Origin of the sequence: Rhizobium oryziradicis, assembly GCF_001939045.1 — a bacterium.
In the GTDB taxonomy this organism is placed as follows: Bacteria; Pseudomonadota; Alphaproteobacteria; order Rhizobiales; family Rhizobiaceae; genus Allorhizobium; species Allorhizobium oryziradicis.
The window spans coordinates 351,316-407,571 of the sequence record NZ_MKIM01000025.1 but is presented as its reverse complement, the minus strand read 5'-3'; the positions used below and the strand labels follow the sequence as shown (position 1 = coordinate 407,571).

Genomic DNA, 56,256 nt, shown 5'->3' with positions numbered 1-56,256 from the left:
AAAGACAAGGCCGAAGCCATTGCGGCTGAAAAGACCAAGGAAATGACGGCTGGCTTGCCGATTCCTCCGGGGTTTAAGATGCCGTTTTAAGTTGTTTGAGCGCTTTTTGTTGAGATGCCAAATCAGGAAAGCCAGAGATGGTTTTCCTGATTTTTTTATGATTATAGATAATGACGACTGACCACTTACAGTGCTGTTCGCCAAATATGGCGCACAAAGGATGCTGCACAAAGGATGCTGCACAACTTTTAATCTGCAGCATAATTTCACCTCGTGCCAACTGTCGTTGCCTTCGTCTCCCACAATACCCTTACCTCATCCCAATCAGGCACCGTATCGCTCTCAAAGCCCATCGTTTTGCCAGTGGCGATGGCTCCAAAGACTTTCATGGCTTGCAAATGGGCACCTGCGACAAGATAGCGGCGCATCGCGGCCTCATCGGTCCAGATACTTCGCGTATGATGGATGCCGTTGATGGTGCGGGCATCGACGGCAATCATGCCCTCTGCCTTTTTTGCCTGCGCCATTGAACGAATGGCGTGCCACCAGAAGCGCAACGTGTGGCGTTTGGCTTTGAGCTGTAATCCGGTGATGGAAATGTAGGGCATCAGCTTTTCCGCACGACAGTTTAAGATTGTGATCGATCCTCTTCTATCGATCCAGCATGACGATCAGATCATCGCCATGCGAAGAAAAATGTCTTCGCGCAACAAAAAAAGCCGAGCTGTCACCAGCCCGGCTTTTGTTATGCATAAGGTTTAATATCAGCCTTTGTGATGCTTCTTGTGGTGGTGTGTTGGATGGTAAGGCTGCGCTGGGCCGTTATCCAGTGACTTCGGTGTTGCTGGCTGCACATAGGCCAGCTTCATGGACGCAATGGTTGCACCGAGGTTGATGCCCAGTGTGCTTTCCAATGCAATCGGCTGAAGAGCAACGGAGCCATCAAAGCCGCCGCCAAGCACGTTGACTGCGCCGCCGAAGCCAAGGGCTGCATTGGCGCTGGTGCCGCCGTAGCTGCCTTGAAGGGCACCTTCAACCGGGCGGCTTGGCGCGTAAACGGCCCATGCCAGCTTGCCGCCCTGCACATAGCCAAGGTCAATACCGAATTTTGTCAGTGTGCCCTGATAATGCTCTGGTGGGGCCGAGCTTGTTGGTTTGAAGATGCAATCCAGATCGCGGCTGGAGCCGATAACGGCGCTGATGCCAGGGCTCATTTCGCATTGAAGCATGCCGACCTGTACGGATGCCGCGTTCGCGGCTGTCGCGCCAAGCGGGATGGCGACAGCGGCGGCAAGAGCGACAGCAGAGAGTTTTGCGAACGATGACATTGGAAACTCCTTCATATGTAAAATTTTGCAAATGAGCTTAAGCTGACGAATCAGGCAAGATCATGCTGCAGCAATAACGTAACTCTTAATATTTTGTTCCTTCTTTGCACTTTATCAATCGGTGCGTACTCACATGACGGTGATTGTCACGAAATTCCTGTCCGTGCTGTAACTTGCGCTCTGATGCGCTCAGAAATCGGGGCGGCCAGATACCGCGCCTGTTGCGCGTCAGGCAGGCTTTTGAAGGAAAAGCCGATCATCTCACGCAGCAGCAGGCGGTCCTTTTCAGAGGCGCTCCACAGCACATCTGTGCCGGTTTCCAAAAGGCCGCCTTGCAGCACCCGGCAGTAAGCCCCCGGGCGGGCCGCTCTGGTATAGTGTTTGACAAAGCTTGCATCCTGCATGCGGGCTGAAAAGGTGGCGCAGGGAATGCGAGGTGCGCTCACCTCCAGCACCACAGTGCCGATTTTGAGCTGGTCGCCCACTGCAAGGTCTTGATTGTCCAGCCCCTCGATGACCAGATTTTCGCCAAATGTGCCGGGTGCCAGGGCCTTGCCCAATTGCTCCTGCCACCAGTCAAGCGTGAGGGAGCCTTCCAGATAAACGGCCTGATCCGGCCCGCCGTGGTGTTTGCGATTGACAATCGAATCACCCACCAGTCCGTGGGCATCCACCATTACCGGGCCTGAGACGGGTGTTTTGAAAATACCGGTCTTATAGCTTTTGCCTTCGAGTTTTTCCGGCTGACCAAGGCAGACTGCGGTGATTTTCATGGGATGATCCAATCTTCTGCGATTCCGTTTGGCTGAGATATGAGATAGATAAGCGCCATGGCAAAGCGAGTCACTGGTCCCGAAATTGAAAAACTCATCCAGCTTTTGGCAAAAGTGCCGGGTCTTGGCCCGCGCTCGGCCAGACGAGCTGCCCTGCACCTGATCAAAAAGCGTGAGCAATTGATGGGGCCGCTGGCCCAAGCCATGGGCGATGCCCATGCCAAGGTCAAGATTTGTTCGTGCTGCGGCAATGTCGATACCATGGACCCCTGCACCGTCTGCACCGATGACCGCCGTGATCAATCGGTGATCATTGTGGTGGAAGATGTGTCCGATCTGTGGGCGCTGGAGCGCTCCGGTGCCATGAATGTGGCCTATCATGTTTTGGGCGGCACGCTGTCGCCGCTGGATGGTGTTGGGCCGGATGATCTCAACATCAAGGGCCTGATTGATCGCGTGGCCAAAGGTGGGGTGCGCGAAATCATTATTGCGGTGAATGCCACCGTGGAAGGGCAAACCACTGCCCACTATATAACCGATCATCTGGCCGATCTGGGTGTGAAAATCACCCGTCTGGCCCATGGCGTGCCGGTGGGTGGTGAGCTGGATTATCTGGACGAAGGCACATTGTCGGCAGCGCTGCGCGCCAGAACACTCATTTGACGCACGCTGATTTGATCCTCTATCGGGAGAAAGATATGGCTCGATTTTTAGCCGCGGCTTTTGTCGCCCTTTCCGTCACCTTGCCCATGGCTGTTTCAGTGGTGCCTGCCCATGCGGAACCCTCGAAAGCGCAGGTGGAAAGCCAGTTCCGAGGCTGGATCAGCCGTGATTTGTGGCCACAAGCGCAGAAGGCTGGTATTTCCAAAGTGGTTTTTGACAAGACCATGGCGCGTGCCAAGCTCAACTGGTCCTTGCCCGATCTGATGCCACCGGGGTTTCCGCCACCAAAACAGCGTCCGCAAAGTCAGGCCGAATTTTCATCGCCGGGGCCATATTTCAACGAATCCCGCATGCAGGCTCTGGCCGCCAGTGGACGGGCCTTGGCCGAGCAATATTCTGGCGCTTTGAAGAAAATTGAAGCCAAATATGGTGTGCCGGGGCCGATTCTTTTGGCGATTTGGGGCCGTGAAACGGGCTATGGCCGCGCCAAACTGCCCTATGAGGCTGTGGATGTGCTGGCCACCAGCGCCTTCATGTCAACGCGCAAGGACTTGTTCACCCGCGAATTGATCGACGCTTTGCATATAATTGAGAGTCGAGACGTGGATGAAGGGGCCATGCTGGGCTCCAGCGCCGGTGCGCTTGGCCAGCCGCAATTCATGCCCTCAAGCTTTTTGAAATATGCCGTCGATGCCGATGGAGATGGCCATCGAAATATCTGGACCTCGGTGCCGGATAGTCTTGCCTCGATGGCCAATTTCATGGCACAAAAGGGCTGGCAGCGCGGCCGCGATTGGGGCTTTGAGGTGACAATTCCGAAGGGCGTGAGCTGTGCGCAGGAAGGGCCTGATCTGGCCAAACCCATATCGGCCTGGGCCGCGACCGGCATTCAGCGCGCGTCTGGCAAAGCCTTTCCCGAAAGCGAGATGAAGGCTTCCGGCATGATGCTGGTGCCAGCAGGCACTCACGGGCCAGAATTTCTCGTGACACCGAATTTTTACGTTATCAAGGAATATAACAATTCCGATCTCTATGCGCTGTTCATTGGCAATCTGGCTGATCGCATTGCCTATGGCTCGGGAGCGTTTTCTGCCCCATGGGGCAATGTCGGCCACATGCTGCGCTCAGATGTTCTGACCATGCAAAAGACGCTGGTGGCCAAAGGCTATGATGTCGGCAAAGCTGATGGTCTGGCTGGCTATAAAACCCGCAGATCCTTGGGGCAATGGCAGCAAAAGGCTGGCTTGACGCCAACCTGTTACCCGGATGAGGGCCTGAAGGCAAAACTGCGTTAATGATGATCGATATGCGGCTTGTGAAACACGTCATCGGCGGGTGGAATGGCCTGCCGCTCGATCATCCGATGCACAAAGGGCGGCTTCTCGCCCTTGTGTAGCTCTCTTAGCCGGTCGGTAATCAAGGCATCAGCATTGGTGCGGCGGTGGTTGTGGCGCACATAATCCACCCAGGTGGGTGTGTGGTAGGTCTCGGTCCAGATGTCCGGGTTCTCGAGATCGCGCATCAGCGCCCAGTTTTGCGCGCCGTCGCGCAGGCGAATGCGCCGTCGCTCGACCATGATCTTCAAGAATTCAGTGACATCCTTGTCGTCGATCTCAAAATCAATCTGAATGACAATCGGGCCGCTGCGCGGACGAATGTCCAGCCTCAGCGGTGGCTCGTTAAAGCGGTTGAGCGGGTTAAGATCCAGCGTGGCAAAAGCTGGCATGGGCAGCAGAAAGCCGATACCGACACCGGCAAGCATTACCACAGCAGAGGCGACAAGCGCCTGACCTGCGCCCATATTTTCCGCAAGCACGCCCCAGAGCCACGATCCGCCCGCCATGCCGCCGAAGGTGGCCGTTTGGTAAAGCGACAGTGCCCGCCCCACAACCCAGCGCGGGGTGGAAAGCTGCACAACCGTATTGAACAGGGACAAGGACAATACCCAGCAGGCACCGGCCACAACCAGCGCAGGCGCGGTCAGCCAGAACGTCTGGCTCATGCCTGTGATTGCTGCCGCCACGGCAAAGCCTGCAAACGAACAGCGCACGATTTGCTCACTGCTGAGGATTTCGCGAATGCGGGCGTTGGACATGGCACCGGCAATGGCCCCAAGGCCGAAGGCTCCCAGCAGCCCGCCATAGGTCAAAGGTCCGCCGCCAAGGCTGTCCTTGGTCACAAGTGGCAAGAGCGAGAGAATGGCGGTGGCCGCAAACCCGAACAGAAAGCCGCGAAACAGCACTTTCATCAGATTGGGCGACATGGACACATAGCGCAATCCGGCGGCAATGGCATGGCCAAGGCTTTCGCGGGGCAGGGTGGTTTTGGGGTAAACCGGCTTCCAGCGGGCAAGCGCATAAATCATCGAGAGGTAACTGACGGCGTTGACGGCGAAAGCCGTTGCCGCGCCGGCCAGCGCCACAATCAAGCCGCCAATGGCGGGGCCAACGCTGCGGGTCATGTTAAAACCCATGCTGTTGAGCGACACCGCCGAGGGCAAATCATCGCGCCCGACAATATCACCCACAGACGCCTGCCAGGACGGGCTGTTGAGGGCTGTGCCGCAGCCGATCAAAAAGGTGAACGCCAACAGCGACCAGGGTGTCAAAAGTCCAAACCAGGTGAAAATGGACAAGAGCGCCGAGACCGTGAGCAGAAAAATCTGCGCGGTCAGCATCACTTTTCGCCGATCAAAGCCATCGGCAATGGCCCCCGCCACCAGCGAAAACAGCATGATCGGTGCCGTGTTGGAGGCCTGCACCAAGGCCACCATGCTCTCGGATTTGGAAATGGATGTCATCATCCACGCCGCACCGACATCCTGAATAAGTCCGCCGAAGTTGGAGGTGATGCTGGCCAGCCAAATGGTCAGAAACACTTTATTCTTGAACGGTGCGAGGGGAGATCGTCTGTCCGGCACGGGCTTTTCCGCTTTATAACGTCGAGGAATGGCGGGAATGAAAAACGTTAAACAAAAGGCATTTAACGATACTCTCGGAGGATGATGTGAGTCGCGTGTCGCGCTTGCGCACGTATATTGGCTAGATTGCTGTTTTGTTCAACCGATTCTGGTTGTTGCAACCCTTCAAAAGCCAGCCAAACTGGCCGATATTGCGGCAGATTGGATAATTTTCAGCGTTGAATGCCATCTCAATTCACGATGTTGTGTTCGCGCCATTGGGCTTGGTGGCGGCCGATAGGGCCTGCCGTGACATCCCAAGCCATGGGTGCGCCCTCTATCGTCAGGGCTGAGCGCAGCCTTTTGGCCTCACCCCAAGCGGTGTGTTCCGGCGCTGCTCTGTCGTCATCCTCGGTTTTGGGGGCGAAAGGCGTTTGTCCATCCATTGTTTGCGGATGCGCCATCAACAGACATGCCATGCGCGCCAGTGATGTGCGCCAGCGTGAGCCGCGTCCGGTTTTTTGCCGCTCGGATAGTCCGCGGAGTGCGGCGGCGGCCAGCAGATAGCCAACCGCATAATCAAGCGCCTGTACCGGCAAAGGCTTTGGCTGTTGCGTGCCAAATGCCGCCATGCCTTCCGCTGCAATGCCAGTGCTCATTTGCACAAGACTGTCAAAGCCGCGCCTTGCCGCCCATGGGCCGCTCCAGCCATAGGCGTTGAGGCTGACATCGATCAGGCCGGGGCGAATGATCTGGCGCTGGCTGGCCCCAAGCCCCAAGCGTTCAAGCGCATCAGATCGGTAGCCGGATACGCATATATCGGCCTCTGCCAGCAGGGTTTTAAATTGGTCGCGCCCGCGCGCTGTGGAGAGGTCGATGCGGGCGCAATGCTTGCCAAGTGTCATTTCGGCTTCCAGGCTTGGCTCCTCCCAAAAAACAGGATCAAGCCGAAGCACATCGGCACCAAAGCCAGCCAGAAAGCGCGTGGCCGTCGGGCCTGCCAAAACGCGGGTCAGATCAAGCACCCGAATGCCCTGAAGCGGGCGGGCAGGGGTGATTGGCAAGGCGTGCGCTTCTGCCTGTTCTGTCTGCTCATGCCAGATCAATGGTTCACCCATCACAGCTTGTCCTTGCGGATGCAAAAGCCAGTCTGCCTGCGATCGCATGCGGGCGGCACAGCCTCCGGCGTTGACCACCGCAGCCTCCAGCGCATCAGCGCTCCAGCGTTTTATGGCATCCTCCACCAATGCCCGTTCAGCAGCAACACCCAGCACAGCAAGGGCCGCATCGCGGTGATGGCGGGCATTGGTATGAAGCCTGATCCAGCCATCGGTGGTTTGATAATCTCCGGCAATGGCATCCCACGCAGGCGGCAATTGCCAGCCGATGGGGGTGACGCTGCCCGCAAACCAAAGGCTGGCCAGTCGCCTATCAACCTCAATGGGGGGCGCTTTCGCAGCATGGAGCGACAACCACTCCCGAAGAGCCAGTCCGGCCACGCCGATTGATGCCGAGGCCAGATCGCTCACGGCAAAACAGGATGGCAAGGATCCTGCACCCGTCTCTCGAAAATGATCAAGCGCAGTGTCGGCACCCTTCAGAGCCGCCCAAAGTGTTGTAAGCATGGTCTGGGTTGCGGGCGCGGTCATCGAAGGTCTCCCTGAGGCTCGGTTGGCCTTCACTTCACGCCCAATCTCAATTATCGTCAATATTGATAGAATAAATCAACATGAGGTTTCGATGCCCCACTATCTGTCGGCGGATGAGGCGGCCCAGCGCCTCGGCGTTTCCAAGGCAACGCTTTATGCCTATGTCAGCCGTGGTTTGTTGACGGCGCATCCGGCGGGCGATGGGCGCAGCAGTTGCTATGTGAAGGATGCGGTCGAGGTGCTGGCCAAAGAGCGCAGGCGTGGGCGCAGGCCAAAGGAGGTTGCCCGCTCAACAATCGATTGGGGCACCCCGGTGCTGGAATCGCAATTGACGCTGATCGAAGGCGGACGGCTGTTTTATCGAGGCCGGGATGTGGTGCGCCTTGCCGATCAGGCAACACTGGAAGATATTGCCGCCTTGCTGTGGAATGCGGATGTTTCGCAAGCGTTCCCGCAGGAGCGACCATTCAGCACAGCGGGCTATGCCGCCTTGCTGCAAGCGGTTGGGGGTGCGCCCGCCCATGACACATTGATGGCGCTGTTTGCGGCTGGCAGTCTCAATGAGCCAACGGCGATATGGCAACAGGACAGGGCGCGCCTATGGCCCGCCTGCGGTGCCTTGATCCGGCTGCTCACGGCGGCAGCCCTGCAAGCCGAGGTGACGGAGGAGGCCATTCATTTGCGGCTGGGGCGCGCCTGGGGGCTGGATGCTTTTGGCTGCGATCTGCTGCGGCGAGCCTTGGTGCTTTGCGCAGATCATGAGTTGAATGCCTCCGGCTTTACCGCCCGGTGTGTTGCCTCCACCGATGCATCGCTTCGCGCCGCCGTCATTGGCGGGCTGGCCGCGCTGAGCGGTCCGCGTCATGGGGCGGCCACGTTTCAGGTCGAGCGCCTGTGGGGCGGTCTGCGTTTTGATGCCTTGCGCGCGGATTTGCAGGAGCGGTTGGAAACGGGCGATCCTCTTCCGGGCTTTGGTCATCCGCTGTATCCGCAAGGCGATGTGCGGGCACGCACGCTCTTAGTACCCATCCTTGCGCAAAGCCCTCAGACACGAGAAATTATGCAGGCTGTCGAGGCACTCACGGGTCAGCATCCCTCCGTTGATTTTGCGCTGGTGGCGCTGCGGCGGTTTCTCAATCTGCCGCCCGGTGCCGCTTTTTTGCTGTTTGCCATTGGTCGTTCCGTGGGCTGGATTGCGCACGCGCTGGAGCAGCGCGCTCACGGCCAGCTTATTCGCCCAAGGGCCATTTATGTCGGGCCAGCAGCCGAGAATTGAACTTCCCGCGCAGCAATGACGCTTAACACTGACGATCGCGCCTGCAACAAGGCAGCTGTCCGGATGGTCCGACGGAATGACTTGCATTCGTGTGATTTGAAGCGTATAGAGCCTCTAAATTCTTGATCGTCAGATGAAGGGTGGGCCCGCAAGGACCCGCTCTTTTTTGTTGGCGGTGACACTCCAAGCGCCCATTTCTCAGGTGCCAATTTTCGAGGAGGACAGGCTTGTCCGAACATGTGCCCGCAACCGATTTGCTTGAACCTCGCCTGATCACCGAAACGGGTCTTGATCGGCGCATTGCCGAAATTATCGAGCCTGTTGCGCTTGATCTGGGCTTCAAGCTTGTGCGCGTGCGGATGATGAATCAGAACGGCTTGACCTTGCAGATCATGGCAGAGCGTGCCGATGGCACCATGACCGTGACTGATTGTGAAGCGCTGTCGCAGGCGATTTCTCCGGTTTTAGATGTAGAAGATCCGGTCGATAAAGAGTATCATCTGGAAGTGTCGTCGCCGGGCATTGATCGCCCCATGGTGCGTATTTCCGATTTCACACGCTGGCAGGGCAACCTGCTGAAATGCGAAACATCGATTCTGGTTGATAATCGCAAGCGTTTCCGGGGCAAAATTACCGATGTAACCTCGGATGGCTTCGTTCTTGAACGTGATCAGGCAGCCTATGGCGAAGAGCCACGGGTGACCATTCCATTCACGGCGCTGGCTGAAGCGAAATTGATTCTGACGGATGACCTCATCCGTGACGCTCTTCGTGCTGATAAACTGGCAAAGGCGCAAGCCGCAAACCAGAATGAAGAAGCTGACGAAGCGGAATAACCGATAACACGCCGCACAGGCCAATTGCCTGGGGCAGGAAGACGGAGACTTTAGACAATGGCAGTCAGTGCTAATCGGCTTGAGCTGTTGCAGATCGCAGATGCGGTTGCGCGCGAGAAGGTCATCGATCGTGAAATCGTGCTTGCTGCGATGGCTGACGCCATCCAGAAGGCAGCACGTTCACGTTACGGCTCCGAGACCAACATCCGTGCCGACATCAACTCCAAGACCGGTGAGATTCGTCTTCAGCGTCTTCTGGAAGTGGTTGAAACGGTAGAAGATTACGGCACACAGATTGCCCTGCCTCTGGCGCGCGATCGCAATGTTGATGCCAAGCTCGGCGATTTTATTGCCGATCCGCTGCCGCCAATGGATTTCGGCCGTATCGCGGCTCAGTCCGCCAAGCAAGTTATCGTGCAGAAAGTGCGCGAAGCCGAGCGTGACCGTCAGTATGATGAATTCAAGGATCGCGTTGGCGAAATCATCAACGGTACAGTCAAGCGCGTTGAATATGGCAATGTGATTGTCGATCTCGGCCGTGGCGAAGGCATTATCCGTCGTGACGAGATGATTCCACGTGAAGCCATGCGCTATGGTGATCGGGTTCGCGCTTTTGTCTACGACGTGCGCCGCGAACAGCGTGGTCCGCAGATTTTCCTCTCCCGTACCCATCCGCAGTTCATGGTGAAGCTCTTCACCATGGAAGTGCCGGAAATCTATGATGGCATCATCCAGATCAAGTCGGTGGCCCGTGATCCGGGTTCGCGCGCCAAGATCGCGGTGATTTCCAACGACAGCTCGATCGATCCGGTCGGCGCTTGCGTCGGTATGCGCGGTTCGCGCGTTCAGGCCGTGGTTGGCGAATTGCAGGGCGAAAAGATCGACATCATTCCATGGTCGGCTGATCCTGCATCCTTCATCGTCAATGCCTTGCAGCCTGCGGAAGTCTCCAAGGTTGTTCTGGACGAAGATGCCGAGCGCATCGAAGTGGTTGTGCCGGATGAGCAGCTGTCGCTGGCCATCGGTCGTCGCGGTCAGAACGTGCGTCTGGCCTCGCAGCTGACCGGCTGGGACATCGACATCATGACGGAAGCCGAGGAATCGGAACGCCGCCAGAAGGAATTCAACGAGCGCACCAATCTGTTCATGGACGCACTCGACGTTGACGAAATGGTTGGTCAGGTTCTGGCATCGGAAGGCTTTGCGCAAGTGGAAGAACTTGCCTACGCCAACATCGATGAAATTTCCTCGATTGACGGATTTGACGGCGACACCGCTGAAGAAATTCAGACCCGCGCCCGCGAATATCTCGAAAAGATCGAAGCCGAGTTCGATGCCAAGCGCAAGGAACTGGGCGTTGCCGACGAGCTGCGTCAGATTCCCGGCATGACCACCCAGATGATGGTGGCTCTGGGCGAAGACGGCATCAAGACCATTGAAGATTTCGCTGGCTGTGCCTCGGATGATCTGGTGGGCTGGACCGAGCGTAAGGACGGCGAGACCAAGAAGTTTGAAGGCCTGTTCTCCAAGCTGGATGTGTCGCGTCAAGAGGCTGAGCGCATGGTTATTCATGCACGCCTAACGGCTGGCTGGATCACCGAAGATGAAGCGCAAGCTCAGGCGGAAGCTGTTGAAGCGGACGTTGACGCTGAAGACGGCGTAGCAGACGAGGCTGAGCGGAGCGCGTGATGGCCTCCGATCAACCATTGGAGAAGGAGCGTCCCCCTAAGCCGCAAAAGGGTGTGTCGGGCAAGGATGGTCAAAATGACCGCACTTGCATTGTCACCCGCAAGGCCGGGACGCCAGACACTTTGATCCGGTTCGTTGCAACCCCAGACGGGGTTGTTGTGCCGGATCTGAAACGGGAACTGCCCGGCCGTGGATGCTGGGTGTCTGTTTCCCGCGAGGCCGTTGACAAGGCGGTGGCGAAAAAACAATTCGCCCGGGCTTTGAAGGCGGATGTCACCGTTGCTCCCGATCTGGGCGCGCAGGTTGACAGGCTGCTTGTGCAACAGGTGGCGGGAATGATGAATCTGGCGCGTAAGGCGGGCCAGTTTGTAACAGGATCGGCGAAAGTTGATCTCGCCATTCGCAGTGGTTCGGCTTTGTGTGTGTTTCATGCCACCGATGCTGCCGCTGATGGTGTTCGGAAATTGGACCAGGCCCGCAAGGCCTGGCACCTTGGAATGGAGACGGACGAGGAGATTCCCTCGCTGAAGCTCTTTTCCGAGGCGGAAATGCAAGAACTGATAGGCCAGAATGCGTTTATCCATGCTTGCGCGCTTGCAGGGCAGGCCGGTGAGGGTGTAGTGAAACGCGCAACTTTGCTGGAGACGTATCGTGGCAATTGGCCGCGTGTGTCCAGCGACACTGGCCGGAAGCCACAATGACCCGGTCACCGGCGAAAGCCGGCCTCCGTGGTTTAGGACAGTATGTGAACGGCGTGGTCTGATGTTTGTCATCCGGCCTCGCTCGAAGGAACGGGAACGGAATGACCGACAACAAAGACGACAAGACACTCAGCGTAGCGGGCAAGAAGACACTCACGCTCAAGCCGACGGGAGTGAACCAAGGTACCGTGCGCCAGGATATGGGTCGCGGTCGCACCAAGGCCGTTGTGGTCGAGACGCGCAAGCGCCGCCCAACCCGTCCTGAAGACGAGCGTGCGCCACAGACTCCAGCCCCAACACCTGCTCCTGCACAAGCCGCGGCACCTGTGGCACCTGCACCAGCAGCGCCAACACCTGCACCCGTGCAGGTTCAAGCTCCGGCTCCCGTGGCGGCGACGCCTGTACCAGAGGCTGTTTCAGCACCGGTTGCACCTGCGCCAGCCGCACCTGTGGCTCCACGTGCTGCGGCACCTGCACCTGCGGCTCCGCGCGCTCAGCCGAGCGCTCCTTATTCGCAAAACCGCAATGCCGGTCAGCAGAACCGTCCGCAAGGCCAGAATCATGGTCAGAACCAGGGCCGTCCGCAAGGACAGGGTCAAGGTCGTCCGCAGGGTCAGCAAGGCCGCCCACAAGGCAATGGCGCAAACCAGCAGAACCGTCAGCCAGATCGATCCTCGCGCGGTCCTGATCGTCCACGTGGTGCCGTATTGCATGACCTTTCCGCCAGCGAAATGGATGCGCGTCGCCGCGCTCTGATCGAGGCGCAGGCCCGTGAAGTGGAAGACGCCAAGCGCCGCGCTGAAGAAGAAGTGCGCCGTGAAGCCGAAGCTGCGGCCCGCAAGATTGAGATGGAAGCTGAAGCCCTGCGCAAGGCTGAGGAAGAAAAGGCCCGTGCAATTGAGGCGGCCAAAGCGCCTCCGGCACCTGCCCCTGTTGCCGAGCCTGTGGCTCCAGCCCCGCGCAACGCGGAACCATCGACCCGCACCACGCCATCCGTGACCAGAACAGCGCCGCCAACGCCAGCGCCTGGTTTTGTGCGCGGTCGCAAGGCTGGTGCAGATGAAGAAGAAGGCCGTCCGGCTCCTCGTGGTGGCGCGCCTGCCCGTGGCAAGGTTGTGCGTCCTGAACCTGCCAAGGTTCCTGCCCGTCCAAAGACCGAGGATGAACGCCGCCGTGGCAAGTTGACCGTGACTACGGCAGCTGTGGATGATGATGGCGCAAGCCGTGGTCGCTCCTTGTCGGCCATGCGTCGCCGTCAGGAAAAATTCCGCCGCAGCCAGATGCAGGAAACCCGCGAAAAGGTTATGCGCGAAGTCATCCTGCCGGAAACCATCACCATTCAGGAACTGTCGCAGCGTATGTCTGAACGCGCCGTTGACGTGATCAAGTACCTGATGAAGGAAGGCCAGATGATGAAGGCTGGCGACGTCATTGACGCCGATCTGGCTGAATTGATCGCCACCGAATTTGGCCATACCGTCAAGCGCGTGTCGGAATCCGACGTTGAAGAAGGTATCTTCAACGTGGCTGATGATGCCGGTGAAATGGTATCGCGTCCGCCGGTTGTCACCATTATGGGTCACGTTGACCACGGTAAGACCTCGCTGCTCGACGCTATCCGCCAGACCAGCGTTGTGACAGGTGAAGCCGGTGGCATTACCCAGCACATCGGTGCCTATCAGGTTGAGCATAACGGCCAGAAGATCACCTTCATCGACACCCCCGGCCACGCCGCCTTTACGGCCATGCGTGCCCGTGGTGCACAGGTCACCGATATCGCCATTCTGGTGGTTGCGGCTGACGATGCCGTGATGCCGCAGACGATTGAATCGATCAGCCACGCCAAGGCTGCCAATGTGCCGATCATTGTTGCGATCAACAAGATCGACAAGCACGAAGCCAATCCGGAAAAGGTGCGTCAGCAGCTTCTCCAGTACGAAGTCTTCGTTGAATCCATGGGCGGTGAAGTGCTCGACGTGGAAGTGTCGGCCAAGGCCAGACTGAATCTCGACAAGCTTCTGGAAGCCGTGCTGTTGCAGGCCGAAATTCTCGACCTCAAGGCCGATCCGACCCGCACGGCTGAAGGTACGGTTGTGGAAGCCCAGCTCGATCGCGGTCGTGGTGCAGTTGCTACCGTGCTCGTTCAGAAGGGTACGTTGCGTCCGGGCCAGATTATCGTTGCTGGCGATCAGTGGGGCCGTGTGCGCGCTCTGGTCAACGACAAGGGCAATCACGTCAAGGAAGCGGGTCCTGCCATGCCGGTCGAGATCCTCGGCCTGTCCGGCACGCCAGCGGCTGGTGATCGGTTCGCGGTTGTTGAAAATGAAGCCCGCGCCCGCGAAATTTCCGAATATCGTCAGCGTCTGGCCCGTGATAAGGCCGCAGCCCGTCAATCTGGTCAGCGCGGTTCGCTGGAACAGATGATGAGCCAGCTCCAGAACACTGGCTTCAAGGAATTCCCGCTGGTCATCAAGGCCGACGTGCAGGGTTCTGTCGAAGCCATCATTGGTGCTCTCGACAAGCTGGGCACTGACGAAGTGCGCGCTCGCATCGTTCACTCCGGTGCAGGTGGTATCACCGAGTCGGATCTGGCACTGGCAGAAGCATCGAACGCCGCCATCATCGGCTTCAACGTTCGTGCCAATGCCCAGGCCAAGTTGGCCGCCGAGCGTGCTGGCACCGAAATCCGCTATTACAACATCATCTACGATCTGGTGGATGACGTAAAAGCGGCCATGTCCGGCCTTCTGTCGCCAGAGCGTCGCGAAACCTTCCTCGGCAATGCCGAGATCCTCGAAGTGTTCAACATCACCAAGACCGGCAAGGTCGCTGGTTGCCGTGTTATCGAGGGCAAGGTCGAGCGTGGTGCTGGCGTGCGTCTGGTGCGCGATAACGTGGTTATCCACGAAGGCAAGCTCAAGACACTCAAGCGCTTCAAGGACGAAGTGTCCGACGTGCCGATGGGTCAGGAATGCGGTATGGCGTTCGAAAACTACGAAGATATCCGCGCAGGCGACACCATCGAGTGCTTCCGCGTGGAACACATCACACGTACGCTCTAATCGGCGTTATCTATGCGGAGGCCGCTTAATCGGCGGCCTCCCTTTTCAAAGACAGTCAAACTGGTGATCCTTGCTTTTCCAGAGGAAAGCGTGGAGCATCCGTACAGGGTTCGATCCCCCACGCCCGATGCGGGCAAATGAGAAACTAATATGAGCAAAGCAACAAGTTCCTCGCCATCGCAGCGAATGCTGCGCGTTGGCGAACAGGTCCGCGCCGCCATTACCCAGGTTTTGCAACGGGGTGAGGTACGCGACGATATTATTGAAAAGACGGTGATTTCCATTTCGGAAGTGCGCATGTCGCCGGATTTGAAAATCGCCACCGCCTATGTATCACCGATTGGTGTGGCCGATCATGACGGCGTGATTGCCGCCCTGAACCGCCATGCGAAATACATTCGCGGACGTCTGGGTGGTCAGCTTCGGCAGATGAAATATATGCCGGAAGTGCGGTTTCGCGATGACACCAGCTTCGACAATTACCGCAAGATCGATGAGCTTTTGCGCTCGCCCGAAGTGGCGCGCGACCTTGGCCCCGATGACGACAAGCAAGAAGACGAATAGCATCCAATGTCCAAACCCAGAAAACCCAAAGGCCGTCCGGTTTCCGGCTGGTTGATTCTTGATAAGCCGGTGGATTTTGGCTCGACCGAAGCGGTCGGCAAAATCAAATGGCTGTTCAACGCCCAAAAAGCTGGCCACGCTGGCACATTGGACCCCTTGGCGTCTGGCATGTTGCCGATTGCGCTGGGTGATGCCACCAAGACCGTGCCGTATGTGATGGATGGTCGCAAGATCTATGAATTCACCGTCAGCTGGGGTGAAGAGCGCTCCACCGACGATTTGGAAGGCGAGGCCACCCAGACCTCGGATCTGCGCCCCACTGCGGAAGAGATTCAGGCGTTGCTGCCGCATTATACCGGCGTGATCAACCAGATCCCGCCGCAGTTTTCGGCCATCAAGATTGCTGGCGAACGCGCCTATGATCTGGCCCGCGAGGGTGAGGTTGTCGAAATTCCATCGCGTGAGGTGGAAGTGCATCGCCTGACACTTTTGAAAGCTGAGGAAGATCGGGCATGGTTTGAAGTGGAATGCGGCAAGGGCACCTATGTGCGCTCGCTGGCCCGCGATTTTGGCCGCGATCTGGGCTGCTATGGCCATATTTCCGAGCTGCGCCGCTCGTTTGTCGCACCCTTTGCCGAAGACATGATGGTGCCTTTGGAAGATCTGGTGGCGCTCGAAGCAATCGAAGATCGCGATGAGCGGCTTGCCGCCCTCGATGCCTTCCTGTTTGATACGGGCGAAGCGCTGATGGCTTTGCCGCAGATCCGCATCAGTGATGATCAGGCGCACCGTCTGCGTATGGGCAATCCGATTTTGCTGCGTGGCCGCGATGCGCCAGTGGCCGAGCCGGAAGCTGTGGCGTTTGCGGCGGGCAAGCTGGTGGCCATTGGGGAAATCGGTGAAGGCGAGTTCCGCCCGAAGCGGGTTTTCAACTGAGCGAGAGACGACAATAATTTTCAAATCGCTGTCGCAATGGGCGCATAGATAAGCGGGCATTGCGACAGCGGAGCCAAGACATGGGTGTCAGAAATTATTTGATCGAAGGTGTGTCGTGCAGTGGCAAGACCACGGTGTGCGATGAACTGCTGCGGCGTGGATATCATGCCATCCATGGTGATCGCGCTTTGGCCTATCAAGGTGATCCGCAGACGGGAGAACCGCTGGAAGGGGCCTGCCACGAACATCACATCTGGGATGTCAGCAAAGTCAAAGCATTGATTGGCGATCAAAGCGTGGCAATGTCTTTCTTTTGCGGCGGCTCCCGGAATTTTTACCATTTTATCGATCTGTTCGATGGTGTCTTCGTTCTGGATGTTGATCTTGATGCTTTGAAGACGCGATTATCGGCTCGGCCCAGCGACGAATTTGGTGCAAAGCCAGAGGAGCGGGCGTTGGTTTTGCGCTTGCATGCAACCAGAGAAGACACACCCACGGGGGTGAAAATTGATGCAAATGCCCCTGTCGGGCAGGTTGTTGATCACATTCTCTCAAAGTGTTGCGATAAATGCAGATGATTCCATGGGTGCGCGCGTTGCAGGAACCTTAGCAATATCTGCTCTTCCCTTGCGGGTGCGGATATTGTATAGGCACGCCAGCATCCAAACGTGTTTGCGTGCATTCATGGCCTTAGCTGGACGACATCTTGGCTAAAGGCGTCTTATTTCTCATTCTCCGAAAGGAATATACGATGTCGATTACTGCAGAGCGTAAAGCCGCCCTTATCAAGGAATATGCAACCGTTGAAGGCGACACTGGTTCGCCAGAAGTACAGGTTGCTATCCTGACCGAGCGGATCACCAATCTGACCGAACACTTCAAGGGCCACAAGAAGGATAACCATTCCCGTCGTGGTCTTTTGACACTGGTTTCGACCCGCCGTTCGCTTCTTGATTATCTCAAGAAGAAGGACGAAGGCCGCTACAGCAAGCTGATTGCTAGCCTGGGCATTCGCCGCTAAGTGTTCTTCGGCGGGCTTACCTGAAAAGGAAGGCCCGCCGTTTGTATTTCTGGAGCTTATCAATATGGCTCCATCTGATCAGCTTTTTTGGCAAAAATGCCGAAAAGCGAAAAAGCAACCCGGATGGGCCGGTGTTGCTGATTGTAACCGATGACCTGTCATGGGGCAGGATTGTTGGATGCTTCGCAGTCGCGCTATGCGCTTTTGAAGCCTCCCGCTGTCTTGCCCGTGATGTGTCAGCACAATGTGGCAATGCGCTTGACCTATGAAGCTTCACGCTGATCTGGGTGCGCTTGCCGCATACGAAGGACAAGATATGTTTGATACGCATAGCGTTGAGATTGAGTGGGCAGGCCGCCCGCTGAAGCTGGAAACTGGCAAGATCGCCCGTCAGGCTGATGGTGCGGTTCTGGCCACCTATGGCGAAACCGTTGTTTTGGCGACCGTTGTGTCCGCCAAGTCGCCAAAGCCAGGTCAGGATTTCTTCCCCCTGACCGTGAACTATCAGGAAAAGACCTACGCTGCCGGCAAAATTCCTGGCGGCTATTTCAAGCGCGAAGGCCGTCCAAGCGAAAACGAAACGCTTGTGTCGCGTCTGATCGACCGTCCAATCCGTCCGCTGTTCCCAGAAGGCTACAAGAACGATACGCAGGTTGTTGTGACGGTTATCCAGCATGATCTGGAAAACAATCCTGACGTTTTGTCGATGGTGGCTGCTTCTGCTGCGCTGACCCTGTCTGGCGTGCCTTTCATGGGCCCGGTTGGCGGCGCGCGCGTTGGCTACATCAACGGCGAATATGTTCTGAACCCGCATCTGGACGAGATGGATGAATCGGTTCTGGATCTGGTTGTTGCTGGTACCACCGACGCTGTTTTGATGGTAGAATCGGAAGCCAAGGAACTGAACGAAGAGATCATGCTCGGTGCAGTGATGTTTGGTCATCGCGGTTTCCAGCCGGTGATCGATGCGATCATCAAGCTGGCCGAAGTGGCTGCCAAGGAACCACGCGAGTTTGAACCGGAAGATCATTCCGAGCTGGAAGCAGAAATGCTGAAGCTGGCTGAAACAGAACTGCGCGCTGCCTACAAGATCACCCAGAAGGCTGATCGTTACACAGCCGTTGACGCCGTGAAGGCCAAGGTCAAGGCGCATTTCTTCCCTGAAGGTGTTGAGCCAAAGTACACGGCTGAAGTTGTTGGCGCTGTGTTCAAGCACCTGCAGGCCAAGATTGTTCGTTGGAACATTCTTGACACCAAGAGCCGTATCGACGGCCGCGATCTGGAAACCGTTCGCCCGATCGTATCGGAAGTTGGCCTTCTGCCACGCACCCACGGTTCTGCCCTGTTTACCCGCGGCGAAACCCAGGCCATCGTTGTTGCCACGCTGGGCACCGGCGAAGACGAGCAGTATGTGGACAGCCTGACCGGCATGTACAAGGAACGCTTCCTTCTGCATTACAACTTCCCTCCCTATTCGGTTGGTGAAACAGGCCGCATGGGCTCTCCGGGCCGCCGCGAAATCGGTCACGGCAAGCTGGCATGGCGCGCTATTCGCCCCATGCTGCCTGCTCCTGAGCAGTTCCCTTACACGCTGCGCGTTGTCTCCGAGATCACCGAATCCAACGGTTCGTCCTCGATGGCCACCGTTTGCGGCACGTCGCTGGCGCTGATGGATGCGGGTGTGCCTTTGGCCAAGCCAGTTGCTGGTATCGCCATGGGTCTGATCCTCGAAGGTGAGCGCTTTGCCGTTCTGTCCGACATTCTCGGCGACGAAGATCACCTCGGCGACATGGACTTCAAGGTTGCAGGTACGGCTGACGGCATCACCTCGCTGCAGATGGACATCAAGATCGCCGGTATCACCGAAGAGATCATGAAGGTTGCTCTGGCGCAGGCACAGGGCGGTCGCAAGCACATCCTCGGCGAAATGGCCAATGCCATCACCGAGGGTCGCTCGCAGCTCGGCGAATTCGCGCCACGCATCGAAGTGATGAACATTCCGGTCGACAAGATCCGTGAAGTTATCGGCTCCGGCGGCAAGGTTATTCGCGAAATCGTTGAAAAGACCGGCGCAAAGATCAACATCGAAGACGATGGCACGATCAAGATCGCGTCTTCTTCGGGCAAGGAAATCGAAGCTGCCCGCAAGTGGATTCACTCCATCGTGGCAGAGCCTGAAATTGGCGTTGTTTACGAAGGCACGGTTGTGAAGACCGCTGACTTCGGCGCATTCGTCAACTTCTTCGGTTCGCGTGATGGCCTCGTGCATATCTCGCAGCTGGCGTCCGAGCGCGTTGCCAAGACCTCTGACGTGGTCAAGGAAGGCGACAAGGTCTGGGTCAAGCTGATGGGCTTTGATGAGCGCGGCAAGGTTCGCCTGTCCATGAAGGTTGTCGATCAGGCATCCGGCAAGGAAATCGTTGAGAAGAAAGCTGAAGGCGACGCTGCCGCTGAATAAGCGCAGCTTCTCCATCTCTGAAGGCGCGGGAGACTTTCCGCGCCTTTTTTGTTACCCTGTTTGTTTCACGCAATTGCGCCAAGGAAAGCCCTGCGCAGTCCGCGCATTGCTTTAGAGAGCCACCATGAGCCGCGAAACCCTGAAAACCCTGTTCCATCCGTTTGTCACCGAAGCCGTTGCCCTGCCGGGCGAGGGCGAACGTTACCTGTTTCTCGGCGCAGAAGCTGGCTTTGTGAAGCCGGATGGCTTTGCCGCCGATCTGACTGTTGTTCAGGGCTTCCGCCCGGAATTCCGCCGTCTTGAGGCATCGCGCCAAAACCCCGTTCCGGTGATTGAGGGCGATGAATTTGATGGCGCACTGGTGCTGGCTGGCAAGCACAAGGGCCTGAATGAAAACCGCGTGGCGGAGGCGCTGTCGCGTGTGTGCGCCGGTGGTGTGGTCATTCTGGCAGGCTCCAAGGAAGATGGCATCCAGCCGCTGCGCAAGCAGGTGGAGCGCCTGGGCCTGGAGCCACAATCCATGCCGAAATATCACGGCATTGCCGTGTGGTTCTATGTGCCTTCTGATGTAACTGCTGCTGTTGCCGCGCTGGCCTCCAAGCCGGTGATGGTGGAAGGCAAGTTCGAGACCTATCCAGGTCTGTTCTCCCACATGCACGCCGATCCCGGCTCCGAGCTGTTGGCCAGCCGTTTCCCTGAGAATTTCGATGGCAATGCGGCCGATTTTGGCGCGGGCTGGGGCTATCTCTCGGTGATGCTGGCGCATAAATCGCCGCGCACCAATCGCATCGATCTGTTTGAAGCCAATTATGATGCGCTGGAGCAGGCCAAGAAGAATCTGGCCAGCAATTGCCCAGCCCTCACCACGCGCTTCTTCTGGCAGGATCTCGGCGCAGAGCCGACCAAAGAAAAATACGATCTGGTGATCATGAACCCACCCTTCCATGAAGGTCACGCCACAGAGCCTGCCATCGGTGAAGCAATGATCAAAACGGCGGCTGACGCTGTGCGCAGTGGTGGCGAGTTGTTGATGGTGGCCAACCGTGGTCTGGCCTATGAGCCGCTCTTGGCGGCCAATTTCCGCCAAACCGGCGAGACCTGCCGCAATGCTCGTTACAAGGTGCTGTGGGCCAAGAAGTAAAACAAAAAAGGCGCCGAGAGCAATCTCAGCGCCTTTTTTAATGCGTTCTCAAAGACAGTTTAGTCCATATCCGCCTTGCGCAATTCGTCCAGCGCGGGTAGCGCGATGATGTTGTAGCCACCATCCACGTAATGCACTTCGCCGGTGACGCTGGCGGACAGATCGGACAGAAGGTACAGCGCAGAGCCGCCGATGTCGTCAATGGTGGCCGTGCGGCGCAAGGGCGCGTTTTTCACATTCCAGTTCAGCATGGCGCGGGCATCAGAAATGCCGGCACCAGCCAGCGTGCGCACAGGGCCTGCCGAAATGGCGTTGACGCGAATGCCGCGTGGGCCGAAATCCGATGCCAGATAGCGCATGGAGGACTCGAGGGCGGCCTTGGCCACGCCCATGACATTGTAGTTGGGAATGACGCGCATGGAGCCGCCATAGGTCAATGTCAGGATAGAGCCGCCATCCGTCATCAGGTCGGCGGCGCGACGGGCAATCTCGGTAAACGAGAAGCAGGAGATCACCATGGTGCGGGTAAAATTCTCACGGCTTGTGTCAGCATAGAGACCCTTCAGCTCGTTCTTGTCGGAAAAGCCAATGGCGTGAACAACAAAATCCAGCTTACCCCAACGCTCCTTGATGGCTGCAATCACGGCATCCACCGAGGCAATATCTTCCACGTCGCAAGGCAGCAAAAAGTCCGAACCAAGCTCCGCTGCCAGCGGCTTGACGCGCTTTGCCAGCGCGTCGCCCTGATAGGTGAAGGCAAGGTCTGCGCCTGCAGCGGACAGCGCTTTCGCAATGCCCCAGGCGATAGAATGATTGTTCGCGACACCCATGATGAGTCCGCGTTTGCCTTGCATGGAAGCGATCATGGATATTATCCGTTGTAGCGCTGGAAGACCAGCGTTGCATTGGTTCCGCCAAACCCGAAGGAGTTGGAGAGCACGGTGTCAATCTTGGCGTTATCAATGCGCTTTCTGACAATCGGCACGCCGGCAAATTCAGGATCAAGCTCCGTAATATGGGCGCTTTCGCCAATGAAGCCTTCCTGCATCATCAGCAAGCCATAGATGGACTCTTGTGCGCCAGCCGCACCCAGCGAGTGGCCGGTGAGCGACTTGGTGGACTGGATATGCGGGATCTTGTCGCCAAACACGGTGCGGATTGCGCCAATTTCCTTGCTGTCGCCCACAGGTGTCGATGTGCCATGGGTGTTGATGTAATCCACATCACCCTTTACGGTAGCCAGCGCTTGGCGCATGCAGCGGATGGCACCTTCGCCAGACGGAGCAACCATGTCATAGCCGTCGGATGTTGCGCCATAGCCGGTGATTTCGGCATAGATTTTTGCGCCGCGCGCCTTGGCATGTTCCAGCTCTTCCAGAATCAGAACCGCTGCACCGCCTGCAATAACAAAGCCGTCACGGCTCACGTCATAGGCGCGTGAAGCCGATGCGGGCGTGTCGTTATATTTCGACGACATGGCACCCATGGCGTCAAACAGGTTGGACATGGACCAGTCAAGATCTTCATGGCCACCGGCAAACATGATGTCCTGCTTGCCCCACTGGATCATTTCTGCGGCATTGCCGATGCAATGGGCTGAGGTGGAGCAGGCCGACGAGATGGAATAGTTGACACCGTGGATCTTGAACCAGGTGGCAAGCGTTGCCGAGGCCGTCGACGACATGGCCTTTGGCACGGCAAATGGGCCAATGCGCTTCGGGCTCTTGTTCTGACGGGTGAGGTCAGCAGCGTCCACGATCTGGCGCGTCGATGAACCGCCAGAACCCATGATGATGCCGGCACGCTCATTTTCGGAATAATCTTTTTCTTCCAGACCCGAATCGGCAAGCGCCTGTTTCATGGCCACGTGGTTCCACGCACCGCCTTGCGAAAGGAAGCGCATGGCACGCCGATCAACAAGCTCGGACGGGTCCAAAGTGGGCTTGCCCCAAACCTGACATTTGAAGCCATGCTCGGCAAAATCGGGAGAAAATGAAATGCCGGATTTGGCATCGCGCAGAGAGGCTGTGACCTCGGCAGCGTTATTGCCGATGGAGGACACAATGCCTAAACCCGTAACTACAACCCGTCTCATGTAAATCGACCTTTTCTTGGTGGTAGGGTGCGCTCAAGGGGCCTTTTGGAGGCCGACACGAAGATCGGTTGCCTGATAGATGGTTTCGCCATCTGCCTTCAACCAGCCATCGGCGGTGCCCAGAACCAGGCGGCCACGCATGACGCGTTTGAAATCGATTCCGTATTCCAGAAGCTTTGTTTCTGGCCGGATCATACCCTTGAATTTCACTTCGCCGGTGGACAGCGCCATGCCGCGTCCCGGCTCGCCGAGCCAGCCCAGAAAGAAGCCGGTCAGCTGCCACATGCCGTCCAGCCCCAGGCAGCCGGGCATAATGGGATTGCCCTGAAAATGGCAGGGAAAATACCAATCGTCCGGGCGCACATCGTATTCGGCACGAATATAGCCCTTGTCGAAGTTGCCGCCGGTTTCAGAAATATCCGTAATGCGATGAACCATCAGCATTGGAGGCAAAGGCAATTGTGCATTGCCGGGGCCAAACAATTCACCACGGCCACATGCCAGGATTTCTTCGTACGTAAAGCTGCTTTGTTTTTCGTTCATCGGTCTTTCATTTCCCCCGTCAGTCTCTCCCATATAGGAGACTTAGAGCAAGATGGCGACGAATTGAAGCCAATGCCATCTTAATTCACCGCATGGCAATGCGTAAAATGGCCTTGGTCCGGTCGCTTTGTGCCGTTCGCATACAGGAAGCCTCAAGGCTCCACCAGAGGTAAAATCGGTCAATCGCCTCATTGTTCGGGCTTTTATCGAATTTTACCCAGGCCGGAACTATTGAAAGCACACCCTGCAAAGGGTATATCGTGTTACACAGTGATGAATTGCAAGGGACCGGATGGAGATCGTTGGCATGATGGCGCAAGCCTCGGGTGAAGTTGAAGCAAAGCTGCGCCGCTCAGGGTTAAGGCCCACGCGGCAGCGCGTTGCCTTGGCTGCACTGTTGTTTGCCAAGGGCGATCGGCACCTCACCGTGGAAGAATTGCACGAAGAGGCTGTGGCGGCGGACGTGCCGGTGTCGCTGGCTACGGTTTACAATACACTTCATCAGTTTACCGAGGCCGGAATGATTCGCGTTCTGGCTGTGGAAAGCAACAAAACCTATTTCGACACCAATGTCTCCGACCACCATCACTTTTTTGTGGAAGGTCGTAACGAGGTTTTGGATATTCCGGTCAGCAATATCGAGATCGGCAATTTGCCAGCCCCGCCAGAGGGCATGGAAATCTCCCACGTGGATGTGGTGATTCGCCTTCGTCCAAAGGCTGACTAAAGAATTTCCCTTTTGATCTGATGCTTACAGCACATCATCAGGATGCCGTCCGGCCTTATGGTTGGGCGTTGGCAATGTCCAGCCAAAATAGAGCGCACCACCGCGCACCAGAAAGGCGGCCAGCACGCCGCCTGCCGATGCTAAATAGAGCGGCGCGCTGAGCGCATACACCCCTGTAAACACGCATGAGCCGATCACGGCGGCGGTGATGTAAATCTCGGGACGCAAAAGCACTGAGGGTTCAGAGGCAAGAAGGTCACGCAGCACCCCGCCAAAGGTTGCCGTTAAAACGCCGGTCACAATGGCAATCGTGGCCGAGCCGGTAGCGGCCATGCCCTTGGCGGCACCCATGACGCAATAGGCGGACAGGCCGATCGCATCCAGCCAGATCAGCAGTTTGTAGCGCGATTCCAGCAAGTGAGCCGTGAAGAACACCGCAAGGCCAATGGCGCAGCAGATCAGAATGTAGCTTGGGTTTATCACCCAGAACACTGGCAATCGGCCAAGCACGATATCGCGCACTGTGCCGCCGCCTGTGCCGGTGACGATGGAGAAGAACAGAAAGCCGATAATGTCGAGCTGTTTGCGGGATGCGGCCAGCGCGCCCGTTGCCGCAAAAAGCGCAACGCCTGCGTAATCAAGGTAAAGCAGAAGCGACATGGCGGCTCCGGGATGTGTGGATAAAAAGGTTGTTCTAATCTTTTGCGATAAACCACGGGGACAAGGGCGGCGCAAGCTGGCGGGTGTATTCGCGCCATATTGCCCATAATCACTCAAGGGTCGCGTCGTGAAATTTTTTATTCGTTTGCTCGTCTGCCTGCTGTTTGTCTTGCCCGCTTCTGTCGCTCTGACACAGCAGCAATTGGTGACGGACCCTGAAATTTACGAGAAAGATCATTTTCGCAAGGTTTGCGCGGAAGCCAAGTTTGACCCCGATTACGTTACCCGCCTCGACATCAACAATGACGGCCTCATCGATGCGGTTGTCAACGAAGGTGGTCTGACCTGCGACGGCAAGCACGCGCCGGATTGCAATGAAGAGGGTTGCCCCTATAATTTCTATGTTCAGGTCAAGGAAGGCGGCTATCTGCTGATCGCCACGGCCCGGATCTTTGGCTATGATTTCATCAAGCGCTACGGCAACATGGTGTTTGTGCTGAAAATGCCGCCGCGCTATTGCGATCGCACCGACGGCCCGCAGTGCGAAATGACCGTCCGCGTGCGCGATGTGCAGTTTGTGACGATCTTCAAGAAATAACGCACCCCTCTCGAAAGGATGTTTCCTCGCGAGAGAGGGGCTTACGGCGCTGGAAACAGCGCCGATGTCTTGCCGGACAGATAATAGGCAACCAGACCAATCCATTCGCGCAAGGCTGTGGCCGTTTGCTGGGCATTCAGCGTTGGCTGGGTAAAGTCCAGCCCGAGTGCGGTGACGCCGTCCGTGCGATAATCCGTGGGCCATGGCGTGGCCACCAGCCCGTCTTTGCGCATCAGGCCAATGGCGCGGGGTATGTGAAAGGCGGAGGTGATCAGCAGGCAGTTTTGCAAGCCTGCTTTTTCCAAAAGCGATTTTGTGTTGGTGATGTTTTCAGAGGTGTTGCGCGATGTGGTTTCGCGAATCAGCCGATCAGGATTGATGCCGAAGGCTGCAAAAAAGCGCTCTGCGGTCACAGCGTCTCCCTCATAGGCTCCGCTGAGCGAGCCATCACCGCCAGAGACCAGAATTTTTGCCTCGGGATAATTGCGAGCCAGCCGGAGGGCTTCAACGAATCGGTCGGCAGCCTCGCCCATCTCAAAGCCGCCGCGCCGGGTGTTGACATTGTTGGAAAAGGCTCCGCCCAGCACAATCATGCAGGAGACCTGCGCCGGGTCGTTTGCCGCCTTGGGAAACCGCGCCTCCAGCGCTTGTAGGGCCACTGTGCCTGCGGAGGTGTAAAGCGTGACAAACAGGATCAAAAGGCCAAGGCTTGTGCTGAAAACGCCCAGGCGCGGACAGCGCGAGAGGCTTGCGACAATGCCGCTTACGCCGAGCAGAAAGGCCAGCGACAAGGGCTGGGCAATGAGCCAGAACAGCTTGGACAGAATGAACATGGTTTTTTAATCTCCGATTATCACGGCAGATTAAAACGGATTTCTATCGAAACCAATTCTCAAAATATATCAAAGACTTGGGGAGATTTGGTGGAGCTAAGCGGGATCGAACCGCTGACCTCTTGCATGCCATGCAAGCGCTCTCCCAGCTGAGCTATAGCCCCATAAGGGTCCGGCATTTGCCGGTTCCGGGAACCTCGTGAAGCAGTGCTTCGTTTGGTGTGGGCGCTTCATACGTCGTTGATTTTCGTATGGCAAGCGAAAAAAGTAAGGCCTCGGATTTTTTTTAAATCCGGGGCCTTGAGCTGTGAATTAAACTTCGTCGTCGTCGCCAGAAACGCCGATAATGCCCGACATGTCGTCGTCTTCATCATCTTCGTCGGCTTCAAGGAAGGTGTCGTCGTCATCGTCGCCGATTTCAACGTCGTCATCACCGATATCAGGAATGTCATCACCGCCTGCTGCCTCGTCTGCATCTTCCAATGAGACCAGTTCGACGTCGGTGTTCTCTGCATCGACTTCTGCCACTTCTTCCTCTTCAGCAGCCTTCTCCATGATGGCTGCAACCGAGGACTCTACAAAGTAAGAGAGTGGCCAGGATTTCTGCGTGTAAGGGGATACGACCGGATCTTTGTTCAGGTCATAAAATTTCTTGCCGGTGTCGGGGCAAGTGCGTTTTGTTCCAAGTTCTGCCTTCGCCACTGTCAAAGCCTCATGAAGTCCGTGGAAAATAAGGGCATGCGCCAAGGGCTCAGCCCCGAGGGGCCGGTCCAACTGTAGTCGGTCCCCTTAATCAAAGCTTATGCTTCTGTCAAAGACAAACTGTGATTTGGCACCCATTGGTGACGGCAGACCATCATTATCACAAGCAAGAGACGCTTGCCTGGCGCTTGCCTGACAAGGGCGATGGATGAATTTTGTCGTAAACCAGTTCCTGCTCGGGGCATTTTGGGCTAAAGGCGGGATGAAACGCCTGTTGGCAAGCATGAAGGACAATCCCGTGGTGATTGAGTCGAAACCAAGCTTTACCATTGCCATTGATGGCCCGGCGGCGGCCGGAAAAGGCACGCTGTCGCGGCGCATTGCGGAAGATTATGGTTTTCACCACCTCGATACCGGCCTGACCTACCGTGCCACAGCCAAAGCCTTGCTGGATGCAGGACTGCCGCTGGATGATGAAGCTGTGGCCGAGCGGGTGGCGCTCTCGCTCGATTTGTCGGGGCTGGATCGCGAAGTGCTGTCCCGCCATGAGATTGGCGAGGCGGCTTCAAAAATTGCCGTCATGCCGGCTGTGCGCCGTGCGCTTGTCGAGGCGCAACGGCGGTTTGCGATGAAATCGCCGGGCACGGTGCTGGACGGGCGTGACATCGGCACTGTGGTGTGCCCGCAAGCGCCCGTGAAGCTCTATGTGACAGCCTCCAGCGAAGTGCGTGCCCGCCGCCGCTATGATGAGATGATCGCGCGGGGTGATGCGGCCGATTACGCCTCTGTTTTTGAGGATGTGAAGCGCCGTGACGCGCGCGATATGGGCCGTGCCGACAGTCCTTTGAAACCAGCTGCAGACGCGCACTTGCTAGATACGTCTGAAATGAGTATAGAGGCGGCGTTTCAAGCTGCGAAAACTGTGGTGGACGCGGCTTTGAAAGCCAATTGACTTGAATTTTGAAGCCGGTTTTGCCGGTTTAAGATCGCCGAATCTCATGTCCTTGCGCCGGATTGTCCTTTTTAAGGGCGGACGTTGGATCGGTCTTTATCAACACCAACCCACCGGCGCGACACATATCTTTCGAGATATGACTAGGAGATTTCATGTCTGTTTCTAACCCGACACGGGACGATTTTGCGGCCCTTTTGGAAGAGTCTTTTGCAAAGACCGATCTGGCCGAAGGCTATGTTGCCAAGGGCATCATCACAGCCATTGAGAAGGACGTCGCTATCGTTGACGTTGGTCTCAAGGTTGAAGGCCGCGTTCCGCTGAAGGAATTTGGCGCACGCGCCAAGGATGGCGCACTTAAAGTTGGCGACGAAGTTGAAGTTTACGTTGAGCGCATTGAAAACGCGCTGGGCGAAGCTGTTCTGTCGCGCGAAAAGGCTCGCCGCGAAGAAAGCTGGATCAAGCTCGAAGCCAAGTTCGAAGCTGGTGAGCGCGTTGAAGGCGTTATCTTCAACCAGGTTAAGGGTGGCTTCACCGTTGATCTCGACGGCGCCGTTGCCTTCTTGCCACGTTCACAGGTTGATATTCGCCCAATCCGCGACGTATCGCCTTTGATGCACAACCCGCAGCCCTTCGAAATCCTCAAGATGGACAAGCGTCGCGGCAACATCGTTGTATCGCGTCGTACCGTTCTGGAAGAATCCCGCGCTGAACAGCGTTCGGAAATCGTTCAGAACCTCGAAGAAGGTCAGGTTGTTGAAGGCGTTGTCAAGAACATCACCGATTACGGTGCGTTCGTTGACCTCGGCGGCATCGACGGCTTGCTGCACGTGACCGACATGGCATGGCGCCGTGTGAACCATCCTTCGGAAATCCTGTCCATTGGCCAGTCGGTCAAGGTTCAGATCATCCGTATCAACCAGGAAACCCACCGCATCTCGCTCGGCATGAAGCAGCTCGAGTCGGATCCATGGGATGGCATTGCTGCCAAGTACCCAGTTGGTAAGAAGATCTCCGGTACCGTCACCAACATCACCGATTACGGTGCATTTGTTGAGCTGGAGCCAGGCATCGAAGGCCTCATCCACATCTCTGAAATGTCGTGGACCAAGAAGAACGTACACCCCGGCAAGATCCTGTCCACAACGCAGGAAGTTGACGTGGTTGTTCTCGAAGTTGATCCGTCCAAGCGTCGTATTTCGCTCGGCCTGAAGCAGACTCTCGAAAACCCATGGCAGGCATTCGCATTCAGCCACCCAGCCGGTGCTGAAGTTGAAGGCGAAGTGAAGAACAAGACTGAATTCGGTCTGTTTATCGGCCTCGAAGGCGATGTTGACGGCATGGTTCACCTGTCGGATCTCGACTGGAACCGTCCAGGCGAACAGGTCATCGAAGAATACAACAAGGGCGACGTTGTTCGCGCTGTTGTTCTCGACGTTGACGTTGAGAAGGAGCGTATCTCGCTCGGCATCAAGCAGCTCGGCAAGGATTCGGTTGGTGAAGCAGCAGCTTCCGGCGATCTGCGCAAGAACGCTGTTGTTTCTTGCGAAATCATCGCAAGCAACGAAGGCGGCATCGAAGTGAAGCTCGTGAACCACGAAGACATCACCTCGTTCATCCGTCGTGCTGACCTCGCCCGTGACCGTGATGACCAGCGTCCTGAGCGTTTCGCTGTTGGCCAGGTTGTTGATGCCCGCATCACCAACTTCTCCAAGAAGGATCGCAAGGTTATGCTGTCGATCAAGGCTCTGGAAATCGCAGAAGAGAAGGAAGCAGTTGCTCAGTTCGGTTCGTCCGATAGCGGCGCTTCGCTCGGCGACATCCTCGGTGCCGCTCTGAAGAACCGCAGCGAATAATCGCATCCCGGTTTGACGATGTTTTGAGCCCGCCGGACAGCAATGTCCGGCGGGTTTTTTGTGTTCTTTGATGCAGGCATAAAAAAACCGCCCCGGAAAACCGGAGCGGCGCATCAATCAATGATGTGAGTGACTTACAGCGTGCCTTGGCGCTGCTGGATCATCTGATAGGTGTCGAAGCTGTATTCGGCAATCTGCATCCAGAGATAGGCGTCGTTTTTAAACGCCTGCTGGCTGTCGTAGATCTTCTTGAAGTTGGCATTCTTGGCGTTGATCTCGGCAAACACTTCTTTTGCGGCCGTGTGGCAGGCGTCCAGAATTTCCTTCGAGAATGGACGCAGAAGTGCTCCATCTGCCACCAGTTTGCGCAGGGCCGCAGCGTTGGCCGCATCGTAGCGGGCCAGCATATTGGCGTTGGCATTGGCGCAGGCGTCGGTCAAAATGCGCTGATAGCTTTTTGGCAGGCCCTTGAACTTGTCCAGATTGAAGAAGGCATGAACGGCTGGGCCACCTTCCCACCAAGCGGGATAGTAGTAGTATTTGGCAACCTTGTAGAAGCCGAGCTTCATGTCATCGTAAGGGCCAACAAATTCGGTGGCGTCGATGGTGCCTTTTTCCAGCGCAGGATAGACGTCAGCACCGGCGATCTGCTGCGGTGTAACGCCAACCTTCTGCATCACAGCACCGGCTAGGCCGGCGATGCGCATCTTCAGGCCTTTGAGGTCCTCAAGCGTGTTGATTTCTTTACGGAACCAGCCGCCCATTTGCGCGCCGGTGTTGCCAGCGGGCAGCGCATAGAGGTTATAGCCAGTCAGAAATTCATTAAACAGCTCATTGCCGCCGCCCATCGAGAACCAGGCATTGGTCATGCGGGCGTTGAGGCCAAAGGGCACGGCTGTGCCAAGCGCAAAGGTCTGGTCCTTGCCGATATAGTAATAGGCGCAGGTGTGGGCCATCTCGACCGAGCCAGAGGACACGGCATCAGCGGCTTGAAGGGCCGGGACAATCTCACCCGCAGCAAAGGTTTCGATCTTGAAGTTGCCGTCGGTGGCCTCCTCAACACTTTTGGCAATATCCGTGCTGGCTGCCCAGAGAATATCAAGGCTCTTGGGGAAAGATGACGTCAGGCGCCATGTAATTTTTGGGTTTTCCTGCGCAATGGCTGGTGTGGCCAGAGCAGCTGTTGCGCCCAAACCTGCGGCCCCTGCTTTGGTGAAAAATCTGCGGCGATCCATGGTTCTCCTACCCCCGGGTTGTTTTAGCATCTTTTGGCTCTAACCATGGGGGAAGAACTGTGCAACAGGAAAACGCGCAAAATTGCGCGCCGCAGGGTATAAACAGACCATTTTATTTCGAGTGCAGTGCAGCAGGAGAAATAATATTACGTTTTACGCAAATTGGGGTCATCCATAGCCGGATTGTAAAACAGAGCAAGGGTCAGGCTACGGGCAATACGCTCGGCGCTGGCCATAAACCACGCATGCGCTTCCGGTGTGGGTGCGATGCTATCAAGGGTCTTTGAGAACAGTGCCAGCCATTGCACAAACAAATCCGGCGTCATGCCACTGACGCTCATATGGGCTTGAACCGGCTTTCCACCGTAAGCGCCGGTCTTAAACGCGATGGCCGACCAGAAGCTTTTCATCTTGGCCAGATGCGCATCCCACACGCCGGCAAGCTTTTGCTCAAACACCGGGCCAAGGGCGGGGTGCTTCTGGATATTGCCATAGAAGCGATCAACCAGTTGATCGATAAAGGCACCGTCAACGCCCATCGCGGCCATGTCTTGCACTGCGCGCGCCTGTATATCGGCGCGGTGGGCGGCGCGGCCTACAATATTCTCTTGCATGGTGTCATCCCGTCGCGTTCGTCCGATCCTGAATGGGTCTGTCATACTGCATTGATGGTTGTTCGCAAACAGATGGCTGCTATGCGGCAATGGTTGAGCGGGTGGGATTGATCTCGTTTTCCGTCTGCGCTAAGTTTAGAATAATTCTAAAATTGAGGACCGCCGTCATGTTTCGCTCCCTGTTTTCCACGCCCAAGCGCCGTTTGGACAGTCTTTCCGAGCAGGAAGTGCTGGCGCTTGCGATTTCGTCTGAAGAGGACGATGCAAGGATTTACCTCGCCTATGCCGATCGCCTGAAAGCCCAATATCCAGCATCCGCAAAAGTGTTTGAGGATATGGCCGAGGTGGAGCACAGCCACCGCAATATGTTGATCGATATGCACAATCGCCGCTTCGGTGATCGTATCCCTCTGATCCGCCGCGAGCACGTGAAGGGCTTTCTGGAACGCAAGCCCGATTGGTTGCAGGCACAGTTGAGCGTGGATCAAGTCCGCCAGGAGGCGGAGGACATGGAGCGATCAGCCTATAATTTCTACGTGGCGGCCCAAAAACAAGTGTCGGACACGGCCACGCGCAAATTGCTGGGTGATCTGGCCATGGCAGAGCAGGGGCATGAAGACGTTGCCCATATGTTGGGTGAGAAGCACCGCACAGAGGATGTACAGGCCCATGAGCAGGAAACCGCCAGACGGCAGTTTGTACTCACCTATGTGCAGCCGGGCCTTGCGGGTTTGATGGACGGTTCGGTTTCAACCCTCGCGCCGATCTTTGCCGCAGCATTTGCCACGGGCGATACATGGCAGACATTTCTGGTTGGCTTGTCGGCATCCGTGGGGGCCGGGATTTCCATGGGCTTTACCGAAGCATCCCATGATGATGGCAAAATTTCGGGCCGGGGCTCTCCCATCAAGCGGGGCCTGGCCTGTGGCATCATGACCGCTTTGGGCGGGCTGGGTCATGCGCTGCCTTATCTCATTCCACATTTCTGGACGGCAACCATCACCGCTGGCGTGGTTGTGTTTTTCGAGTTGTGGGCCATCGCCTTCATCCAGAACAAATATATGGAAACCCCCTTCTTCCGTGCGGCCCTGCAGGTGGTTGTGGGCGGTGCGCTGGTGCTGGCGGCTGGCATCTTGATCGGCAATGGCTGATTGACAGAAAAAAAGCCCGGATGCTTGATCCGGGCTTTGGTTCATGCGGGTCTTTTATTTCAAAGCCGCAACAGGAACATCCTTGCCGGATTCAATCGTTACCCAGCGCCCCGTATCAAAACTCGCCTGACGTTTCAGGTAGGTATAAGGGGTTTCGTTCCAAGGCTTTACGTCGTCCACCAGATTGTCGAGAACGTAATCGCCAACGGATGTGCGCACGGTGAGCACGGCATGACCTTCGCCGTCTGGCTTGCGAACAACGGTGATCAAAAGGTCAGATTCAGAAAAACCGGCCTGCAAAAGCTTACGACGCTTGAGCAAAACAAAATCTTCGCAATCGCCAGCGTCAACCGGATATTCCCACCATTCTTCCCGACCATAGACTTCCATATCCGTCATCGGGATAATGGTTTTGTTTACATCGAGGTTAACGGCACGGATCACATCCCAGCCATGGTCGGTGACCTGGCGGGCAGGGGCGGGCTTGCTGCGCACCTGACATTCGGCTTTGTAGCGAAGGCAGAACTCGTAATGACCAATCGGCTGCGAGGTGATGCTGCCGGTAACCATGGATGTCGCAGAAAATGCACCCGCATAAGCGGGCGCATTTGCCAACAACAACAAGGGCAATGCCATAATGGCAGCCAATCTGGTGATCCTGATAGTCATTATCCGATCCTTGAATTCTTAACAAATAGTTAAGATTACTCATGGCTCAGAGTCAATCGTTGCAGGATGGCTGGGCGAATCAATCGCCCGTTATGGTTAAAATCTGTTAATGAGTGTGGAAATTATGTCTCATTCTTTGCCGCTGATCAGGTTTTGAAGGGCCTGGCGCATGCGCACAATATCCTCGGGCCGCGAGAGGCGGTGGTCGCCATCGCGCACCAGTGTGAGAACAACATCATCGGCAGGCAGATGCTCCATCAGCTTGAGAGCGTGCTTGTAGGGAACATCGGGATCAGCCATGCCTTGCAAAATGTGAACCGGGCAGCCGGTTGCAACAATGCCAGTCATAACCCGGTTGACGCGGCCGTCTTCAATCAAGGCGCGGGTGTAAATATTGGGCTCCGGGCTGTATTCGGATTTTTCTTCGAAATAGCCTTTTTCTGCCAATTGGCTGCGCTGATCATCGGTCAAATGCGGCTCAATCAATTCACTGGTAAAATCGGGGGCCGGAGCGATGAGGACCATGCCTGCCACATCCGGGCCGCCTTGGCTTTTGGCCAGTTCTTGTGCAAGTCCCAGTTCCTGCGCCAGGCGAAGCGCAATCCAGCCGCCCATGGACGAGCCGACCAGAATGACACGCTGGGGCTTAAGATGGGCAAGGACGGCCTGGGCTTCTTCCAGCCAGCGCGAAATCGTTCCATCGCGAAATTCACCGCCGGAGGCACCGTGACCGGAATAATCAAAGCGGATGGCGCTTGCGCCAAGGGCCGCCGCCAGCGCATCCATTTCAATGGCCTTGGTGCCCGTCATGTCGGAGCGGTAGCCGCCAAGCCACACAAGCGTCGGAAGGTGCTCTTGGGTTGCTGGCCGGTTTAAAATTGCAATAGACCGCGCCGCTTGCCCTTCGCCCACTGTGATGGTTTCAGCGTTAATTGCCTGTGTCTTATCTGTCATATTGCTCTCCAAATGGTCTTGCCACGCTATAAAACAGATTCTTCGCCGCGCGACAGCAGGTGATTTTTTTTAAAATATCTGTTATTAAGGCTCAAAAGGCGCTTAAAGCACAGCTCAGCCTTGCCAGCCGGGCTTTTCAGGCCTATTTGAGCATCCGAAACCATTTGGGAGAATACGACCATTCGCAGACCGTTCAAAGCCGATGCCCCCGTTAAGGACGGGCCGCGCTCAAACCGTGAAATCCGGGTTCCACGGGTACAGTTGATTAATGAAGAAGGCCAGAACCTTGGTTCTATTCCGACCGATGAGGCGCTCCGCATGGCGGAAGAGGCCGGTCTGGATCTGGTGGAAATTTCGCCGAACGCTGAGCCACCGGTTTGCAAGATCCTTGATCTAGGCAAGCTGAAGTACGCCAACCAGAAGAAGGCGGCGGAAGCGCGCAAGAAGCAGAAAATCGTTGAAGTTAAAGAAATCAAGATGCGTCCGAACATCGACACCCATGACTATGAGGTGAAGATGAAGGCCATGAGCCGCTTCTTTGAAGAAGGCGACAAGGTCAAGGTGACGCTGAAGTTCCGCGGACGCGAAATGGCGCACCAGGAACTCGGTATGAAGCTTCTGATGCAGGTCAAGGAAGATACCGGGACGATTGCCAAGGTAGAAGCCGAGCCGAAGCTTGAAGGCCGTCAAATGATGATGGTTCTGGCGCCGCGCTAAGCATCGTCCGAAAAGTCGGAACCGGTTTTCGGATAAATCCGATGCGTCAACAAAAACTGAGAGCATTGTGTCGAGTCCGATTTTCGATCCTCTGCTCTCAGCATAGAAGACGCAAAGCATATGCATAGGGCGCAGTGACTGCGCCCTTTTTGCGTTTTCTGCCGTTACAACGCACGAGATTGCTTTGCAAAACATCACGGCGGGCGCTGACAAAATGCTGACACGCGCGTCAGTAGGGTGTCAGCAGGGTTGCTGTAGGTTTTTTTCGACAGGGCGGAGCACCCCTACGTCCCCACAACGTACCGTCCTGTTATTTACTTTGACTGCCATAACAATTGGCCAGATAATTTGATTGCCCCCGCTGAAACATCGTGCGTCTGATCAGACGCACGATGTTTTATATCGTCAAGTCTGTGGTATTCTGCCTGCGGCCTATCTGAGATTTCAGGCGGACATTATGCAGCAAGTTTCAGTCGAAAACTGTGGAACCGATTTTGGTTTCCAGTTCTTGCCGATGGGGTGTCAAGGCCATTTTTCTCAGCCAATCAAATACCGACTGGTGTCATGCATGACGCAATTTCAACGCAAAAGACCGTCGCCGAGAAGCGCAAGCCCAACATCGTTTGGTGCACGCTTCATAGCTATGCGCTCTGCCGGGTTGATATTGGCGCAAGCGATGGTGTTTTCCGTTGTTATCTCCTATCCCGCCCATGCGGATGGACCGGATGGACGCGGCGGCGGCGGTCGGCACAGCGAAGCGGGAGGGCCCCGCGGTGCAGATGGGCCTAGAGGTTTCGATGGACCCAGGAATTCTGATGGTCCGAGGAGTTTTGATGGCCCCAGAAGTTTCGACGGACACAGGAGTTTCGACGGCAGGGACATCTCGCATGCGCCGAATGAGCGCGGCGCGCACGATCAGCCTCGGGGACGTGGCGAGAGAGCCTTGCGCAGTCACTGGAATGAAGAAGGCTTTTTTGACAATGGCAGCCCGGAGCTCGACCACCAGCGAGCGCTTGCAGGCGTCAGAAGTGGCCGTTATCAATCTTTGAAACAGATCATCCGAATTGTCGGTATTCCGGAATCATCCCGTATTATGGGCATGGACTTGCGCAGTCTGGACGGCAAAGATGTTTATTCTATTGTTGTGCGCGATGCGGCGGGACATGTGGAGCGAATGACCGTCAACGCCGAAACCGGCGAAAGAATTGACTGAAAAAAGAACTGGCTTTTACCCTCCTCTTACAAAAACACAGTGTGACGGGCAAAACTGGATTGTATCTTGATTGAGGTGAGAGTTGCGAATTTTGCTGGCTGAGGATGACCGGAGCATTGGGGCGCATGTCGCAGAGGTTCTGCGTTCAGAGGGCTATGATCTGTCGATTTTGACAGACGGTCCGGATGTGCTGGAGGCTGGCGAGTATGGCGATTTTTCAGCCATTATTCTGGATCTGGGGCTTCCCGGTCTGGATGGTCTGTCGATTCTGAGGCGTTGGCGCAAAAAAAACATCAATACCCCTGTGCTTGTGCTGACTGCGCGCAGTTCCTGGATGGAGCGGGTGGATGGATTTGATGCGGGTGCAGATGATTATCTTCCCAAGCCTTTTCGCACAGAAGAGCTTTTGGCGCGCCTGCGCGCCCTGTTGCGGCGCGCAGGCGTGCAGACGCAGGCAGTTCGCTCTGGTGGGCGATTTCAGGTGGATGATGCGGCCCGCTCTGTCACCTTTGACGGTGCATTTTTGGATGTCAGCCCGCTCGAATTCCGCTTGATCCATCTTCTCGTGCAAAATAAGGGGCGGGTTTTCTCTGCCTATGAAATTGCCTCGCAAATTCAGGGGCGCGATGACGACGCATCCAAGAACGCGGTTGAAGCCATGGTAGCGCGGATTCGCAAAAAAACGGATACGGGCGCCATCGAAACCCGCCGTGGCTTTGGCTATTTTGTGCCGGATGAGGGTTGATGTTTAAATCCCTGCGGCTGCGGCTGGCAATTGCATCTGTGGTGGCCATTGGTGTCTCTCTCGCCCTGCTCTGGTTTGCGGTGGGTTTTCTCTTCATTGATTATGTCGGGCAGCAGTATCATTCCGAGCTGAACGCCATCACCGATACGGTCACGGCGCGCTTGCACGTTCAAAATGGTCGGTTGGAAATGCGCTCGCCGCCATCGGATCCCCGTTTCGCGTCACCCAGCGGCGGGCGATATTGGCAGGTGCAGACGCCTGATGGCCGGGTTATGCGGTCTCGCTCGCTGTGGGATGTTGAAATTCCCAAGGATGATGTGCCGCTTGAGCCGCCCTTTGGCTTTGGCCGCGTCGAAGGCCCGGGCGGCGTGACGCTGCTGGTGCAGCGGAGCGCGCTGGAGATCACCGATCAGGGTGTCAATTATCCCTTTGTTGTCGCTGTTGCCTTTCCCGCCGAGGAATTGATTGGTCCGCTGGATGAGCACCGCGCCCGCTCGCAACTGGTGATGTTGATGGGGGCTGGCCTTCTTCTGCTTGCGGCTTTCTTGCAGGCCCTGGTGGTTTTGCGGCCCTTCAAGCGCCTGCGCATGCAGGTGGCCGATGTGCGCACCGGCAAGCTGCGCCAACTTGATGCGGCTGTGCCGGGCGAGGTGATGCCATTGGTGGAAGAGATCAATTTGCTGCTGTGCGAGCGCGAAACCGCCATAGAGAAGGCGCGCGCCCGGGCCAGCGATCTGGCGCATGGGCTTAAAACGCCGCTCACCGTGCTCTCGCAACTGGTCAACTATTTGCCGCTTGAACACCGCGACGAGGCCTTTGCCCAGATTGATCTTGTGCGCCAGCGGGCAGATCGGCAATTGCAGGCGGCTCGCCTTGGGGTCGAGCAAATGCTGGCGACAGACCTCGCGAGCTTGATTGGCAAGCTGGTCAAGGTGCTTGATCCTGTGGCGCGCACTAAAAATATCGGCTGGCAGGTCGAGGTTGAGCCGGGATTGTCGGTGGAAGCCGATGCTGCGGATTTGGCGGAAGCCTTGGGCAATATTCTCGACAATGCGGTCAAATGGGCGTCTGCCGTCATCCATATCGAGGCAGGCTGCCACGATGACCGTGTGGTGATAACGGTGAGCGATGACGGCCCCGGTGTGTCTGTCAATGATCGCGAGAAGGTTTTGCGCCGAGGCGAATATCTCGACACCGAGCAAGGTGGTTCTGGCCTGGGGCTGGCGATCTGCGCCGATATCATGGCAGCTTATGACGGCAGTGTGATGCTGGATGATTGCGATTTGGGTGGGTTGTGCGTGCGGCTTGAGTTTCCGCAAAAGGGCGGTCGCCGCGTGCCGCCCCATCCGGTTTGAGCAAAAAACTCTTTTGTGCCGTTTCCAACGAATCCCATTGCACTTTTTAAAGCCTCCGGTTATAAGCCGCCGTCCGAACGGTCCGGCAGGGCATGCCGTGGCCGTTCTTTATGCTTGAAAACAGGCCTCGTCTGCCTGTTTCGATACAAGAAAAATGGAGTAGCAAAATGCCCAAGATGAAGACGAAGTCTGCCGCGAAAAAGCGGTTCAAGGTTACAGGCACTGGCAAGGTATTGGCAGCAGCAGCTGGCAAGCGCCACGGCATGATCAAGCGGTCCAACAAGTTCATCCGCAATGCACGCGGAACGATGGTACTTGCCGAAGCAGACGGCAAGAAGGTCATCAAGAACTACCTGCCAAACGGTCTCTGAGACCCTTTCGCTTTTTGGATCATTTAAGGAGATCATGACATGGCACGCGTAAAACGCGGCGTTACCGCCCACGCTAAGCATAAAAAAGTTCTGAAGGCCGCCAAGGGTTTCTACGGTCGTCGCAAGAACACCATCCGCGCTGCTAAGGCTGCGGTGGATCGTTCCAAGCAGTACGCTTACCGCGACCGTAAGGTCAACAAGCGCAACTTCCGCGCTCTGTGGATTCAGCGTATCAACGCTGCTGTTCGCGAATCTGGCCTGACCTATGGCCGCTTCATCGACGGCCTCAACAAGGCTGGCATCGAAGTTGACCGTAAAGTTCTGTCCGACATGGCAATCCATGAGCCAGCAGCTTTCGGCGCTCTGGTTGAAGCTTCCAAGAAGGCTTTGACCTACCTGAAGGACGCCGGCACAAAGAACGAGTTTGAAAGCGCGGTTAAGTAACCAGCGCGTCCCAAACTGAATTTGGTTATTGGGAAACCCGCGCTGGGGAAACTGGCGCGGGTTTTTTCATTTTTATTTCAAGTATTGGCGCTAGAGCCGATGGCGGAACATGGGCAGGAAAGACGACAATGTCCGATCTCGAGAGTTTGAAAACATCCCTTCTGGCCGATATCGCGGCGGCCTCCGATGAGGCGGGCATTGAAGCCGTGCGCCTTGCTGCCATGGGCAAGAAAGGTTCGGTCTCCGAGCTATTGAAAACCTTGGGTTCGATGACGCCGGAAGAGCGCCAGACCCGTGGTGCCGCGATCAATGCGCTGAAAAACGAGATCACCGAACAGCTCAACACCAAGAAGGCCGAGCTGAAAGACGCCGCCATCAACGCGCGCCTGAAAGCTGAAACGTTGGATGTGTCGCTGCCGGTGCGCTCGTCGCCTGCGGAGCGTGGCCGCATCCATCCCATCAGCCAGATCGTCGATGAAATCACCGCGATTTTTGCCGATATGGGCTTTTCCATCGCCGAAGGCCCGGATGTTGAGACCGATTATTACAATTTCACGGCGCTGAACTTCCCCGAAGGCCATCCGGCCCGCGAAATGCACGACACATTCTTCCTCCAGCCCGACGCCAATGGCGAGCGCAAGGTTCTGCGCACCCATACGTCGCCCGTGCAGGTGCGCACCATGGAAGCGCAAAAGCCGCCAATCCGCATCGTCATCCCCGGCAAGACCTACCGGCAGGATTCGGATGCCACCCATTCGCCGATGTTCCATCAGGTCGAAGGTCTGGTGATCGACAAGACCGCGAACGTGGGCCATTTGCGCTGGGTTCTGGAAGAATTCTGCAAGACCTTCTTTGAAGTCGATAGCGTCACCATGCGTTTTCGCCCGTCCTTCTTCCCGTTCACAGAACCATCGTTCGAAGTGGACATCCAGTGCGACCGCTCCTCTGGCCCCATCGTCAAATTCGGCGAAGGCAAGGACTGGATGGAAATCCTCGGCTGCGGCATGGTCCACCCCAACGTGCTGCGCGCCGGTGGCCTCGACCCCGATGAATACCAGGGCTTTGCCTGGGGCATGGGGCTGGACCGCATCGCCATGCTGAAATACGGCATGCCCGACCTGCGCGACTTCTTCAATGCCGACGTCCGCTGGATGAGCCACTACGGCTTCCGCCCACTGGACGTGCCGACATTGTTTGGTGGTTTGAGCGTTTGACGCGATGCCGACGGTCCTTCGCAAATATGGCTTTCGATTTCATTTCTATACGGCGGACGGACACGAGCCGCCGCATATTCATGTTGACGGAAGCGGCGGGGAAGCAAAAGTCTGGCTGATGGATGGCCGATTGGCAAAAGTGAAGGGCTTTAATCAGCGCGAGATCGCCCGTATACTCGAAGTCGTTGAGGAAAATCGTAAGCAGATGCTGGAGGCTTGGCATGACTATTTCGGATGATGCCTATCCCGATGGAGAGCGCCCGGTGGAGGCATGGTGCGATCCGCACGACCTACACGTTCGCCTTGCCGATGGACGGCAGGTCTCTACGCCGCTTTGGTGGTATCCTCGCTTACTCAATGCTACGCCTGCTCAAAGAAATACGATAGAGCTGATGTTGGGTGGCATCCATTGGCCGGAAATCGATGAAGACCTGTCCATTGATGGCATGCTGAAGGGACGCAAGGCATCGGGCGCAACGGCTCCGCAGAAGGTGGCTTGAGCGATGGAGCAAAAGCCCGCCTATTATTTCGTCACGGACATCGAAACCGATGGCCCAGATCCAGCGCTGCATTCGATGCTGAGTTTCGCAACCGTTGTGTTGCGGGAGGATGGCGCGTTTTGTGGCGAGTTTGAAGGTGTTCTGAAGCCACGGCCTGATCGTGTGGCCGACAAAGGCACCATGAACTGGTGGGCAAAACACCCACAAGCGTGGGAAGCGGCAACCAGCAATGCGCAAGAGCCTGAGCTCGTGATGAAGCGGTATGCTGACTGGGTGGAAAGCTTTGATGGAATTCGAGCCTTTGCCGCACGACCGCTGATGTTTGACGGACTTTGGATCGATCGTTACTTGCGCGATTTTGCAGGCTGCTTTGTGCTGGATGTGGGCTATTGGGGGCGGTGCATTTTTAACGCAAGCCCGCTTGATATAGGCACCTATACCTCTGGCATTTTTGGCAGAACCAATCCGCACGATGCGGGTGTGAAGCTGCCAGCGGATTGGTTGGGCAATCATCCGCATACGCACCATGCAATCGATGATGCCCGTGGTTACGCCTCGCTTTTGTCCAGACTATTTACCGTGGCGCGTGAGCTTCCGCCGAACCCTCACGATTTTATGGCGAAGTCGATGGGGTGAAGTCCGCGGCTTCCGAAATATCAATGAAAATGGATACCTGTGTGTTGTGTCCCTGAATGGGCATAAAACCGACGATACGGAAGACTGATTCATGAAATTCACACTCTCCTGGTTGAAAGACCATCTGGACACCGATGCCACGCTGGAGCAGGTCTGCGAACGCTTGACCGCCATTGGCCTTGAAGTTGAGGATGTTGATGACAAGGCGGCCTATAAGCCGTTTGTGATTGCCAAGATTCTCACCGCTGAAAAGCATCCGTCTGCCGATCGTCTGAAAGTTTTGTCGGTCGATGCAGGTGATGGCAAGCCTGTGCAGGTGGTCTGCGGCGCGCCGAATGCGCGGGCGGGCCTGATTGGTGCCTTTGGCCGTCCGGGCATGTATGTGCCGGGGCTGGATGTGACGCTGGCGGTTGGCAATATTCGTGGTGTTGAGAGCCATGGCATGATGTGTTCTGAAAAAGAACTCAACATGTCGGACAATCATGATGGCATTATCGATCTGCCGGAAGATGCGCCGATTGGCACCTCTTTCGCGGCCTACGCCGGCATTGATGATCCGGTCATCGAGATCAATCTGACGCCCAACCGGCCCGATTGCACCAGCATTTTCGGCATTGCCCGCGATTTGGCAGCCTCCGGCCTTGGCACGTTGAAGCAGCCCAAAACGCCAAGCTTTGCGGTGGAAGGCGAGACCGCGATTGAGGTCAAGCTGGAACTGGATGATGCCAAGCTGTGCCCCGGCTTTGCCTATCGCCTCGTGCGCGGCGTGAAAAACGGCCCAAGCCCGGCATGGATGCAAAAGCGTCTGCTGGCCATTGGCCTTCGCCCGATCTCGGCGTTGGTAGATGTGACCAATTACATGACCTTTGATCAAGGTCGGCCCATGCATGTGTTTGATGCCGATAAGGTCAAGGGTGCGCTCACCGTGCGCCGTGCCCAGGAAGGCGAGGAAATTCTCGCGCTTGATACCCGCACCTATAAGCTGACACCCAACACCGTGGTGATTGCCGATGACAATGGTGTGGAATCTATTGGTGGCATCATGGGCGGCGAGTATTCCGGCTGCGATGAAAACACCACCAACGTGTTGATTGAATCGGCCCTGTGGGACCCGATCAACATTGCCAAGTCGGGCCGCTCGCTCGGTATCATCACCGATGCCCGCTATCGGTTTGAGCGCGGCATTGACCCGGACTATATGGTTCCCGGCCTTGAGCGTACCACGGAACTGGTGCTGGACATGTGCGGCGGTGTGGCCGCAACCTCCAAGGTGGTTGGCTATCAGGGCCACACCAAGAAGGTGGTTGATTTCCCGCTTGCAGAAGTCAAGCGCCTCACCGGCCTGAATGTGTCCACCGACGAATCCCGCTCCATCCTCACGGGCCTTGGCTTTGAAGTGTCTGGCGAGGGTGAGGTGGTCAAGGTGGCCGTGCCATCATGGCGGCCGGATGTGGATGGCAAGGCCGATCTGGTGGAAGAAGTCATGCGTATGCATGGCGTGGATAAGATCACCCCAGAGCCGCTGCCCTCCATGGGCGCGGTCAACACCAAGATTCTCACCACCTTGCAAATCCGCACCCGCACAGCCCGGCGCGCACTGGCCAGCCGTGGGATGCTGGAAGCCGTCACATGGTCGTTCATCTCGGCAGAGCAGACGGCTCTGTTTGGCGGTGGCAAGCCTGAGCTGAAACTGGTCAACCCGATTGCTGCTGACATGTCTGACATGCGCCCATCACTGCTGCCGGGTCTGCTCACCGCTGCCCAGCGCAACGCGGATCGCGGCTTTGGCGATGTGGCGATTTTCGAAGTCTCCGGCACTTATGAAGGCGATACGCCCGAAGGTCAGCGCCGCGTGGCTGGCGGCGTGCGCCGTGGCACGGCATCGCTTTCTGGCGCTGGTCGCATGTGGTCGAATGCTGCCAAGGGCGGCGGCAAACCAGTGGATGTGTACGACGCCAAGGCCGACGCGCTGGCCGTGCTGGAAGCCTGCGGCCTGCCGATGGGCAATGTGCAGATCGAGCAGGGTGGGCCGGAATGGTACCATCCCGGCCGTTCCGGCACCATCAAGATGGGGCCAAAGGTGGTGCTTGGGTATTTCGGTGAGTTCCACCCCAAGACGCTGGCAGCCCTCGATGTCTCCGGTGCGCTCTGCGGCTTTGAGATCTATCTCGATGCCATGCAGGAGCCGAAAAAGAAGGCCACCCGCACCAAGCCTGCGCTGGATCTTTCGCCGTTGCAGATGGTCAAGCGCGACTTTGCCTTTGTGGTCGATCGCTCCGTGGAAGCGGGAGCCATCATCAAGGCCGCCACCAGCGCCGATCGCAAGCTGATCACCGGCGTCAATGTGTTTGACGTGTTTGAAGGTGTAAGTGTTGGTGAAGGTAAGAAATCGGTGGCCATCGAAGTGCTGATCCAGCCATCGGACAAGACCTTGACCGATGAGGATTTTGACGCGCTGACCAAGAAGATCGTCGGCAATGTTGAAAAAACTACCGGCGGTGCTTTGCGCGCCTAAGTGATTGAAACTTCTCTTCCCGCTGATGTGGGAAGAGGGGGTTATCACGTTCTCAGGTTGATAACGAAAACGACAAACGTTTCCTCGAGTCATCCTCGGGCTTGACCCGAGGATCTATCGTCCGTCCAGAAGGCTGGATCCTCGGCTCAAGGCCGAGGATGACGCAGAATATGAGGAACGGTTATCAAGCCCTCACGCCTTGGCGACGGGCAATGCCACAGCACTCCCCCGCCGCAACGATGGCGCAAACATCACCAGATTGCCAAGCAGCGTTAGCCCTAGACCAACCATAGCACTCGGCGTCCACTGATAGCCCTCAAACAGGGTTGAAAGCGTCAGCGCCACCACGGGAAACAGCACGGTCATATAGGCCGCTTTGGCCGAGCCGATGCGCGATACAGCCATCAGATAGGTGGTAAAACCAATCACCGAGCCAAACACAGCAAGATAGAGCATAGCACCAATATAACGCGCATCTGGCGGAGCCACGATGGGGGTTCCGGTGAGGCCAATCAGCACCAGCAGAAACAAAGCGCCATAACCCATGCCCCAAGCATTGGCCGTGACGGGCGAAATGCCAGCCGCACTGTTGCGCCGCGACACCATGTTGCCCAGCGAGAAAAACAGCGTGCCAAGAGCGGCAAGGCCAAGCCCTTTCCAGCTATTAGCATCGAATTTCCCAAGAATATCCGGCCCAAACAGCAGCAAAAGCCCGGCCATCCCAATGGCCCCGGCCAGAAATGTGCGCGGCTTGACGCGATCGCCAAAGAAAATCCGGGCATTGATGGCATTATAAATCGTGGCCAGCGAAAAAATCACCGAGATCAGCCCGGAATGCACATAGCTGGATGCCGTGTAAAAGCAGATAAAGTTGCAGCTGAACAGACACAGCGCCTGCGCCACAATGAAAGGCTGATGTTTCAGTGCCGGGCGCTTGAGCTTGCCCATCAGCGCCAGAGCCACCAGCATGATAATCCCCGCCGTGGCAAAACGATAAAACACCGACACCAGCACCGGCACAGGCCCAACCTGCATGGTAATGGCAATCCAGGTGGTGCCCCAGATCAAAACGGTGGAGATAAAAAGCAGAATATTGGTCATAGCATCCTCGCATGTCTGCGAAAGGCATAGACCCGGCCTGTCCCACCCGCTTGCATATTCTTGCGGTAAAGTGAGGTTCGGCACTCGGCTTTCGCATTCGCTGATTGCAGAGGTTGAAGTCTGCGCTAAGATGATCACCTGTTTTCAGGATTGATCGATGTCGCTTGCCCAGTTTTCCGTGTTCAGTTCTCTGCTGGCTTCGCCCAAAGCGCAAGTATCAGTGTCAATGAACCTTGGCGCTGGCCAATCGGTGGCAATCTGGCAAAATGCGGATGATCGGGTGGGCTATCTGCGGCCCGATGGCCACACCATCAGCCTCTATTTGCAAGGCGGCACGGGAACGCGCCGCGTGGATGGCTTTGCGAAAAGCGGCTGGCCGGGGGCGCTGTGCGTCATGCCGCAAGGGGCCTCATCCGAGTGGGAGATAACCCAAAACTTCCAGTTCGTGCATCTTTATGTGCAAGATCAGGTTTTGCGCCGCGCCTACACCGAAACATTTGATCAAGATTGCCGCCACATGGTCATGCCGGAAGTGACCTTCGACAATGCCCCAAGCGTGGAATTTGCCTTGCGCAAACTGGCCACAGCCGTGCAAAACGGCGATGCCCTGCTGGCCGAAGAGGCCACCACCACCGCGATAACCCACCTGTTTGCCCATCCGCACTATGGCGGTGCCGCAAACATCACCATCAAGGGTGGGCTTTCGCCCAAACTCCGAAACCAGCTGATTGATTATATCGAGGCCCACCTTGACCAGCCCATCACCCTGCAAACACTGGCCGAGATTGCGGGCTTGAGCGCCTTTCACCTGCAACGCATGTTTCAGCTCAGCTGCGGCGTCTCGCCCCATGAATGGCTCCTGCACCGCCGCCTTGTGTGCGCAAAAAACCTGCTGGCGACCCAAGACCCCATCGCCCAAATCGCCTCAGCCTGCGGCTTTAGCAGCCAAAGCCATATGACGCGGGTGTTTAAGGAGGTTACGGGGTGTACGCCCTCGGTTTATCGAGGGCGGGTGAGGGGTGTGTGATATGGATACAATCTGTTTGTGTTGATGAACTGAAAATCCACATCGAACTTAATTTGTGATAAAGATAGTTATTTTATTTAATTGGCGTGGCGACCGTGCGAGGCGAAGTGAACGCGGACTTCGTCCTCAATTTTACTTACCAATTGAGGAATTTCATTTTCCTCGTAAATTTCTGGTCTAAAAGCGGCTTCGCTTAGTATTCTGATCGCATTTTGATATGCTCCAATGAGAGCGAGGTTCTGCGGTGCGCCCACAACAAAATGCAACTTCAGGTCGCTTTGTATGCCGTCATGAACGGCCTCAAGGTGCCCGCGCCAGCGCCGAGCTTTATCTTTAATACCTTCTGCATCCGCTAGATCAAACGAAAGAGGCTCGTATGCATGCCACACACCATTACGCCATGCACGCTTGAATACGATTTCATCTGACGTCCCCGCTATGATTTTCTCGTCAAATTGGACCGGAACATTTTTCTCTTCTAAGAGCTGCCGGACAGGACGCCAAACCTCATCATCGCTGCGGCGATTTGGAGATTTCGCATCGTAACGACTAACATATCTGCGATAAATTCGGTCGAAAGTTTTCTCTGTATCTTCACTCACTCCACCGGACACCGGGGACCATTGCAATGAACTGTCATCAGCGACAAGAACTTTGCGGGCGATAGAAGCCGCATCTCCAAATTCGGACAGCAAATCTCCCTCTTCCAAGCCTTTGCTAATCTTTCGTATAGAACGCTCAGCAGCCTTGACCGCGCTCAAAAATGCTTGACGATCCAAATCAGGAAATAGGTGTTTGATGCGCCCGATTGACGTGCGTACACAAATTTTCACGAAATTGCTTCTCGGTGCATACATCAAAACACCGACGTTGACGAACTCACCCGTCACCACGTCGTGTACATAGCGTAAAACCGTGTATGTATACCTTTGTTTTGATGTCATTGCAGCACCCGTTTAATTTCCGTAATGCACGCCTCAATGTTATCACGAGCATCCTTAATCAGTTGTAACGCGCTTGCAACGGATTTTGTTGCGCTTGTCCATTCAGGTGGTACGGCGCTTCCATACGCCGAAATCCGATCGTCTGACAAGCCTTCCCATGCAGCACGGATTTGGCTGTAGTCGATTTGCTTTCCCTTTAATCCAGAGCGGAAGATGTGTGAGCCTGGAGTTTCAAAATTTTGTAATCCCCCAATCGTCCACGGAGCCTTCCAAAATAGGATTAATTCATGTGCGAATGCCAACTCATGATCAATTATTCTGATTTCGTCGCCTCGAACTAAGCAATTCGGATTTCCGTCGCGCCGATCTGGATTTTGGATAATTCCGTCGAAAGTGAATACGGCAGCGGCAGTTTGCAATAATGCCGTATAAATAAGGTTCCCGTTTGTCCAAGCTGAATATTGACCGGTGATGTGCTTCGATCCGAATGCAACAGAGTTGCTTGCCTCCATTTTGTTTCGATGCACGGCATCTGGAACGGACGCCACAAAATCTGGATCTAGTTCAACTAAAAATGGTTCGAGCACTGGAAGACCCAAATCAGCAGCAAGGCAAGCTCCAATTACTTCGGCAGCAAGGCTTGTTTCCTTTTGTTCGCAGCCCGCAGAACACTTGGTGACAACTTCAACATCATCTCCGTTCTGTCTCTGACAATTGATAAGCGCTGGACCTGTCTTCCCATTTGTCATCGAACGCATAAATTCTGTGGCAACAACCCGCGATATCAACAGTGCCCCCTAAAGCTGCATATATGCACTAAGTTGCATACCCCAAGAGAATACGCGCTGTCCATCGGTTTGAGTTGTTCTACGCTTCAAGCACGATGTCTTTTCAATTTAGTGATTGCTTTTGATGCGCCGGGACAGCGTGTATTCTTATATGTCATAGGGTAAGTTGTCTCAAAATGTGGCGTGTTAATTTGTTTTGTTTTTCTGAGATTTCATTGTTTATTCGAATTGATAGATGCATAGGTCAATCCACTTCTGCAATTCATACTTCGTGCGTAAATTTGCTTAAGGGTTTCTGGTGCGGCATTGTGGGATTTTATAAGAATTTCAGCAGACGTTTGGGTGCACTGTCCAAAATTACCTCACCGCCCCGCCATCTTCGCCATAGCTTCAGGATACCGCCCACCCGCCACCTTGGCCGGTGACAGCAAATCCCCAAGCGCTGCCGCTTCTCCTTGTGTCAGAACAATCTCGGCGGCGGCGATGTTTTTTTCCAGATTGGCAATTTTGGTGGTGCCGGGGATGGGGACGATGAAATCGCCTTGGGCCAGCACCCAGGCCAGTGCCATTTGGGCGGCGGTGGTGTTTTTGGTTTTTGCCATGTCTTCCAAGGCGGAGATCAGGGCCAGATTGGCCTCAAAATTCTCGGCTTGGAAGCGGGGCAGGGCGCGGCGGAAATCGTTATCAGACAGGCCATCGAGGTTTTTCAAGGCTCCGGTCAGCGCACCGCGGCCCAAGGGGCTGAAGGGCACAAAGCCGATGCCCAGTTCGCGGCAGGTGTCCAGCACGCCGTTTTCTTCCACGTCGCGGGTCCAGAGCGAATATTCGCTTTGAATGGCCGCGATGGGGTGCACCGCATGGGCGCGGCGGAGGGTTTCGGCGCTGGCTTCCGAGAGGCCAAGGGCGCGCACTTTGCCTTCCTTCACCAGATCGGCCATGGCACCCACCGTCTCTTCAATCGGCACATTGGGGTCCACGCGGTGCTGGTAAAACAGATCAATCACATCCGTGCCCAGCCGTTTCAGCGAGGCTTCGGCCACTTCTTTCACATGCTCCGGGCGGCTGTCGGTGCCGGTCATGGCGTCGCGGTCTGTTTTGGTGGTGTCGATTTTAAAGCCGAATTTGGTGGCAATCACCACCTTGTCGCGGTGGGGTTTTAAGCCCTTGCCCACCAGAACCTCGTTGGTAAACGGGCCATAGACTTCTGCGGTGTCAAACAGGGTCACGCCCAGATCAACCGCGCGGTGCAGGGTGGCAATCGAGTTTTGTTCATCGGTTGACGGGCTATAGGCATGGCTCATGCCCATGCAGCCAAGGCCGAGGGCGGATACGGTGAGGTCGGAGCCGAGTGTGCGGGTTTTCATGGCAATTGCCTCTCTTTATTTCGACGTGCTGGGTTTCGAAGTGTTGAATGCAGATTAATCCGCCGGATTGCCTTTTAAAATGGATGTAATTTTCACAAGCTTGTTCTATCATTTCGATCAATGAACAGAATTCAGCTTTCCCAATTGTCGGTTCTGGCCACTGTGGCCGAAACATGCAGCTTTCGTAAGGCAGCAAACGAGTTGGGCATCGCGCCGTCTGCGGTCAGCCATGCCATTTCCGCGCTGGAAGACAGCCTTGGTGTGCGCCTTTTGGCCCGCACCACCCGCAGCGTCGCCCCCACCGAAGAGGGGCGGCAATTGCTGGCTACGCTTGCGCCCGCGCTTGCCGAGATTGATGCAGCCTTGGACAATTTGGCCGAAAGCCGCACCCGCCCGGCGGGGCCGTTGCGCATCACGCTTCCGAGATTGGCGGCCGAACATCTGATTGCGCCGCGTCTGGGCGCGTTTACAAGGCAATTCCCGGAGATTGAGCTGGATCTGATCGCCAATGACAATTTCGAGGATATCGTTGCCCAAGGCTTTGATGCAGGGCTTCGCCTGGGCGAAAACTTGGAGGCCGATATGGTGGCGGTCAAGGCCAGCGGCCCATGGCGGGGTGTGGTTGTTGGCACGCCGGGCTATTTTGAGCATTTCCCGCTGCCGCATCATCCGGCCGATCTGATGGCGCATCGCTGCATCCGCAGGCGGTTTGCCAGTGGGCGAATTTATCGCTGGGAGTTTGAAAAGCACGGCAAGCCGCTGGTTGTGGATGTGCGCGGCCCGCTGATCCTGCCCGATGACCGCGCCATTCTGGCCGCCTGTCTGGATGGCGCGGGGCTGGCTTTCGCCTTTGAAAACCGCATTGAGCAGGAATTGGAGAATGGTCGCCTGATCCGGGTGCTGGACGATTGGTGCCCACCCTTTGATGGCTTTTACATCTATTATCCAACCCGGCACCAGATGCGCCCAGCACTTCGGGCTTTTGTGGATTTCTTTCGGTATCGCGGATGAGGGCGGCCTTAAAATCGAGACACGGACGCAAAACATGCATCCGTGTCTGTTGATCGCACACCGCTTTTGGGTGTGATTACTCGCCAGCTGCTGTGAGCAAACCCATCTGCTCTTTCGTCAAGGCTAGGTTTCCGGCCTTGATCATCGCATCCAACTGCGAAAGGCTGGTGGCAGAGGCAATCGGCGCCGTAATGCCGGGGCGGGCGGCAACCCATGCAATTGCAATGGTGGCGGGCGTAGTGGCCGTTTCCTTGGCAACCTGATCAAGCGCTGCCAAAATGCGGTGGCCCTTGTCGTTCAGATAGTCTTCCATCCGATCGCCACGCTCTTTGCCGTGCGTGTCTTCGAGTGTGCGGTATTTGCCGGTTAAAAAGCCAGAGGCAAGCGCAAAATAGCTGATCACGCCAATTTCTTCACGCAGGCACAGATCGGCAATCGGGCCTTCAAAATTCGCTCGCGTGTACAAATTATATTCTGGCTGAATAACATCGAAACGGGGCAATGACGCTTTTTCTGCGGCGTCAAAAGAGGCTTGCAATTGTTCTGCGCTATAGTTTGAACAGCCAATTGCGCGAACTTTTCCCTGTTCTTTCAACGTGGCAAAAGCCGCCAGAACATCTTCATGGGGCACACTGTCATCCGGATAATGCGCGAACAGCAGATCGATATAGTCTGTTCCGAGGCGTTTGAGCGAATTTTCCACGCCTTGCATGATCCAGCTCGGCTTCAGGCGCTTGTCATCGCCGCCAAGTGGGTGGCCAACCTTGGTGATCACCACGGCCTTGTCACGCGCAACAACACCGCGTTTTAGCCATGCGCCGATAATTTTTTCGCTCTCGCCGCCCTCGTGGCCATCGACCCAGTTGGAATAGACATCGGCGCTGTCAATCGCGTTATAGCCAGCCTCAAAAAATGCATCCAGCAATTTGAATGAGGTTGGCTCATCGGCGGTCCAGCCAAAAATATTGCCGCCGAACACAACGGGGGCGATGGAAAGGCCTGAGCGACCGAGCTTTCGATAGTGCATAGGAATGCCTCCGGGCATGGTTTTGGTTTGTGTTACAAATTAACGCCATTGTGCCGATTGGCAACCTTTGAGCATCGTTCAGAAAATCGAAATCGGTTTCCACTTTTCGGGCCAAAGCTGTAAAGCATGGCGCTTCTTATTGAATCCGCAGAGCCGCGCTTTATTCTTCATCGGACTATCTTGCAGCGTTACCGATTGAAGTGACGGCAGGGGTACTTTATGCAGTGTGGTTGGATGAGGGAGAAAGACATGTTGCGTTTTGGGATTTTATCGACGGCAAAGATTGGCCGTGAATTGGTGGTTCCGGCCATTCAGGATGCGGACAATGCCGTGGTCACGGCCATTGCCAGCCGCGATGCGGCCAAAGCCCGCGCCATGGCGGATCGCTTTTCTGTACCGCATGCCTTTGGCTCTTATGATGAGATGCTGGCTTCAGACGTGATTGATGCGGTTTATATTCCGCTGCCCACCGCGCAGCATGTGGAGTGGACCATCAAGGCTGCCAATGCCGGCAAGCATGTTTTGTGCGAAAAGCCCATTTCCTTGCAGGCCGATGAGATTGATAGCCTGATTGCGGCGCGTGATCGCAACAAGGTGGTGATTTCTGAGGCCTTTATGGTGACTTACGCGCCCGTGTGGCTCAAGGTGCGCGCTTTGCTGCGCGACGGTGCCATTGGCCGTTTGCGCCATGTGCAGGGCTCCTTCACCTATTTTAACCGCGATCCCGGCAATATGCGTAACATCGCCAGTCTCGGCGGTGGTGCTTTGCCCGATATCGGCGTCTATCCCACCATCACCACACGCTTTACCACCGGTGAGGAGCCATTGCGGGTGCAGGCCGTGACCGAGCGTGACCCGGATTTTGGCACGGACATTTATTCCAGCGTCAAAGCCGATTTTGGCAGCTTTGAAATGAGCTTTTACATCGCCACCCAGATGGCCAATCGCCAAAATATGGTCTTTCACGGCACGGAGGGTTTTATCGAGGTGAAATCGCCGTTCAATGCCGATCTTTGGGGTGCCGAAGAGCTGGAATTGACCAACCAATCCCACAACCAGTCGCAAATCTTCCGTTTTCCCGGAAGCCGCCAGTATCGCCGCGAAATCGAGACTTTTGCCAAATGCGTGGCGGGCGAAGCCGTTGAGGTGGTCACGCTGGAAAATTCAAAGGCCAATCAGCGCTTTATTGATGCCATCTATCGCGCCAGCGAAAAGGATGGATGGGAGAAGGTTTAGCGCTTCTCACCAAACACAAAGCGCGAATAGCCCAGAAAACTGAACACCATTGCGGCCAAACAGGCCGCAATGAGTGCCACAAACGGGCTTAAGGCCGGCATAGCAAGCAGCAGGCCGGCATAAATGGCATAATTGACCAAAGCCGAGACAATGCCGACCGAGCCATAGCGAAAGCCCTCAGCGATGATTGTGCGGGCCGAAGCCCCAAAGGTGAAGGTGCGATTGAGCATCCATGTGGTGAACATGGCAGTAGCAATGGCAAAAATACGCGCCGTGAAGGCTCCGAGCGGCGTCAGATGCATCAAAAGCCATAAAACACCGGCATCGACAGCAAAGCCAGCGGTGCCCACCAAAGCAAAGCGGATCAGTTTTTTCATGCGGCGTCGGCTATCCGGTTTGGTTTTGTCTCAACGGGTCCGTCTTTCTGCTGTGGCAGATGGGCGGGGTATGTCGCCACGGGTTGGCTGATGTAATGCAATCTCAAATGCTCAATACGGGCACGGGCGAGAGAGTCAAGGATCATGCCCGCGGTAAAGGCCAGCAGGCTTGTCATCAGCAATGTCATGGCCAGAACCCAGGTGGGCAGCCGCTCTACCAGGCCGGTTTCAAAATAACTGAGCAAAACCGGAGCCATGAAGCAGATGCTGGCCAGCAAAAACACAGCGGCAATGCTGCTGAAAAAGGCAAAAGGTCGGGTTTCCTTGGCCAGCATGGCAAACATCCAGAGGATTTTTGCGCCATCTTTCAAGGTGGAGAGTTTCGAATGAGAGCCTTCCGGCCTGCGGCCATAGCCCAACTCGCGCTCAACCACGGTGAGTTTGAGCCGTGATGCATGCACCGACATTTCCGTCTCAATTTCAAAACCGGCGGAAATGGCTGGAAAACTCTTCACAAAACGGCGCGAGAAGGCTCGGTATCCTGAGAAAATATCGGTGAAACCGGCACCAAACACAAATCGGTAGAGGGCGTTGAAAACGCGATTGCCCAAGGCATGGCCTTGGCGGCCAGCGTCTTCCTGCACCCCGCGCCGGGTGCCCACTACCATATCTGCCCGCTCAAGCTGCAACGTGTGGATCAGCTCGACCGCATCTGCCGGAGAATAGGTGCCATCGCCATCGGCCATGATGTAGATGTCAGCGTCAATATCGGCAAACATGCGGCGCACCACATGGCCTTTGCCTTGTCTGCGCTCATGCAACACCTCGGCCCCGGCCAGCGTGGCTGCAAGGGCCGTGTCGTCGGTGGAGTTGTTATCAAACACATAGATGCGCGCCTGCGGCAGCGCTTGGCGAAAACCGCGCACAACGCTGGCAATGGTACTTGCCTCATTATAGCAGGGAAGCAGCACGGCCACGTCCCGATAATCTGTGATGCCCATCAACGTTACTCAATACAAACTTGTCATCGGGACTGGCAGGCGGTCAGTGATACGGCAGCCTATAAGTGTTAAAGGCGGTATTTCATGGAAGCAATAACACAATGCGCTTTAACACAGGGCGCTTTCATGGCTTTGGTTTACTTTTTCTTGATAAGGTTAAGGTTAGGTTTCGATCCGGTATAATTCTTCAGATTGTCGCTGGCTTTAAGAAGAATTATACAGAATATAGAATACCTTAGCGCGCAGCTCTTTCTGGTGCGAAAAAAGTAAGTCCTGGAGTTGGCTATGGCTGTTGCACCTCTCTCATCCGCAAGGCCCAAAGCCATGCATCCGGCATGGATCATGGCGGCTTATAGCACCTTGGTGATCGCCATTATTCTGGTGGTGAGATTGAGCTTTGCTCAAGACTATGTTGGTGCCGATAATGATGACGCCATGCGGCTGGTCGAGGTGCGCGATTTTCTGGCCGGGCAAGGCTGGTTTGATATGATGCAATATCGGCTGGGGCTTTTACCTGGCACGTTGATGCATTGGTCACGCCTGATTGATTTTCCCATTGCCATTCTCATTCGCCTCTCAAGCCTGTGGTTTGCGCCGCAAACGGCAGAGGCTGTCGCGCTCGCCATCTGGCCCTTGCTGTGGATTGCGCCAGTGATGGTGTCGCTGGGACTTACTGCGCAAAAGCTGGGGGGGCGGGTGGCCCTGCATGTGGCGCTGGGGCTGACGGGGCTTTATCTTTTGACATCCAATCGGTTTTTGCCCGGCTCTATCGATCATCACAATGTGCAGATTGCGCTTGTGGCTTTTTTGGCCATGGTCTTGAGTGTTTCAACATCCTCTCTGGTCTATGCGGCGGCGGGCGTGGCGTGCGCGCTGGCTCTGGCCATTGGCGCAGAAACCACGCCGATCATCGCGGTCGCCTGTTTGATTGTTGCAATCAACTGGGGCGTAGCGGGCAAGGCAATGCAGGCGCGTGCCGCCTCTTTTTCATGGGCGCTTGCGCTGTTTGTCAGTCTGTTTTTTGTCGGCACGGTCCCTCCCGCGCATTATCTGGTGGTCACCTGCGACAATCTTTCCTTTGGCTATTATGCTTTGACGGCCATGGGCGGCGGGTTGCTGTGTCTGACATCCGTTGCGGCAAGCCGGTTGAGCCTGCCCTATCGACTGGCAAGTCTTTTGCTGATTGGCGTCGTGGTTGGTGTGTCCGCCCTCAAGATCGCGCCGCAATGCCTTGGCAATCCGCTGGCCAATCTTGATCCCATGCTGGTCACCCTCTGGCTGAACAATGTGGGAGAGGCCATGTCCTTTCTCGCCATTGCGCGGCGGGAGCCACCCGAGCTTGGGGCATTTTACGCCGTGGGCTTTTTGGCGCTGCTGGTCTGTTGTTGGCGGATCTGGCGAAAAGACAGGGCGGCTCCCCACATGGTTCTGGCTTTGCTGCTGGGCATAAGCTGGGCCGTTTCGCTCATTCAGGTGCGTGGCAATATGTTTGCCAATATGCTGGCCATTGTGCCGCTGTCGCTGCTGATTGCCGATCTGCGCGAGACTATGCAGCGTCAACCCCGGCACATAAGCTCTCAACTGATTTATATAGCCAGCATTCTTTTGTCTGTTCCGGCGCTGTGGGCTGTTGTCGGGGTGTTCGTGTCACAAGGGCCGCAAGCGCTCAAATCCCGTTCAAGCACCACACAGGCGGCTACGGATCAATGCAAATCAACGCAAGCATTGTCGCAATTGGCAGGCCTGCCCGCAACAACGGTGGCCGCTTCCTCGGAGATTGGCACGGCCATTTTGCGCTTTACCCAGCATCGGGTTCTCACCGCGCCTTATCATCGCAATCAGGGCGGCATGCTGACCGAATTGCATATCGGCCTTTCAACGCCCAAGGATGCCCATTCTTTTTTACGGGGTGCAGGGGTGGGAATTTTGGCATTTTGCCCATCGGATGCGCAAACAAAGCAATTGATCACGCTAAAATCGGATGGGCTGTATGCGGCGCTTGCGAGAGGAGCAGTGCCCGATTATCTCGACCCCTTGCCGCAAGACCCGCATTCGGGCTTAAAGTTGTTTTCGGTTCGGTGAATG

At 56.1% G+C, this 56,256-nt stretch carries 56 protein-coding genes and 1 tRNA gene (1 of these 57 only partly in view); 34 read left to right on the top strand and 23 right to left on the bottom strand.

Features of this window, described 5'->3' with window-relative positions:
• On the top strand, positions 1 to 90 hold the final stretch of the coding sequence (locus tag BJF95_RS09915) for a YbaB/EbfC family nucleoid-associated protein (RefSeq protein ID WP_075639270.1). 234 nt of this gene lie to the left of the window's left edge; only the last 90 of its 324 coding nucleotides appear in the window; its start codon lies off the left edge, out of view; it ends in the stop codon at positions 88 to 90.
• Between the two features lie 176 nt (positions 91 to 266).
• Here the strand turns inward: BJF95_RS09915 and BJF95_RS09910 are convergent, their stop codons facing one another.
• The 3 genes from BJF95_RS09910 to BJF95_RS09900 all read right to left on the bottom strand — a co-directional run bounded on the left by BJF95_RS09910 (position 267) and on the right by BJF95_RS09900 (position 2,101).
• Entirely contained in the window at positions 267 to 608 is a 342-nt protein-coding gene (locus tag BJF95_RS09910; RefSeq protein ID WP_075639269.1) for a hypothetical protein, read from the bottom strand.
• Between the two features lie 156 nt (positions 609 to 764).
• Positions 765 to 1,328, bottom strand: coding sequence for a DUF992 domain-containing protein (locus tag BJF95_RS09905; protein WP_075639380.1), 564 nt, complete (start codon positions 1,326 to 1,328; stop codon positions 765 to 767).
• 146 nt (positions 1,329 to 1,474) lie between these two features.
• Positions 1,475 to 2,101: an MOSC domain-containing protein gene (locus tag BJF95_RS09900; protein ID WP_075639268.1), complete on the bottom strand. Its 627-nt coding sequence runs from the start codon at positions 2,099 to 2,101 to the stop codon at positions 1,475 to 1,477.
• A 57-nt stretch (positions 2,102 to 2,158) separates the two neighbouring features.
• Here BJF95_RS09900 and recR point away from each other — a divergent pair, with 57 nt between their 5' ends.
• Complete coding sequence (recR, locus tag BJF95_RS09895) at positions 2,159 to 2,764, top strand: recombination mediator RecR (protein ID WP_075639267.1); 606 nt, start codon at positions 2,159 to 2,161, stop codon at positions 2,762 to 2,764.
• A gap of 86 nt (positions 2,765 to 2,850) precedes the next feature.
• On the top strand, positions 2,851 to 4,059 hold the full coding sequence (locus BJF95_RS09890) for a lytic murein transglycosylase (RefSeq protein ID WP_425348688.1): 1,209 nt from the start codon (positions 2,851 to 2,853) through the stop codon (positions 4,057 to 4,059).
• Here the strand turns inward: BJF95_RS09890 and BJF95_RS09885 are convergent.
• A complete protein-coding gene (locus BJF95_RS09885; protein ID WP_083638765.1) occupies positions 4,056 to 5,684 on the bottom strand; it encodes an MFS transporter in 1,629 nt (542 codons plus the stop codon). The genes BJF95_RS09890 and BJF95_RS09885 overlap by 4 nt on opposite strands.
• Positions 5,685 to 5,914: 230 nt before the next feature.
• On the bottom strand, positions 5,915 to 7,312 hold the full coding sequence (locus BJF95_RS09880; protein ID WP_075639264.1) for a CoA transferase: 1,398 nt from the start codon (positions 7,310 to 7,312) through the stop codon (positions 5,915 to 5,917).
• A gap of 91 nt (positions 7,313 to 7,403) precedes the next feature.
• On the opposite strand from BJF95_RS09880, the gene BJF95_RS09875 reads away from it, so the two are divergent.
• From BJF95_RS09875 to BJF95_RS09820, 11 genes are all read left to right on the top strand, one after another.
• Positions 7,404 to 8,588: a citrate synthase family protein gene (locus BJF95_RS09875; protein WP_075639263.1), complete on the top strand. Its 1,185-nt coding sequence runs from the start codon at positions 7,404 to 7,406 to the stop codon at positions 8,586 to 8,588.
• A gap of 227 nt (positions 8,589 to 8,815) precedes the next feature.
• A complete protein-coding gene (rimP, locus tag BJF95_RS09870) occupies positions 8,816 to 9,424 on the top strand; it encodes a ribosome maturation factor RimP (protein WP_075639262.1) in 609 nt (202 codons plus the stop codon).
• Positions 9,425 to 9,481: 57 nt separating this feature from the next.
• On the top strand, positions 9,482 to 11,113 hold the full coding sequence (nusA, locus tag BJF95_RS09865; RefSeq protein WP_075639261.1) for a transcription termination factor NusA: 1,632 nt from the start codon (positions 9,482 to 9,484) through the stop codon (positions 11,111 to 11,113).
• Entirely contained in the window at positions 11,113 to 11,814 is a 702-nt protein-coding gene (locus BJF95_RS09860) for an RNA-binding protein (RefSeq protein ID WP_075639260.1), read from the top strand. The genes nusA and BJF95_RS09860 overlap by 1 nt, the downstream gene beginning before the upstream one ends.
• Positions 11,815 to 11,915: 101 nt before the next feature.
• The gene (gene infB, locus BJF95_RS09855; RefSeq protein ID WP_075639259.1) at positions 11,916 to 14,876 is read left to right on the top strand and encodes a translation initiation factor IF-2; all 2,961 of its coding nucleotides are present in this window, start codon (positions 11,916 to 11,918) and stop codon (positions 14,874 to 14,876) included.
• Positions 14,877 to 15,026: 150 nt separating this feature from the next.
• Complete coding sequence (rbfA, locus tag BJF95_RS09850) at positions 15,027 to 15,440, top strand: 30S ribosome-binding factor RbfA (RefSeq protein ID WP_075639258.1); 414 nt, start codon at positions 15,027 to 15,029, stop codon at positions 15,438 to 15,440.
• Positions 15,441 to 15,446: 6 nt separating this feature from the next.
• Positions 15,447 to 16,376: a tRNA pseudouridine(55) synthase TruB gene (gene truB / locus BJF95_RS09845; RefSeq protein ID WP_075639257.1), complete on the top strand. Its 930-nt coding sequence runs from the start codon at positions 15,447 to 15,449 to the stop codon at positions 16,374 to 16,376.
• 80 nt (positions 16,377 to 16,456) lie between these two features.
• Positions 16,457 to 16,954: an AAA family ATPase gene (locus BJF95_RS09840; RefSeq protein WP_075639256.1), complete on the top strand. Its 498-nt coding sequence runs from the start codon at positions 16,457 to 16,459 to the stop codon at positions 16,952 to 16,954.
• Positions 16,955 to 17,127: 173 nt separating this feature from the next.
• Positions 17,128 to 17,397 (top strand): 30S ribosomal protein S15, encoded by a 270-nt coding sequence (gene rpsO, locus BJF95_RS09835; RefSeq protein WP_075639255.1) that lies wholly within the window; start codon positions 17,128 to 17,130, stop codon positions 17,395 to 17,397.
• A 316-nt stretch (positions 17,398 to 17,713) separates the two neighbouring features.
• The gene (gene pnp / locus BJF95_RS09825; RefSeq protein WP_075639379.1) at positions 17,714 to 19,855 is read left to right on the top strand and encodes a polyribonucleotide nucleotidyltransferase; all 2,142 of its coding nucleotides are present in this window, start codon (positions 17,714 to 17,716) and stop codon (positions 19,853 to 19,855) included.
• Positions 19,856 to 19,979: 124 nt separating this feature from the next.
• Positions 19,980 to 20,996: a class I SAM-dependent methyltransferase gene (locus BJF95_RS09820; protein WP_075639253.1), complete on the top strand. Its 1,017-nt coding sequence runs from the start codon at positions 19,980 to 19,982 to the stop codon at positions 20,994 to 20,996.
• 59 nt (positions 20,997 to 21,055) lie between these two features.
• Here the strand turns inward: BJF95_RS09820 and fabI are convergent, their stop codons facing one another.
• The 3 genes from fabI to fabA are packed head-to-tail and all read right to left on the bottom strand — an operon-like array spanning position 21,056 to position 23,634.
• On the bottom strand, positions 21,056 to 21,862 hold the full coding sequence (gene fabI / locus BJF95_RS09815; RefSeq protein ID WP_075639252.1) for an enoyl-ACP reductase FabI: 807 nt from the start codon (positions 21,860 to 21,862) through the stop codon (positions 21,056 to 21,058).
• A gap of 5 nt (positions 21,863 to 21,867) precedes the next feature.
• Positions 21,868 to 23,091: a beta-ketoacyl-ACP synthase I gene (gene fabB, locus BJF95_RS09810; protein ID WP_075639251.1), complete on the bottom strand. Its 1,224-nt coding sequence runs from the start codon at positions 23,089 to 23,091 to the stop codon at positions 21,868 to 21,870.
• Between the two features lie 33 nt (positions 23,092 to 23,124).
• Positions 23,125 to 23,634, bottom strand: coding sequence for a 3-hydroxyacyl-[acyl-carrier-protein] dehydratase FabA (gene fabA / locus BJF95_RS09805; protein ID WP_075639250.1), 510 nt, complete (start codon positions 23,632 to 23,634; stop codon positions 23,125 to 23,127).
• A 307-nt stretch (positions 23,635 to 23,941) separates the two neighbouring features.
• On the opposite strand from fabA, the gene irrA reads away from it, so the two are divergent.
• On the top strand, positions 23,942 to 24,361 hold the full coding sequence (irrA, locus tag BJF95_RS09800) for an iron response transcriptional regulator IrrA (protein ID WP_075639378.1): 420 nt from the start codon (positions 23,942 to 23,944) through the stop codon (positions 24,359 to 24,361).
• Positions 24,362 to 24,385: 24 nt separating this feature from the next.
• Here irrA and BJF95_RS09795 read toward each other — a convergent pair whose 3' ends face one another.
• The gene (locus tag BJF95_RS09795) at positions 24,386 to 25,021 is read right to left on the bottom strand and encodes a trimeric intracellular cation channel family protein (RefSeq protein ID WP_075639249.1); all 636 of its coding nucleotides are present in this window, start codon (positions 25,019 to 25,021) and stop codon (positions 24,386 to 24,388) included.
• Between the two features lie 127 nt (positions 25,022 to 25,148).
• Here BJF95_RS09795 and BJF95_RS09790 point away from each other — a divergent pair, with 127 nt between their 5' ends.
• Positions 25,149 to 25,619: a hypothetical protein gene (locus BJF95_RS09790; protein ID WP_075639248.1), complete on the top strand. Its 471-nt coding sequence runs from the start codon at positions 25,149 to 25,151 to the stop codon at positions 25,617 to 25,619.
• A 41-nt stretch (positions 25,620 to 25,660) separates the two neighbouring features.
• Here BJF95_RS09790 and BJF95_RS09785 read toward each other — a convergent pair whose 3' ends face one another.
• The 3 genes from BJF95_RS09785 to BJF95_RS09775 form a co-directional block, all read right to left on the bottom strand.
• A complete protein-coding gene (locus BJF95_RS09785) occupies positions 25,661 to 26,452 on the bottom strand; it encodes a YdcF family protein (RefSeq protein WP_075639247.1) in 792 nt (263 codons plus the stop codon).
• 88 nt (positions 26,453 to 26,540) lie between these two features.
• A tRNA-Ala gene (locus BJF95_RS09780) sits at positions 26,541 to 26,616 on the bottom strand.
• A gap of 148 nt (positions 26,617 to 26,764) precedes the next feature.
• Positions 26,765 to 27,154, bottom strand: a complete 390-nt coding sequence (locus BJF95_RS09775) for a TIGR02300 family protein (protein ID WP_075639246.1) — start codon at positions 27,152 to 27,154, stop codon at positions 26,765 to 26,767.
• 283 nt (positions 27,155 to 27,437) lie between these two features.
• Between BJF95_RS09775 and cmk the strand changes: the two genes are divergently transcribed.
• Entirely contained in the window at positions 27,438 to 28,106 is a 669-nt protein-coding gene (gene cmk, locus BJF95_RS09770; RefSeq protein WP_075639377.1) for a (d)CMP kinase, read from the top strand.
• A 155-nt stretch (positions 28,107 to 28,261) separates the two neighbouring features.
• Entirely contained in the window at positions 28,262 to 29,962 is a 1,701-nt protein-coding gene (gene rpsA, locus BJF95_RS09765) for a 30S ribosomal protein S1 (protein ID WP_075639245.1), read from the top strand.
• 134 nt (positions 29,963 to 30,096) lie between these two features.
• Here the strand turns inward: rpsA and BJF95_RS09760 are convergent, their stop codons facing one another.
• Positions 30,097 to 31,197 carry a TRAP transporter substrate-binding protein gene (locus BJF95_RS09760; protein ID WP_075639244.1) on the bottom strand — a complete coding sequence of 367 codons (1,101 nt, stop codon included), beginning with the start codon at positions 31,195 to 31,197 and terminating at the stop codon, positions 30,097 to 30,099.
• A gap of 146 nt (positions 31,198 to 31,343) precedes the next feature.
• Positions 31,344 to 31,811 carry a group III truncated hemoglobin gene (locus tag BJF95_RS09755; protein ID WP_075639243.1) on the bottom strand — a complete coding sequence of 156 codons (468 nt, stop codon included), beginning with the start codon at positions 31,809 to 31,811 and terminating at the stop codon, positions 31,344 to 31,346.
• Positions 31,812 to 31,978: 167 nt separating this feature from the next.
• Between BJF95_RS09755 and mbfA the strand changes: the two genes are divergently transcribed.
• Positions 31,979 to 32,962 (top strand): iron exporter MbfA, encoded by a 984-nt coding sequence (mbfA, locus tag BJF95_RS09750; protein WP_075639242.1) that lies wholly within the window; start codon positions 31,979 to 31,981, stop codon positions 32,960 to 32,962.
• Positions 32,963 to 33,016: 54 nt separating this feature from the next.
• Here the strand turns inward: mbfA and BJF95_RS09745 are convergent, their stop codons facing one another.
• Positions 33,017 to 33,634 (bottom strand): transglutaminase-like cysteine peptidase, encoded by a 618-nt coding sequence (locus BJF95_RS09745; RefSeq protein WP_075639241.1) that lies wholly within the window; start codon positions 33,632 to 33,634, stop codon positions 33,017 to 33,019.
• Between the two features lie 126 nt (positions 33,635 to 33,760).
• Complete coding sequence (locus BJF95_RS09740; RefSeq protein WP_075639240.1) at positions 33,761 to 34,585, bottom strand: alpha/beta hydrolase; 825 nt, start codon at positions 34,583 to 34,585, stop codon at positions 33,761 to 33,763.
• Positions 34,586 to 34,765: 180 nt separating this feature from the next.
• Between BJF95_RS09740 and infC the strand changes: the two genes are divergently transcribed.
• The 11 genes from infC (at position 34,766) to pheT (ending at position 44,295) form a co-directional block, all read left to right on the top strand.
• Complete coding sequence (gene infC, locus BJF95_RS09735) at positions 34,766 to 35,302, top strand: translation initiation factor IF-3 (RefSeq protein WP_139317449.1); 537 nt, start codon at positions 34,766 to 34,768, stop codon at positions 35,300 to 35,302.
• Between the two features lie 568 nt (positions 35,303 to 35,870).
• A complete protein-coding gene (locus tag BJF95_RS23820; protein WP_139317448.1) occupies positions 35,871 to 36,515 on the top strand; it encodes a PepSY domain-containing protein in 645 nt (214 codons plus the stop codon).
• A gap of 82 nt (positions 36,516 to 36,597) precedes the next feature.
• Complete coding sequence (locus BJF95_RS09725; RefSeq protein WP_075639237.1) at positions 36,598 to 37,260, top strand: response regulator transcription factor; 663 nt, start codon at positions 36,598 to 36,600, stop codon at positions 37,258 to 37,260.
• Positions 37,260 to 38,615 carry an ATP-binding protein gene (locus BJF95_RS09720; protein ID WP_075639236.1) on the top strand — a complete coding sequence of 452 codons (1,356 nt, stop codon included), beginning with the start codon at positions 37,260 to 37,262 and terminating at the stop codon, positions 38,613 to 38,615. The genes BJF95_RS09725 and BJF95_RS09720 overlap by 1 nt, the downstream gene beginning before the upstream one ends.
• Positions 38,616 to 38,782: 167 nt before the next feature.
• Entirely contained in the window at positions 38,783 to 38,986 is a 204-nt protein-coding gene (gene rpmI, locus BJF95_RS09715) for a 50S ribosomal protein L35 (RefSeq protein ID WP_075639235.1), read from the top strand.
• 39 nt (positions 38,987 to 39,025) lie between these two features.
• Positions 39,026 to 39,430, top strand: a complete 405-nt coding sequence (gene rplT / locus BJF95_RS09710) for a 50S ribosomal protein L20 (protein WP_075639234.1) — start codon at positions 39,026 to 39,028, stop codon at positions 39,428 to 39,430.
• 128 nt (positions 39,431 to 39,558) lie between these two features.
• Complete coding sequence (gene pheS, locus BJF95_RS09705) at positions 39,559 to 40,644, top strand: phenylalanine--tRNA ligase subunit alpha (protein WP_075639233.1); 1,086 nt, start codon at positions 39,559 to 39,561, stop codon at positions 40,642 to 40,644.
• Between the two features lie 4 nt (positions 40,645 to 40,648).
• The gene (locus BJF95_RS09700) at positions 40,649 to 40,882 is read left to right on the top strand and encodes a DUF4160 domain-containing protein (protein WP_075639232.1); all 234 of its coding nucleotides are present in this window, start codon (positions 40,649 to 40,651) and stop codon (positions 40,880 to 40,882) included.
• Positions 40,866 to 41,144, top strand: coding sequence for a DUF2442 domain-containing protein (locus tag BJF95_RS09695; protein WP_075639231.1), 279 nt, complete (start codon positions 40,866 to 40,868; stop codon positions 41,142 to 41,144). The genes BJF95_RS09700 and BJF95_RS09695 overlap by 17 nt, the downstream gene beginning before the upstream one ends.
• Positions 41,145 to 41,147: 3 nt before the next feature.
• A complete protein-coding gene (locus BJF95_RS09690) occupies positions 41,148 to 41,780 on the top strand; it encodes a 3'-5' exoribonuclease (RefSeq protein WP_075639230.1) in 633 nt (210 codons plus the stop codon).
• 91 nt (positions 41,781 to 41,871) lie between these two features.
• Complete coding sequence (gene pheT / locus BJF95_RS09685) at positions 41,872 to 44,295, top strand: phenylalanine--tRNA ligase subunit beta (RefSeq protein ID WP_075639229.1); 2,424 nt, start codon at positions 41,872 to 41,874, stop codon at positions 44,293 to 44,295.
• Positions 44,296 to 44,487: 192 nt separating this feature from the next.
• On the opposite strand, the gene BJF95_RS09680 is transcribed toward pheT, so the two are convergent.
• Positions 44,488 to 45,396 (bottom strand): DMT family transporter, encoded by a 909-nt coding sequence (locus BJF95_RS09680; protein ID WP_075639228.1) that lies wholly within the window; start codon positions 45,394 to 45,396, stop codon positions 44,488 to 44,490.
• A 157-nt stretch (positions 45,397 to 45,553) separates the two neighbouring features.
• Here BJF95_RS09680 and BJF95_RS09675 point away from each other — a divergent pair, with 157 nt between their 5' ends.
• On the top strand, positions 45,554 to 46,423 hold the full coding sequence (locus BJF95_RS09675) for a helix-turn-helix domain-containing protein (RefSeq protein ID WP_083638764.1): 870 nt from the start codon (positions 45,554 to 45,556) through the stop codon (positions 46,421 to 46,423).
• A 77-nt stretch (positions 46,424 to 46,500) separates the two neighbouring features.
• Here the strand turns inward: BJF95_RS09675 and BJF95_RS09670 are convergent, their stop codons facing one another.
• From BJF95_RS09670 to BJF95_RS09660, 3 genes are all read right to left on the bottom strand, one after another.
• Entirely contained in the window at positions 46,501 to 47,367 is an 867-nt protein-coding gene (locus BJF95_RS09670; protein WP_075639227.1) for a DUF3037 domain-containing protein, read from the bottom strand.
• Positions 47,364 to 48,155, bottom strand: a complete 792-nt coding sequence (locus tag BJF95_RS09665; protein ID WP_139317447.1) for a HipA family kinase — start codon at positions 48,153 to 48,155, stop codon at positions 47,364 to 47,366. The genes BJF95_RS09670 and BJF95_RS09665 overlap by 4 nt, the downstream gene beginning before the upstream one ends.
• Before the next feature lie 362 nt (positions 48,156 to 48,517).
• Positions 48,518 to 49,519 (bottom strand): aldo/keto reductase, encoded by a 1,002-nt coding sequence (locus BJF95_RS09660; RefSeq protein WP_075639225.1) that lies wholly within the window; start codon positions 49,517 to 49,519, stop codon positions 48,518 to 48,520.
• 120 nt (positions 49,520 to 49,639) lie between these two features.
• Here BJF95_RS09660 and BJF95_RS09655 point away from each other — a divergent pair, with 120 nt between their 5' ends.
• Positions 49,640 to 50,530, top strand: a complete 891-nt coding sequence (locus tag BJF95_RS09655) for a LysR family transcriptional regulator (RefSeq protein ID WP_075639224.1) — start codon at positions 49,640 to 49,642, stop codon at positions 50,528 to 50,530.
• 76 nt (positions 50,531 to 50,606) lie between these two features.
• On the opposite strand, the gene BJF95_RS09650 is transcribed toward BJF95_RS09655, so the two are convergent.
• Positions 50,607 to 51,557 carry an aldo/keto reductase gene (locus tag BJF95_RS09650; RefSeq protein ID WP_075639223.1) on the bottom strand — a complete coding sequence of 317 codons (951 nt, stop codon included), beginning with the start codon at positions 51,555 to 51,557 and terminating at the stop codon, positions 50,607 to 50,609.
• Between the two features lie 249 nt (positions 51,558 to 51,806).
• On the opposite strand from BJF95_RS09650, the gene BJF95_RS09645 reads away from it, so the two are divergent.
• Complete coding sequence (locus BJF95_RS09645; RefSeq protein ID WP_075639222.1) at positions 51,807 to 52,793, top strand: Gfo/Idh/MocA family protein; 987 nt, start codon at positions 51,807 to 51,809, stop codon at positions 52,791 to 52,793.
• On the opposite strand, the gene BJF95_RS09640 is transcribed toward BJF95_RS09645, so the two are convergent.
• Positions 52,790 to 53,170: a GtrA family protein gene (locus tag BJF95_RS09640; RefSeq protein ID WP_075639221.1), complete on the bottom strand. Its 381-nt coding sequence runs from the start codon at positions 53,168 to 53,170 to the stop codon at positions 52,790 to 52,792. The genes BJF95_RS09645 and BJF95_RS09640 overlap by 4 nt on opposite strands.
• Entirely contained in the window at positions 53,167 to 54,171 is a 1,005-nt protein-coding gene (locus BJF95_RS09635; protein ID WP_075639220.1) for a glycosyltransferase, read from the bottom strand. The genes BJF95_RS09640 and BJF95_RS09635 overlap by 4 nt, the downstream gene beginning before the upstream one ends.
• Positions 54,172 to 54,456: 285 nt before the next feature.
• On the opposite strand from BJF95_RS09635, the gene BJF95_RS09630 reads away from it, so the two are divergent.
• Complete coding sequence (locus BJF95_RS09630; RefSeq protein ID WP_075639219.1) at positions 54,457 to 56,253, top strand: hypothetical protein; 1,797 nt, start codon at positions 54,457 to 54,459, stop codon at positions 56,251 to 56,253.
• Positions 56,254 to 56,256: the final 3 nt, after the last annotated feature.

Bases quoted from the DNA above. Each gene is read 5' to 3' on its own strand.
- BJF95_RS09695 (WP_075639231.1), top strand. From the start codon at position 40,866: ATGACTATTTCGGATGATGCCTATCCCGATGGAGAGCGCCCGGTGGAG.
- rpsO (WP_075639255.1), top strand. From the start codon at position 17,128: ATGTCGATTACTGCAGAGCGTAAAGCCGCCCTTATCAAGGAATATGCA.
- BJF95_RS09875 (WP_075639263.1), top strand. From the start codon at position 7,404: ATGCCCCACTATCTGTCGGCGGATGAGGCGGCCCAGCGCCTCGGCGTT.
- BJF95_RS09840 (WP_075639256.1), top strand. From the start codon at position 16,457: ATGGGTGTCAGAAATTATTTGATCGAAGGTGTGTCGTGCAGTGGCAAG.
- fabB (WP_075639251.1), bottom strand. From the start codon at position 23,091: ATGAGACGGGTTGTAGTTACGGGTTTAGGCATTGTGTCCTCCATCGGC.
- BJF95_RS09670 (WP_075639227.1), bottom strand. From the start codon at position 47,367: ATGACATCAAAACAAAGGTATACATACACGGTTTTACGCTATGTACAC.
- BJF95_RS09795 (WP_075639249.1), bottom strand. From the start codon at position 25,021: ATGTCGCTTCTGCTTTACCTTGATTACGCAGGCGTTGCGCTTTTTGCG.
- truB (WP_075639257.1), top strand. From the start codon at position 15,447: ATGTCCAAACCCAGAAAACCCAAAGGCCGTCCGGTTTCCGGCTGGTTG.
- BJF95_RS09910 (WP_075639269.1), bottom strand. From the start codon at position 608: ATGCCCTACATTTCCATCACCGGATTACAGCTCAAAGCCAAACGCCAC.
- pheS (WP_075639233.1), top strand. From the start codon at position 39,559: ATGTCCGATCTCGAGAGTTTGAAAACATCCCTTCTGGCCGATATCGCG.
- rpmI (WP_075639235.1), top strand. From the start codon at position 38,783: ATGCCCAAGATGAAGACGAAGTCTGCCGCGAAAAAGCGGTTCAAGGTT.
- BJF95_RS09690 (WP_075639230.1), top strand. From the start codon at position 41,148: ATGGAGCAAAAGCCCGCCTATTATTTCGTCACGGACATCGAAACCGAT.
- BJF95_RS09880 (WP_075639264.1), bottom strand. From the start codon at position 7,312: ATGACCGCGCCCGCAACCCAGACCATGCTTACAACACTTTGGGCGGCT.
- infB (WP_075639259.1), top strand. From the start codon at position 11,916: ATGACCGACAACAAAGACGACAAGACACTCAGCGTAGCGGGCAAGAAG.
- rplT (WP_075639234.1), top strand. From the start codon at position 39,026: ATGGCACGCGTAAAACGCGGCGTTACCGCCCACGCTAAGCATAAAAAA.
- BJF95_RS09650 (WP_075639223.1), bottom strand. From the start codon at position 51,557: ATGCACTATCGAAAGCTCGGTCGCTCAGGCCTTTCCATCGCCCCCGTT.
- cmk (WP_075639377.1), top strand. From the start codon at position 27,438: ATGAAGGACAATCCCGTGGTGATTGAGTCGAAACCAAGCTTTACCATT.
- BJF95_RS09640 (WP_075639221.1), bottom strand. From the start codon at position 53,170: ATGAAAAAACTGATCCGCTTTGCTTTGGTGGGCACCGCTGGCTTTGCT.
- BJF95_RS09900 (WP_075639268.1), bottom strand. From the start codon at position 2,101: ATGAAAATCACCGCAGTCTGCCTTGGTCAGCCGGAAAAACTCGAAGGC.
- BJF95_RS09820 (WP_075639253.1), top strand. From the start codon at position 19,980: ATGAGCCGCGAAACCCTGAAAACCCTGTTCCATCCGTTTGTCACCGAA.
- BJF95_RS09675 (WP_083638764.1), top strand. From the start codon at position 45,554: ATGTCGCTTGCCCAGTTTTCCGTGTTCAGTTCTCTGCTGGCTTCGCCC.
- BJF95_RS09720 (WP_075639236.1), top strand. From the start codon at position 37,260: ATGTTTAAATCCCTGCGGCTGCGGCTGGCAATTGCATCTGTGGTGGCC.
- nusA (WP_075639261.1), top strand. From the start codon at position 9,482: ATGGCAGTCAGTGCTAATCGGCTTGAGCTGTTGCAGATCGCAGATGCG.
- rpsA (WP_075639245.1), top strand. From the start codon at position 28,262: ATGTCTGTTTCTAACCCGACACGGGACGATTTTGCGGCCCTTTTGGAA.
- BJF95_RS09905 (WP_075639380.1), bottom strand. From the start codon at position 1,328: ATGTCATCGTTCGCAAAACTCTCTGCTGTCGCTCTTGCCGCCGCTGTC.
- recR (WP_075639267.1), top strand. From the start codon at position 2,159: ATGGCAAAGCGAGTCACTGGTCCCGAAATTGAAAAACTCATCCAGCTT.
- BJF95_RS09760 (WP_075639244.1), bottom strand. From the start codon at position 31,197: ATGGATCGCCGCAGATTTTTCACCAAAGCAGGGGCCGCAGGTTTGGGC.
- BJF95_RS09755 (WP_075639243.1), bottom strand. From the start codon at position 31,811: ATGCAAGAGAATATTGTAGGCCGCGCCGCCCACCGCGCCGATATACAG.
- irrA (WP_075639378.1), top strand. From the start codon at position 23,942: ATGATGGCGCAAGCCTCGGGTGAAGTTGAAGCAAAGCTGCGCCGCTCA.
- rbfA (WP_075639258.1), top strand. From the start codon at position 15,027: ATGAGCAAAGCAACAAGTTCCTCGCCATCGCAGCGAATGCTGCGCGTT.
- BJF95_RS09680 (WP_075639228.1), bottom strand. From the start codon at position 45,396: ATGACCAATATTCTGCTTTTTATCTCCACCGTTTTGATCTGGGGCACC.
- pnp (WP_075639379.1), top strand. From the start codon at position 17,714: ATGTTTGATACGCATAGCGTTGAGATTGAGTGGGCAGGCCGCCCGCTG.
- mbfA (WP_075639242.1), top strand. From the start codon at position 31,979: ATGTTTCGCTCCCTGTTTTCCACGCCCAAGCGCCGTTTGGACAGTCTT.
- BJF95_RS09635 (WP_075639220.1), bottom strand. From the start codon at position 54,171: ATGGGCATCACAGATTATCGGGACGTGGCCGTGCTGCTTCCCTGCTAT.
- BJF95_RS09645 (WP_075639222.1), top strand. From the start codon at position 51,807: ATGTTGCGTTTTGGGATTTTATCGACGGCAAAGATTGGCCGTGAATTG.
- BJF95_RS09700 (WP_075639232.1), top strand. From the start codon at position 40,649: ATGCCGACGGTCCTTCGCAAATATGGCTTTCGATTTCATTTCTATACG.
- fabI (WP_075639252.1), bottom strand. From the start codon at position 21,862: ATGATCGCTTCCATGCAAGGCAAACGCGGACTCATCATGGGTGTCGCG.
- pheT (WP_075639229.1), top strand. From the start codon at position 41,872: ATGAAATTCACACTCTCCTGGTTGAAAGACCATCTGGACACCGATGCC.
- BJF95_RS09890 (WP_425348688.1), top strand. From the start codon at position 2,851: ATGGCTGTTTCAGTGGTGCCTGCCCATGCGGAACCCTCGAAAGCGCAG.
- BJF95_RS09660 (WP_075639225.1), bottom strand. From the start codon at position 49,519: ATGAAAACCCGCACACTCGGCTCCGACCTCACCGTATCCGCCCTCGGC.
- fabA (WP_075639250.1), bottom strand. From the start codon at position 23,634: ATGAACGAAAAACAAAGCAGCTTTACGTACGAAGAAATCCTGGCATGT.
- BJF95_RS23820 (WP_139317448.1), top strand. From the start codon at position 35,871: ATGACGCAATTTCAACGCAAAAGACCGTCGCCGAGAAGCGCAAGCCCA.
- BJF95_RS09785 (WP_075639247.1), bottom strand. From the start codon at position 26,452: ATGTTCATTCTGTCCAAGCTGTTCTGGCTCATTGCCCAGCCCTTGTCG.
- BJF95_RS09655 (WP_075639224.1), top strand. From the start codon at position 49,640: ATGAACAGAATTCAGCTTTCCCAATTGTCGGTTCTGGCCACTGTGGCC.
- BJF95_RS09630 (WP_075639219.1), top strand. From the start codon at position 54,457: ATGGCTGTTGCACCTCTCTCATCCGCAAGGCCCAAAGCCATGCATCCG.
- BJF95_RS09740 (WP_075639240.1), bottom strand. From the start codon at position 34,585: ATGACAGATAAGACACAGGCAATTAACGCTGAAACCATCACAGTGGGC.
- BJF95_RS09860 (WP_075639260.1), top strand. From the start codon at position 11,113: ATGGCCTCCGATCAACCATTGGAGAAGGAGCGTCCCCCTAAGCCGCAA.